Annotated in this window: 52 protein-coding genes and 1 pseudogene; 30 read left to right on the top strand and 23 right to left on the bottom strand. The window is 73.2% G+C overall.

What is annotated here, in order from left to right; translation table 11 throughout:
* The 6 genes from B7P34_RS08815 to B7P34_RS08840 all read right to left on the bottom strand — a co-directional run.
* On the bottom strand, positions 1-979 hold a 979-nt coding region (locus B7P34_RS08815), incomplete at its 3' end, for an SDR family oxidoreductase (RefSeq protein ID WP_106675259.1).
* Between the two features lie 57 nt (positions 980-1,036).
* Positions 1,037-2,158 carry an enolase C-terminal domain-like protein gene (locus B7P34_RS08820; protein WP_106675260.1) on the bottom strand — a complete coding sequence of 374 codons (1,122 nt, stop codon included), beginning with the start codon at positions 2,156-2,158 and terminating at the stop codon, positions 1,037-1,039.
* On the bottom strand, positions 2,155-4,566 hold the full coding sequence (locus tag B7P34_RS08825; protein ID WP_189382598.1) for a GMC family oxidoreductase: 2,412 nt from the start codon (positions 4,564-4,566) through the stop codon (positions 2,155-2,157). Before B7P34_RS08825 ends, B7P34_RS08820 begins: the two co-directional genes overlap by 4 nt.
* A gap of 2 nt (positions 4,567-4,568) precedes the next feature.
* Positions 4,569-5,051, bottom strand: a complete 483-nt coding sequence (locus tag B7P34_RS08830) for a hypothetical protein (protein WP_106675262.1) — start codon at positions 5,049-5,051, stop codon at positions 4,569-4,571.
* A complete protein-coding gene (locus tag B7P34_RS08835; protein WP_106675263.1) occupies positions 5,048-6,868 on the bottom strand; it encodes a thiamine pyrophosphate-requiring protein in 1,821 nt (606 codons plus the stop codon). The genes B7P34_RS08830 and B7P34_RS08835 overlap by 4 nt, the downstream gene beginning before the upstream one ends.
* Positions 6,869-7,003: 135 nt before the next feature.
* Positions 7,004-7,495, bottom strand: coding sequence for a DUF6328 family protein (locus B7P34_RS08840; protein WP_106675264.1), 492 nt, complete (start codon positions 7,493-7,495; stop codon positions 7,004-7,006).
* A gap of 922 nt (positions 7,496-8,417) precedes the next feature.
* Between B7P34_RS08840 and B7P34_RS08845 the strand changes: the two genes are divergently transcribed.
* The 12 genes from B7P34_RS08845 to B7P34_RS08905 all read left to right on the top strand — a co-directional run bounded on the left by B7P34_RS08845 (position 8,418) and on the right by B7P34_RS08905 (position 15,932).
* Positions 8,418-8,660, top strand: coding sequence for a hypothetical protein (locus tag B7P34_RS08845; protein ID WP_106675265.1), 243 nt, complete (start codon positions 8,418-8,420; stop codon positions 8,658-8,660).
* Positions 8,632-9,153: a DUF6879 family protein gene (locus B7P34_RS08850; protein WP_106675266.1), complete on the top strand. Its 522-nt coding sequence runs from the start codon at positions 8,632-8,634 to the stop codon at positions 9,151-9,153. The genes B7P34_RS08845 and B7P34_RS08850 overlap by 29 nt, the downstream gene beginning before the upstream one ends.
* A gap of 16 nt (positions 9,154-9,169) precedes the next feature.
* Positions 9,170-10,018, top strand: a complete 849-nt coding sequence (locus B7P34_RS08855) for a helix-turn-helix domain-containing protein (RefSeq protein ID WP_106675267.1) — start codon at positions 9,170-9,172, stop codon at positions 10,016-10,018.
* A gap of 371 nt (positions 10,019-10,389) precedes the next feature.
* Positions 10,390-10,866, top strand: a complete 477-nt coding sequence (locus B7P34_RS08865) for a glycine-rich domain-containing protein (protein ID WP_106675269.1) — start codon at positions 10,390-10,392, stop codon at positions 10,864-10,866.
* A gap of 77 nt (positions 10,867-10,943) precedes the next feature.
* Complete coding sequence (locus tag B7P34_RS08870) at positions 10,944-11,618, top strand: class I SAM-dependent methyltransferase (protein ID WP_106675270.1); 675 nt, start codon at positions 10,944-10,946, stop codon at positions 11,616-11,618.
* Positions 11,619-11,768: 150 nt separating this feature from the next.
* Positions 11,769-11,945: a hypothetical protein gene (locus tag B7P34_RS37375; protein WP_189382600.1), complete on the top strand. Its 177-nt coding sequence runs from the start codon at positions 11,769-11,771 to the stop codon at positions 11,943-11,945.
* Positions 11,942-12,373: a monovalent cation/H+ antiporter complex subunit F gene (locus tag B7P34_RS08880; RefSeq protein WP_106675272.1), complete on the top strand. Its 432-nt coding sequence runs from the start codon at positions 11,942-11,944 to the stop codon at positions 12,371-12,373. The genes B7P34_RS37375 and B7P34_RS08880 overlap by 4 nt, the downstream gene beginning before the upstream one ends.
* Positions 12,366-12,617 (top strand): Na(+)/H(+) antiporter subunit B, encoded by a 252-nt coding sequence (locus B7P34_RS08885; protein WP_106675273.1) that lies wholly within the window; start codon positions 12,366-12,368, stop codon positions 12,615-12,617. The genes B7P34_RS08880 and B7P34_RS08885 overlap by 8 nt, the downstream gene beginning before the upstream one ends.
* A complete protein-coding gene (locus tag B7P34_RS08890) occupies positions 12,614-13,363 on the top strand; it encodes an MnhB domain-containing protein (protein WP_106675274.1) in 750 nt (249 codons plus the stop codon). The genes B7P34_RS08885 and B7P34_RS08890 overlap by 4 nt, the downstream gene beginning before the upstream one ends.
* On the top strand, positions 13,360-13,704 hold the full coding sequence (locus B7P34_RS08895; RefSeq protein ID WP_106675275.1) for a sodium:proton antiporter: 345 nt from the start codon (positions 13,360-13,362) through the stop codon (positions 13,702-13,704). The genes B7P34_RS08890 and B7P34_RS08895 overlap by 4 nt, the downstream gene beginning before the upstream one ends.
* Positions 13,705-13,710: 6 nt before the next feature.
* Entirely contained in the window at positions 13,711-15,513 is a 1,803-nt protein-coding gene (locus B7P34_RS08900; RefSeq protein WP_106675276.1) for a complex I subunit 5 family protein, read from the top strand.
* A gap of 95 nt (positions 15,514-15,608) precedes the next feature.
* The gene (locus B7P34_RS08905; protein ID WP_106675327.1) at positions 15,609-15,932 is read left to right on the top strand and encodes a plasmid stabilization protein; all 324 of its coding nucleotides are present in this window, start codon (positions 15,609-15,611) and stop codon (positions 15,930-15,932) included.
* Between the two features lie 15 nt (positions 15,933-15,947).
* Here the strand turns inward: B7P34_RS08905 and B7P34_RS08910 are convergent, their stop codons facing one another.
* From B7P34_RS08910 to B7P34_RS08925, 4 genes are all read right to left on the bottom strand, one after another.
* Entirely contained in the window at positions 15,948-17,504 is a 1,557-nt protein-coding gene (locus B7P34_RS08910) for a hypothetical protein (RefSeq protein ID WP_106675277.1), read from the bottom strand.
* A 43-nt stretch (positions 17,505-17,547) separates the two neighbouring features.
* On the bottom strand, positions 17,548-19,542 hold the full coding sequence (locus tag B7P34_RS08915; RefSeq protein WP_223267654.1) for a hypothetical protein: 1,995 nt from the start codon (positions 19,540-19,542) through the stop codon (positions 17,548-17,550).
* Between the two features lie 173 nt (positions 19,543-19,715).
* Complete coding sequence (locus tag B7P34_RS08920; protein ID WP_223267655.1) at positions 19,716-21,158, bottom strand: amino acid permease; 1,443 nt, start codon at positions 21,156-21,158, stop codon at positions 19,716-19,718.
* A 145-nt stretch (positions 21,159-21,303) separates the two neighbouring features.
* Entirely contained in the window at positions 21,304-23,172 is a 1,869-nt protein-coding gene (locus B7P34_RS08925) for a CASTOR/POLLUX-related putative ion channel (protein ID WP_223267656.1), read from the bottom strand.
* Between the two features lie 76 nt (positions 23,173-23,248).
* Here B7P34_RS08925 and B7P34_RS08930 point away from each other — a divergent pair, with 76 nt between their 5' ends.
* Complete coding sequence (locus B7P34_RS08930) at positions 23,249-24,103, top strand: maleylpyruvate isomerase family mycothiol-dependent enzyme (protein ID WP_223267657.1); 855 nt, start codon at positions 23,249-23,251, stop codon at positions 24,101-24,103.
* A gap of 26 nt (positions 24,104-24,129) precedes the next feature.
* On the opposite strand, the gene B7P34_RS08935 is transcribed toward B7P34_RS08930, so the two are convergent.
* Complete coding sequence (locus B7P34_RS08935) at positions 24,130-25,308, bottom strand: nitric oxide synthase oxygenase (protein ID WP_106675280.1); 1,179 nt, start codon at positions 25,306-25,308, stop codon at positions 24,130-24,132.
* 248 nt (positions 25,309-25,556) lie between these two features.
* Here B7P34_RS08935 and B7P34_RS08940 point away from each other — a divergent pair, with 248 nt between their 5' ends.
* Complete coding sequence (locus tag B7P34_RS08940) at positions 25,557-26,093, top strand: hypothetical protein (protein ID WP_106675281.1); 537 nt, start codon at positions 25,557-25,559, stop codon at positions 26,091-26,093.
* 89 nt (positions 26,094-26,182) lie between these two features.
* A complete protein-coding gene (locus B7P34_RS08945) occupies positions 26,183-27,040 on the top strand; it encodes a DUF4097 family beta strand repeat-containing protein (RefSeq protein WP_106675282.1) in 858 nt (285 codons plus the stop codon).
* 36 nt (positions 27,041-27,076) lie between these two features.
* Here the strand turns inward: B7P34_RS08945 and B7P34_RS08950 are convergent, their stop codons facing one another.
* The gene (locus B7P34_RS08950; RefSeq protein ID WP_223267658.1) at positions 27,077-27,481 is read right to left on the bottom strand and encodes a winged helix-turn-helix transcriptional regulator; all 405 of its coding nucleotides are present in this window, start codon (positions 27,479-27,481) and stop codon (positions 27,077-27,079) included.
* A 121-nt stretch (positions 27,482-27,602) separates the two neighbouring features.
* Here B7P34_RS08950 and B7P34_RS08955 point away from each other — a divergent pair, with 121 nt between their 5' ends.
* The gene (locus tag B7P34_RS08955) at positions 27,603-29,180 is read left to right on the top strand and encodes an MFS transporter (RefSeq protein ID WP_223267659.1); all 1,578 of its coding nucleotides are present in this window, start codon (positions 27,603-27,605) and stop codon (positions 29,178-29,180) included.
* A 92-nt stretch (positions 29,181-29,272) separates the two neighbouring features.
* A complete protein-coding gene (locus B7P34_RS08960) occupies positions 29,273-29,965 on the top strand; it encodes a YoaK family protein (RefSeq protein WP_106675284.1) in 693 nt (230 codons plus the stop codon).
* Between the two features lie 109 nt (positions 29,966-30,074).
* Here B7P34_RS08960 and B7P34_RS38375 read toward each other — a convergent pair whose 3' ends face one another.
* Together B7P34_RS38375 and B7P34_RS08970 are read right to left on the bottom strand one after the other, a co-directional pair.
* Positions 30,075-30,479, bottom strand: coding sequence for a hypothetical protein (locus B7P34_RS38375; protein ID WP_223267660.1), 405 nt, complete (start codon positions 30,477-30,479; stop codon positions 30,075-30,077).
* Between the two features lie 67 nt (positions 30,480-30,546).
* Positions 30,547-31,509, bottom strand: a complete 963-nt coding sequence (locus B7P34_RS08970; RefSeq protein ID WP_223267661.1) for a LysR family transcriptional regulator — start codon at positions 31,507-31,509, stop codon at positions 30,547-30,549.
* Positions 31,510-32,066: 557 nt separating this feature from the next.
* Here B7P34_RS08970 and B7P34_RS08975 point away from each other — a divergent pair.
* The 8 genes from B7P34_RS08975 (at position 32,067) to B7P34_RS09010 (ending at position 40,849) form a co-directional block, all read left to right on the top strand.
* Entirely contained in the window at positions 32,067-33,239 is a 1,173-nt protein-coding gene (locus B7P34_RS08975; RefSeq protein ID WP_106675286.1) for a sedoheptulose 7-phosphate cyclase, read from the top strand.
* Positions 33,240-33,291: 52 nt separating this feature from the next.
* Positions 33,292-34,482: a DegT/DnrJ/EryC1/StrS family aminotransferase gene (locus B7P34_RS08980; protein ID WP_106675287.1), complete on the top strand. Its 1,191-nt coding sequence runs from the start codon at positions 33,292-33,294 to the stop codon at positions 34,480-34,482.
* Between the two features lie 46 nt (positions 34,483-34,528).
* Positions 34,529-35,449 (top strand): hypothetical protein, encoded by a 921-nt coding sequence (locus B7P34_RS08985; protein ID WP_106675288.1) that lies wholly within the window; start codon positions 34,529-34,531, stop codon positions 35,447-35,449.
* A gap of 124 nt (positions 35,450-35,573) precedes the next feature.
* A complete protein-coding gene (locus B7P34_RS08990; protein ID WP_106675289.1) occupies positions 35,574-36,794 on the top strand; it encodes an acyltransferase family protein in 1,221 nt (406 codons plus the stop codon).
* A 55-nt stretch (positions 36,795-36,849) separates the two neighbouring features.
* Positions 36,850-37,686: a methyltransferase domain-containing protein gene (locus B7P34_RS08995; protein ID WP_106675290.1), complete on the top strand. Its 837-nt coding sequence runs from the start codon at positions 36,850-36,852 to the stop codon at positions 37,684-37,686.
* Positions 37,687-37,740: 54 nt separating this feature from the next.
* Complete coding sequence (locus B7P34_RS09000; RefSeq protein ID WP_189382602.1) at positions 37,741-38,433, top strand: FadR/GntR family transcriptional regulator; 693 nt, start codon at positions 37,741-37,743, stop codon at positions 38,431-38,433.
* Complete coding sequence (locus tag B7P34_RS09005; RefSeq protein ID WP_223267662.1) at positions 38,430-39,719, top strand: MFS transporter; 1,290 nt, start codon at positions 38,430-38,432, stop codon at positions 39,717-39,719. Before B7P34_RS09000 ends, B7P34_RS09005 begins: the two co-directional genes overlap by 4 nt.
* Positions 39,716-40,849 carry a GDSL-type esterase/lipase family protein gene (locus B7P34_RS09010; RefSeq protein WP_106675292.1) on the top strand — a complete coding sequence of 378 codons (1,134 nt, stop codon included), beginning with the start codon at positions 39,716-39,718 and terminating at the stop codon, positions 40,847-40,849. The genes B7P34_RS09005 and B7P34_RS09010 overlap by 4 nt, the downstream gene beginning before the upstream one ends.
* A 78-nt stretch (positions 40,850-40,927) precedes the next feature.
* Here B7P34_RS09010 and B7P34_RS09015 read toward each other — a convergent pair whose 3' ends face one another.
* From B7P34_RS09015 to B7P34_RS09045, 7 genes are all read right to left on the bottom strand, one after another.
* On the bottom strand, positions 40,928-43,690 hold the full coding sequence (locus tag B7P34_RS09015; RefSeq protein WP_106675293.1) for a discoidin domain-containing protein: 2,763 nt from the start codon (positions 43,688-43,690) through the stop codon (positions 40,928-40,930).
* A gap of 66 nt (positions 43,691-43,756) precedes the next feature.
* Positions 43,757-44,830 (bottom strand): pyridoxal-phosphate dependent enzyme, encoded by a 1,074-nt coding sequence (locus B7P34_RS09020; protein WP_106675294.1) that lies wholly within the window; start codon positions 44,828-44,830, stop codon positions 43,757-43,759.
* Complete coding sequence (locus tag B7P34_RS09025) at positions 44,751-45,794, bottom strand: GHMP family kinase ATP-binding protein (RefSeq protein WP_106675295.1); 1,044 nt, start codon at positions 45,792-45,794, stop codon at positions 44,751-44,753. The genes B7P34_RS09020 and B7P34_RS09025 overlap by 80 nt, the downstream gene beginning before the upstream one ends.
* Positions 45,791-46,633: a Rossmann-like domain-containing protein gene (locus B7P34_RS09030; protein ID WP_106675296.1), complete on the bottom strand. Its 843-nt coding sequence runs from the start codon at positions 46,631-46,633 to the stop codon at positions 45,791-45,793. Before B7P34_RS09030 ends, B7P34_RS09025 begins: the two co-directional genes overlap by 4 nt.
* Positions 46,630-47,433: an ABC transporter ATP-binding protein gene (locus B7P34_RS09035; RefSeq protein ID WP_106675297.1), complete on the bottom strand. Its 804-nt coding sequence runs from the start codon at positions 47,431-47,433 to the stop codon at positions 46,630-46,632. Before B7P34_RS09035 ends, B7P34_RS09030 begins: the two co-directional genes overlap by 4 nt.
* On the bottom strand, positions 47,430-48,581 hold the full coding sequence (locus tag B7P34_RS09040; RefSeq protein ID WP_106675298.1) for a FecCD family ABC transporter permease: 1,152 nt from the start codon (positions 48,579-48,581) through the stop codon (positions 47,430-47,432). Before B7P34_RS09040 ends, B7P34_RS09035 begins: the two co-directional genes overlap by 4 nt.
* The gene (locus B7P34_RS09045; protein WP_106675299.1) at positions 48,571-49,590 is read right to left on the bottom strand and encodes an ABC transporter substrate-binding protein; all 1,020 of its coding nucleotides are present in this window, start codon (positions 49,588-49,590) and stop codon (positions 48,571-48,573) included. The genes B7P34_RS09040 and B7P34_RS09045 overlap by 11 nt, the downstream gene beginning before the upstream one ends.
* A 134-nt stretch (positions 49,591-49,724) precedes the next feature.
* Here B7P34_RS09045 and B7P34_RS09050 point away from each other — a divergent pair, with 134 nt between their 5' ends.
* Positions 49,725-50,996, top strand: coding sequence for an MFS transporter (locus B7P34_RS09050; protein ID WP_106675300.1), 1,272 nt, complete (start codon positions 49,725-49,727; stop codon positions 50,994-50,996).
* Between the two features lie 749 nt (positions 50,997-51,745).
* Here the strand turns inward: B7P34_RS09050 and B7P34_RS37380 are convergent.
* Positions 51,746-52,036, bottom strand: coding sequence for a hypothetical protein (locus B7P34_RS37380; RefSeq protein WP_189382605.1), 291 nt, complete (start codon positions 52,034-52,036; stop codon positions 51,746-51,748).
* Here B7P34_RS37380 and B7P34_RS37385 point away from each other — a divergent pair.
* Positions 52,028-52,390 (top strand): helix-turn-helix domain-containing protein, encoded by a 363-nt coding sequence (locus tag B7P34_RS37385; RefSeq protein ID WP_189382607.1) that lies wholly within the window; start codon positions 52,028-52,030, stop codon positions 52,388-52,390. The two genes, B7P34_RS37380 and B7P34_RS37385, sit on opposite strands and share 9 nt — an antisense overlap.
* A gap of 80 nt (positions 52,391-52,470) precedes the next feature.
* Here B7P34_RS37385 and B7P34_RS09060 read toward each other — a convergent pair.
* Positions 52,471-52,945, bottom strand: a pseudogene (locus B7P34_RS09060) (helix-turn-helix domain-containing protein); the annotation flags it as partial.
* Between the two features lie 50 nt (positions 52,946-52,995).
* Between B7P34_RS09060 and B7P34_RS09065 the strand changes: the two are divergent.
* The 3 genes from B7P34_RS09065 to B7P34_RS09075 all read left to right on the top strand — a co-directional run bounded on the left by B7P34_RS09065 (position 52,996) and on the right by B7P34_RS09075 (position 56,567).
* Positions 52,996-54,543 carry a bifunctional NAD(P)/FAD-dependent oxidoreductase/class I SAM-dependent methyltransferase gene (locus B7P34_RS09065; RefSeq protein ID WP_106675302.1) on the top strand — a complete coding sequence of 516 codons (1,548 nt, stop codon included), beginning with the start codon at positions 52,996-52,998 and terminating at the stop codon, positions 54,541-54,543.
* A 54-nt stretch (positions 54,544-54,597) separates the two neighbouring features.
* Positions 54,598-55,008, top strand: coding sequence for a hypothetical protein (locus B7P34_RS09070; RefSeq protein ID WP_189382609.1), 411 nt, complete (start codon positions 54,598-54,600; stop codon positions 55,006-55,008).
* 278 nt (positions 55,009-55,286) lie between these two features.
* Positions 55,287-56,567, top strand: coding sequence for an aminotransferase class V-fold PLP-dependent enzyme (locus B7P34_RS09075; protein WP_106675303.1), 1,281 nt, complete (start codon positions 55,287-55,289; stop codon positions 56,565-56,567).
* Positions 56,568-56,611: the final 44 nt, after the last annotated feature.

Raw genomic sequence — 56,611 nt, forward strand, 5'->3', positions numbered from 1 at the left:
GGGCCGCCGCGCCCGCGGCGAGCAGGGCGGCGGCCGGGAGCAGCGCGGGGTGCCGGCCGAGGGCCGCCTGCGGGGAGTGCGCGTGGGACCGCTCGTCGAAGGCGCCGTGCGCGCCGAAGTCGCCGCCGCCGGCGTCGTCCACGGGCTGCCACAGGTTGTGCGGCCGGTCCGCGCGGTCCTGCTCGTCGGTCTGCTGGGAGGAGATGCCGGTCCGGGCCAGGTAGCGGTCCAGCAGGGCGGGTGCCGCCTTGTCGGCCAGGATCGTCGCGAGGGTCGAGGCGCCGACGTAGTACTGCTTGCGCCGGGGGTGCCGTGCGGCGTGCACGACGGCACGGGCGGCGACCTCCGGCTGGTAGATCGGCGGGACGGGCTGGGGACGGTTGGGCAGCCTGGAGAGGACCCAGGAGAACTGCGGGGTGTTGACCGCGGGCATCTGCACGACCGTCACGCGGACGCGGCTGTGCCGGGCGAGGAGCTCGGTCCGTACGGCGGAGGTGAAGCCGTTGACGGCGTGCTTGGCGCCGCAGTACGCGGACTGCAGGGGCACGGACCGGTAGCCGAGCGCCGAGCCGACCTGGACGACCGTGCCGGCGTCGCGCGGGAGCATGCGCCGCAGCGCGGCCCGGGTGCCGTGGACGCAGCCGAGGTAGGTGACGGCGGTGACGCGCTCGTACTCCTCGGGCGTGATCCGGGTGAAGGGGGCGAAGACGGAGGTGAAGGCCGCGTTGACCCAGACGTCGATCGGCCCGAACGCCTCCTCCGCCGCGATCGCCGCGGCCTCCACCTGCGCGTGGTCGGCCACGTCGGCGGGCAGCACGAGGGCCTTGCCGCCCAGCCGGGTGACGTCGGCCGCGGCGGCCTCCAGCCCGGCCTCGCCCCGGGCCAGCAGCGCCACGCGGGCGCCCTTGCGGGCGAACAGGCGGGCCGTGGCGCGGCCGATTCCCGCGCTGGCGCCGGTGATGACGACGGTCTGGCTCATGGGGCTCCTTCCTTCGGGCTCCCTGGGGGGCGGTGACCGGTGCGGTCGCCCGCGTGGTCAGCGGACCCGGTACGGCTCGGCCCGGCCGGCGAGCAGCACGAGGCCGTGGCCGGGCACGCCCTCCGCGCCCGGGCGCACGGATCCGCCGCCCGGGTCGAGGGCTCCGGCGAAGAACAGCGACTCGATCCTGGTGTGGTCGTGGAACCACTCCAGGTGGCGCAGGTTGGGGACGGCCGCGGCCGCGTGGGCGTGGACGTGCGGGGCGCAGTGCGCGGAGATCTGGATGCCGGCCGCCTCGGCCAGGGCGGCGGCCCGCAGCCAGACGGTGATGCCCCCGCAGCGGGTGGCGTCGGCCTGGAGGCAGTCGACGGCGCCGGCCTGCAGCATGCGGCCGAAGTAGGAGAGGGCGTAGCCGTACTCGCCGGCGGCGACGTCGGGCAGGACCGTGTCGCGCAGCCGGGCGAGGCCGGTGAGGTCGTCGGAGGAGACGGGTTCCTCGAACCAGACGACGCCGTGGGCGTCGAGGTGCCGGGCCATCCGTGCGGCCTGCTTGCCGGTGTAGCCGCCGTTGGCGTCGACGTAGAGCTCGGTGCGGTCGCCGACGCTGCGGCGGGCGTGGGCGACGCGGTAGCGGTCCCGGTCCTCCGCGGCGCCCCACGACTCCCCGATCTTGATCTTGACGCGGGGGATGCCGAGCTCCTCGGTCCAGTGGCGCAGCTGGCGGTCCTGGCTCGCGTCGTCGTAGGTGGTGAAGCCGCCGCTGCCGTAGACGGGCACGTCCGTGCGGCACGCGCCGAGCAGCCGCACGAGCGGCAGGCCGAGCAGCCGGGCCTTGAGGTCCCACAGGGCGATGTCGACGGCGGAGAGGGCACCGGCGACGAGGCCCGGCCGGCCGGTGTTGCGCACGGCGCGGCTCATCGCCTCGTTGGCCGCCGGCACGTCGAAGGCGCGGCGGCCGGCGACGACGTCCGCGAGCTGACCGGTGATCACGTCGGCGGTGGCCGGGGAGCCGTAGGTCCAGCCGGTCCCGGTGGTGTCGCCGGACTGCACCGAGGCGAGCACCAGGGTCGTGGCGTTCCAGCTCAGGGTGCCGTCCGCCTCGGGCGCGTCGGTGGGGACCGTGTAGACGGCCGCCGTCACGCCGTCGACGACCGGCCCGTCCGGGGCCCGGCCGGTCACCGGGGGGCTCCCGCGGGCGCGCGCAGACCGCTGCGGGCGCCGGCCGCCAGCCGGGCGGCGGCGCGGTCGACGAGCGCCATGATGGTCAGGGCCGGGTTGGCGCTGCCCTGGGTGGGCAGCACGCTGCCGTCGGTGACCAGCAGGTTGGGCACGGCGAAGGTGCGCAGGTCGGCGTCCACGACGCCGCTCCCGGGGCCCGCGGCCATCCGGCAGCCGCCGACGAGGTGCGCGTAGCGGTTGATCGTGATCACCTCGGTGGCGCCGGCCGCGCGCAGGACGTCCTCCATGACGGTCTGCGCGGCGCGGATGAGCATGCGGTCGTTGTCGCACTGGCTGTACGAGAAGTGGGCGACGGGCAGGCCGTAGCGGTCCTTCTCCTGCGACAGGGTGACGCGGTTGTCCGGCAGGGGCAGCAGTTCGCACAGCGCGCCCAGAGTGGCCCAGTGCACGTAGTCGCGCATGTACGTGCGCAGGTCCTCGCCCCAGTGGCCCTGGGCCGCCACGTGCTCGGCCCAGACGACGGGCAGCGGGGAGACCGTCTGCAGGGAGAAGCCGCGCTTGTACGGCTTGGCCGGGTCGGTCTCGTAGAAGTCCTCCGAGGACACTTCCGGGGGCGGCGCCTTGTAGGCCCGGACCTCCTCGGCGAACCGGCCGGAGGTCTGCGGCGCCCCCTGCACCATGACGTACCGTCCGACGAGGTCGAAGTCGTTGCACAGCCCTTCGGGGAAGCGGCGGCACGCGGAGTTCAGCAGGAGCCGGGGCGTCTCGACGGAGTAGCCGGCGACGGCGACCGCCCGGGCGCGCTGGAAGCGCTCCCTGCCCTCGCGCAGGTACCGCACACCGGTGGCCAGGCGGCCCTGCGCGTCGAGCTCGATGCCCGTCACCATGCAGTCGGCGCGGATCTCCGCGCCGTGGGCCAGCGCGTCGGGCACGTGCGTGATGAGGGTGGACGCCTTGGCGTTGACCTTGCAGCCCTGGAGGCAGAAGCCGCGGTAGACGCAGTGCGGGCGGTTGCCGAAGCGGCCGTTGGTGATGGCGACCGGGCCCACGCGCGCCCCGATGCCCAGGGCGGCGGCACCGCGCAGGAACACCTCGCCGTTGCCGCCGACGGGGTGCGGGGCATGCGGATACGGGTGCGGGTCGCCCCAGGGCCAGTACTGCCCGGCCACCGGCAGCTCCTGCTCCAGCCGCTCGTAGGAGGCGCGCAGGTCCGCGTAGCGCAGCGGCCAGTCGGCGCCGACCCCGTCGCCCGAGAGCGTGGCGAAGTCGGAGGGGTGGAAGCGGGGCGCGTAGCCGGCGAAGTGCGTGGTCGAACCGCCCACGCCGCGGCCGGAGTTGTTGGCCCCCAGCGGGACGGGGTCGGTGCCGGAGACGACGCGCGGCTCCGTCCAGTACAGGTGGTGCGAGCCGGCCTCGTCGCTGACCCAGTCGGTGTCCGGGTTCCAGAACGGACCGGCCTCCAGGCAGACCACGGACCAGCCGTGGCGGGCCATGCGCTGGGTGAGGGTGGCGCCGCCGGCTCCGCAGCCGATGACGACGAGGTCCACCTCGTCGTCGTCCTCGTGGCGGCGCATGCCGTCGATGAGGGAGCGGTCGAAACGGCGGTCGTCGCGGGGCAGAAGCCAGGCGGAGGCGTTGCGGTCGCGGATGCGGCCGGTGGGTGCTGTGGTGAGCCGCAGGGTGCCGGCTGCGGCGCGGGCCGCTGCCGCCAGGCCCCGAGGGGGTGCGGCCCGGTGGCCGGCTGTGCCCACCCGTTCCGCCCCGGCGGAACGACTGCCCACAGCCTGCCCGGAATCCGTTACGGGGTCCACCGGGTGCTGGTCCGCGACCTCCCACGGCTCCCGCAGGCCGAGGCCGAGCCGTACGTATCCCCGCGGGTACGCCGGCCCCCCGAAGCCGATCTCGTTCCACGCCCACGGGTGGGAGTAGAAGGCCGTCGCGGTGTACCGCGTCCACAGACCCCACACGTGGCCCGCCGGCATCCCGTGCCAGCGTGCGGAGCCGGTGTCGCGCACGGCCCGGACGAGCGCGGCCTGCCGTTCGCGCGCGAGGCCGCCGAAGGGGGCGCCGTGCAGGGCGCGGGCGTCGTCGTCGAGGCCGGCGAGCGAGCGCCGCCACGCCTCGTCGTCCTCGGGCATGTCGGCGAAGCGCCAGCCGTCGGTCTGCATCTCGGCGAGGCGGGCGTCGACCATCTGCAGGACCGGGACCCGGGGTTCGTCCCACTGCGCGAGCAGGTGGTCGAAGAGCGGGCGGGCCGTGGCCTCCTCGGCGAGGGTGAAGAACCGCAGGCCGGGCTGGACGGCGGTGCGGGAGAGGACGACGCCGGAGGTCGCCGCGTCCCATGTGCCGGCCCGGGCGAGCACGTCGTACCCCGTGAACCGGGGGTTGTGCCGGCCGGGCGTCGTCACCGTCACCGCTCCCGGCGCAGCAGGGCGGCCAGCAGGCCCATGCCGCCGACCATCGTCACCAGGAGCGGCGCGAACAGGGGCGGCCCCAGCTCGATGTTGCAGCGGGCCATCGACCAGCCGCCGGGCTTCTGGGCGATGCCGCGGACGTGCAGGTACGTGCCCTGCAGGCCGTTGGCGGCGATGGCCGCCGAGGCCACCGGCAGGGCGGTCTTGGCCATCCGCTCGCTGGCGAACCCGGCCACGCCCGCCGCCGCGCCGACGGGCCCGAGCAGCACGGGCCACCACATCACGCGGTTGCCGAAGCTCGCGCGGTCGTGCTCCAGGTAGATCTCCGCGGCCGTGACGAGGGAGCCCGCGGCGGTCAGCAGGGACAGCGTGCGCTCGAACCTGCCGTGGCGGACATTGCGCACCATGCGGTCCAGGACGTAGGGCGCCGGTGCCGCCGGCCGGGCGGCCCGTCCCCTGCGTCGCGCGAGGAGGCTCATCCGCCGCCCCCCTCCCCGTGCGCGCGGCGCTTGCGGCCGCCGGGCAGCATGTCCTGGATCTTCGCCTTGAACCCCTGCCGGACGACGGCGGCGCGGTCGCTGTCGCCCTTGAGGACCGCGGCGGCCGCGGCCTCGATCTGGTCGAGGGTCGCGTGCGGCGGGATGGGCGGCACCGCGGGGTCGGTGCGGAAGTCGATGACGAAGGGCCGGTCGGCGGCGAGGGCGCGCTGCCAGGCGGCGACGACGCCGTCCGGCTCCTCCACGCGCACGCCGTCGAGGCCGATGGAGCGGGCGAAGTCGGCGTAGGGCACGTCGGGGATCGCCTGCGAGGGCAGGAACTGCGGGGCGCCCTCCATGGCGCGCATCTCCCACGTGACCTGGTTGAGGTCCTGGTTGTTCAGCACGGCCACCACCAGCCGCGGGTCCTGCCACTCCTTGTGGTACTTGGCGGCGGTGATGAGTTCGGCCATGCCGTTCATCTGCATCGCCCCGTCGCCCACGAGCGCGATCGCCGGCCGGTCGGGGTGGGCGAACTTGGCGCCGATGGCGTACGGCACGCCGGGGCCCATGGTGGCCAGCGTGCCCGACAGCGAGCCGCGCATGGTGCCGCGGATCCGCAGGTGGCGCGCGTACCAGTTGGCGGCCGACCCGGAGTCGGCGGTCAGCATCGCATTGTCGGGCAGCAGCGGGTCCAGGGCGTGGAAGACGTACTCGGGGTTGACGGGGTCGGCGGAGACCGCGGCGCGCCGCTCCATCACCTCCCACCAGCGCGCCGTGTTCTTCTCGATCCCGGCCCGCCAGTCACCGTGCGCCTTGGGCTTCAGCTGCGGCAGCAGCCGCGCGAGGGTCTCCCGCGCGTCGCCCACGAGGTTGATCTCGAAGGGGTAGCGCAGGCCCACCATGAAGGGGTCGATGTCGATCTGCACGGCCCGCGCCTGCCCGAACTCCGGCAGGAACTGGGTGTACGGGAAGCTGGAGCCGACGACGACCAGCGTGTCGCAGTCGCGCATCAGCTCGTACGAAGGCCGGGTGCCCAGCAGGCCGATGGCCCCCGTCACGTACGGCAGGTCGTCGGGCAGCGCGTCCTTGCCCAGCAGCGCCTTGGCCACCCCGGCGCCGAGGACGTCGGCGAGCTGCTCGACCTCGGCGCGCGCCCCGCGGGCGCCCTGCCCCACGAGGACCGCCACCCGCTCGCCCTCGTTGATCAGCTCCGCGGCCCGGGTGATCTCGGTGTCCGCGGGCACGGGCGCGTAGGGTGCCACGCCCAGGCTGGAGGGGACCATCTTGAACGCGTGCTGCGGGGGCGCGTAGTCGAGTTCCTGCACGTCGGCGGGGATGATCAGCGCGGTGACGGTGCGGCGCGTGTACGCGGTGCGCATGGCCCGGTCGAGGACGTTCGGCAGCTGCTCGGGGACAGTCACCATCTCGCAGAAGTCGGAGGCGACATCCTTGAACAGGCTCAGCAGGTCCACCTCCTGCTGGTAGGAGCCGCCCATCGCACTGCGGTTGGTCTGCCCGACGATCGCCACGACCGGCACGTGGTCGAGCTTGGCGTCGTAGAGGCCGTTGAGCAGGTGGATCGCGCCCGGCCCGGACGTCGCCGCGCACACGCCCACCTTGCCGGAGAACTTCGCGTAGCCCACGGCCTCGAACGCGGACATCTCCTCGTGCCGCGACTGGATGAACCGCGGATCGTCGTCCGCCCGGCCCCACGCGGCCAGCAGGCCGTTGATGCCGTCACCCGCGTAGGCGAACACCCGGTCGACGCCCCACTCGCGCAGGCGTTCCAGGAGGTGGTCGGACACCTTCGTCGACATGGAGCTCTCCCTCTCCCGGGGGCGTTGCGGCCGGTTCGCGGCGGGCTGCGCGCTCCCCGCCTCAGTGGTACGGGTGACCGGTCCCGGGCGGGAGAAACACGGGGCGCGCCGAATCCCTCGTGCGGATGTGCGGGGTCAGTCCTTCGGCCGGTACCGGCGCAGCGCCCAGCCGGGCAGCCCGAACCAGCACAGCACGAGCCACGCCACGATGCCCGCCACCAGCCAGGGAACGGCCGGGCTGTGCAGCGCGACGCGCAGGATCAGCAGCAGCGCCGAGGTGACGGTGCACAGCAGCAGGACGACCCCGGCCAGCGTCAGCCGGGCCGCCCAGGCGACCGTCTGCGGCTTGATGCGCCGCCCGCTGACGATCCGGTGGAAGGAGACCGGGCCGATCAGGGCGCCGGTGGTGGCCGCGCCCAGCATCACGGTCACCACGTAGATGGTGCGGTCGGTGCCGTCCAGCGTGGCGAAGCGGGGCGTGAAGGCCACGGTCAGCAGGAAGCCGAAGAGGATCTGCACACCCGTCTGGGTGACGCGCACCTCCTGCAGGAGCTCGCCCCAGCGCCGGTCCGCCCGCTCCTCGGGCGTCTCGTGACGGCCACCGCCCTGCGCTCCGCTCGCCGCCATGCCGGTCCTCCGCATCGACTCCTGCCCGGGGTACCCCTGCTCGGAGCGGACATGCAACGCTGCGCGGAATCCGCGCGGTGCGGATCGGGGCGGAGGGGTCGCGCCCTGGGGAGTTGTGACGCTGAGGTCAGCTCAGTGCCCTTGCCGGCAGTGGGCGTGGGGGTGCCTCCCGGTAGCGGCTTTTCGTTGCACGCCCGCCGTCCTCCCTGGAACTCTGGGGGCCGGGCCGCTCACTGTGGCCCGTTGCTCGTACCGGAGGCGGGGTACTACTTGACGTTTCCGGCGTCCCGTTGGAGCCCGGCATGAATCCCTTCGGGCACGTCGTCTTCGTCGATTTTGCAAGCGCTGCGCGTCTGGGGCTTCTGCTTCTTCGGCTGTTCTAGGGCGGCCGTGCGCTCGGGGGACTCGGCGTCTTGTGAGGCGGCCAGGTCGGACCTGTCCCACTGCTCACTTCGGCCGCGCTCATCGACTCCGAGGTCTTCACGCGGACTGACCTTGTCGGCCTGCTTCTTCCTGGTCGTGACGTGGCTCCTGTCTGTCGGCTCCGGCTCCCGCGCGCGGAGGCGGTGCTAGCGCGCCGGGTGCGCTTGGCACACACTGCCCATGCTCCTGGCGGGCCATGTCGGCAGCCTGCCTGTGCGGGCTGTGTGGGTGACGGCATCCTGGTGTCCTGTCCTGAGCGCAACGCTTCGTGATCGCCCTTGGTAACGTTCAGTGACAAGCGAGGGGCGCCTAATCGCTGTTTCGGCGTCGTCAGCGCTCAGGTGCCCAGCCGCCGCTCGGCCCCCTCGTCTGCCCGCCGTGGCAGGTGCGGGGGCCTTTGGCGTTTCAACGTCCCTAGGCCACCGCCCTCTTGACGCGGGATGCGCCGACGACGAGCCTCGTAGACGTCCGTAGAACCGGCAGACCGACGGAGGCTGTCATGGCGCTACTGTTCATCGCGAAGGACCCGAACACCAACGGGACTCAGTGCCCCACAGCCTGGGTCGACGATGAGGCACAGGAGATCGTCGTCCAGGGCTGGAAGGCAGGGGATGCGCTGCTGACCCAGTGCCTGGAGTCGGGCTCCATTCCGGACAGTGAAGCGGTGGTGAGGCTGCCCATCCGCATGGTGCCCGCCATCAGGGAGGCTTGTGATGTCGCAGACCGACTTGGCGTTCGCTGATCTACTGGCGAAGACCCGGCACTCGGCTGTCCATCTTGAGATGCGCGATTCGTACGGCATCGGCGAAGAGGCCGCAGAATTTGAAGCGTGGCGTTCAGGATGGCGACCGTCTCCGGATCCCGAGGCATGGTGGAACGAGTTTCACACCATGGTGCGCGAGGCCGTCGAACGCGGAGTCGTCTTCCGTCGCGCCCGGATCGTCTCGGAGCCGGTGAGCGACTACATCAAGTACGAGCACGGCTGCACGTACCAGAACATTGCGGCGGGGGAGGTGGTCCGTTGGCTTCCCCGCCGGAAGGCGTCGGACCTCACCCTGCCCGGCAATGACTTCTGGCTGTTCGACGGCGAAATCATCATGTGGAACCACTTCACTGGAGATGGCGGCTCGGCCGGGCCTGAGCTGGACGAGCGGCCTGCCGTGGCGAAGCTGTGCGCCACGGCGTTCGACTCGGTGTGGGACCGGGCAACACCCCACGAGGATTACCGGGTCTGAGTGGCACAGCTAGATCATGCCTACACCCCCATCAAGCAGCGTCGCGGCGGCGCGGAAGGCTGTCGGTGACCGCCTCCGGGAGATCCGGCGCGACGCCGGCCTGACGGCCAAGGAGGTGGCCCAGCGGGCCGGTTGGTACCCCTCCAAAGCCTCGCGCCTGGAAAACGCCGTCACGCCGCCGTCCGACGCCGACATACGTGCATGGTGCGCCGCATGCGGCGTCGATGACGCAGCCGCTGACCTGATCGCCGCCTCCCGCTCCGCTGACAACATGTACGTGGAGTGGAGGCGGGTTCAGCGCACTGGCCTGCGCAGGCTCCAAGAGTCCTACGTGCCGCTTTTTGAGCGTACGCGGGTCTTCCGCGTCTACTGCTCCAACGTCGTGCCTGGCGTTCTTCAAACTCACGCCTATGCCACAGCCTTGCTGAGCGCGATCACCGATTTTCACGGCACGCCCAACGATGTGGCCGAGGCCGTGGAAGCACGGCTGACTCGGTCGCACGTTGTTCGCGAGGGTGACCACCGTTTCGCGCTACTGATGGAGGAGTCGGTCCTGCGGCATCGCGTGGGCGACGCCGAGACAATGGCGGGCCAGCTTGGATACCTGCTGTCCGTGATGGCGTATCCGTCCGTCTCCCTCGGGGTGATTCCATTCTCCGCCTCTCGTCGTATGTGGATGATCGAGACATTCAGCGTCTATGACGAGAAAATAGCGCAAGTCGAATTGCTCACGGCGCAGGTGAACGTGACAGCGCCGTCCGAGGTGGGGCAGTACCTCAAGGCGTTCGGAGAGATGGCGGAGCTGGCGGTGTACGGCGCCAAGGCCCGTGCGCTCATCACCGCTGCCGTTGGCGCGCTCGGGTAACTCGCGTGGAACTTCATAGAACTTCGTTGGGCCCGGACAGTCCGACTTCCTAGCGTGTCCGCATGGCAGGCAGCAGAGAGCCGACGTCGGACAAAGCCCCGCTGATGACTTTGCGGGTCAGCCGCGACAGCGGAGGGACGCACGAGCCGACGCGGGCGGTACGGACGGGCGACCCCGTGGTCATCCTGGAGAACCCGGTGCGCTACCCGCCGTGCGAGTGCCCCCGCTGTGCGCCCGAGCGCCAGGCGTCGCGGTCGGTATCGGCCCGCTGCCTGCCTAGCCGCCCGCTCCGGTCGGCGTCCTCAGCCATTCCCAGGTCGGTGACCGGAGCGGGCTCACGTCCGAGCACCACCCTTCCGAGGAGGTAAGACGTGACCATCGTTGAGGAACGGCCCGCGATCGACGCGGGAACCCTGGTCAGCGCGGAGCTGCGGGAGACCATCGCCGCCGACGTGCGAGCCAAGTACGACCACATCCCGGAGGACCTGGCGTACCGGGGCGTGGGCCAGATGCTGGCGTTCGTGGCAGCCAGCGCGACCAGTGAGAAGCCGCTGAGCCCGTCCCCGCTGGTGGACGACTTCTGGCACGCGTTCGTCCTGCGGACCAAGGCGTACGCCGACTTCTGCCAGGAGACCTTCGGGAAGTTCGTCCACCACCAGCCCGGGTTCCTGGATCGTGAGGAGCACGGCGGAGGTAAGGGCCTTCGGGCCCGGACCGTGGACGCCATCCAGGCGGCAGGGTACGCCGTCGATCTGGAGTTCTGGCCGGAGCTTGACATCGCTGACTGCTCGCAGTGTCACGCCAACTGCCACAACAGCCCGAAGCACGCCACCGCCCTGACCGGTTGAGCACAGCACACACCCGTTGGCCAGCCGTACTGTCCGGTGCGGCTGGCCGTCCCTTCTGAGCACATGAGGAGAAGCGCGTGACCGACACCATCGCGTGGGACACCTACGCACGCAGGAAGCCCGGCGGCCGGCGGGAGAAGAATGCCAAGGGGGAGACCACCTGGTTCAACTGGACCCAGTACCCCGACCACGGGCCCGGTGCCGAAGTCCTGGGTGCGGCCGAGAAGGCGTCGGTCCTGGAGCTGGGATGCGGCACGGGCGGTAATCTCGCCCACCTCGCCACCCTCGGGCACCGCGCCGTCGGCGTTGACATCTCACCTGTCCAGCTCGACGCCGCCCGCGAACGCTGGGGGGACCTGCCGGGCCTGGAGCTGCACCAGCGGGGCGCGCTCGACTTCACGAGCGAGACCGCCGAACGCTTCGACGCCGTGTACTCCGTCTTCGGAGCCATTTGGTTCACCGACCCGGACCAGATGCTCCCCGCCATTCGCCAGGTGCTCAGGCCCGGCGGCGTGCTGGCCTTCTCCCAGCGCCCTGCGGTCGAAGGGTGCTATGGCTGTCAGGCGTCCTACATCAACCAGGCCGACGACCCCAACCCGCTCGTCGTCAGACGCTGGGACTACACCCCCGACATGTGGACCGACCGACTGAAGCAGCACGGATTCCGCTACGCCCTGGCGAACGAGGTCACCCCGCCCGACGGCTGGAAGACCGGCACGCTCCTCGTTCGGGCCCTGGCGCCCGGCGCCTGAGTCGCTTCGCATCTTCGCAGGTCGCAATATATTCAAAAATCAGGGGTACACGCCCCGCGACACGCGCCCGGCCGGTCCGCCGGATCGGCGGGCCCGCAGGCCGATACTGGGGCATTCCCGCGAGCGGCGGAGGCGGCGGAGGTGGAGCGGATGGCGCGCGGCATCGTCGGGGCCGTGGCGGAGGTCCTCGCGTGGTGGGCCGGGCTCACCGCGGTGTGGGCCGTGCTCATCAGCCGGGCCGACACACTGGAGCTCGCCGTCGGGGCGGGCGCCGCCCTGCTCGCGGCGTGGGCGGCCCGCGGTGCCCGCCGGGCCGCGGCCCGGTGAACTGGTGGCTCGCCGCCGCCTGCGCGCTCGTCGCCGGCGGTCTGGGGCCCTGCCTGTGGGGTGCGGCGCGCGGCACGGCCGGGCGGCGCGTCGTCGCCCAGAACATGGCGACGCTCCTGCTGTGCCTGGTCTTCCTCCTGCTGGCCCAGGGCTACGGGCGCCCGTCCTACGTGGACCTCGCCCTGGTCGTGGCCGTGCTGGGGCCCGCCGGCACCCTGGTCTTCACCCGGCTCCTGGGCGACGAGATGGAGGCGCGGCCGCCCGGGGCGCGCCTGCTGACGCCCGCCGTGCTGGTCGGCGCGCCCGCGACCGTCGTGCCGATGTGCGTCGCCACCGGCCCCGGCCGTGCGTCGGTCAAACTGGTCTTCACCGGCGTGCTCCTGATCGCCGGAGGCGCCGTCACCTCGCGGGCGGTGCGCCGTGGATGACGCGGTCGTCGTCGCCGCCCTGGTGCTCGTGGCGGCCGCGGCCACGGCGGCCGTGCTGCAGCGCGACCCGGCCCGGCAGGCGATCGTGCTCTCGCTGCTCGGCCTGTCGCTCGCCGCGCTCTTCACCGTCCTGCAGGCGCCGGACGTGGGCCTCGCGCAGCTCGCCGTGGGCTCGGCCGTGACCCCGCTGATGATCCTGCTGACGGTCCGCAAGGTGCGGCAGCGCAAGGGGCGTCCGAAGTGACGCGCCGCGCACGGCTGTGGGTGCTGGCCGCCGGGCTGCTGGCCGTGGCCGCGCTGTACGCGGCCGCCTGCACGCAGCTGCCCGGCTTCGGCGGCTCCTGGCACCCCTACGGGGACCGGGCGGTGCGCGCCGCGCTGCAGCAGCGGACCGCGAACGCCGTCTCGTCCGTCAACTTCGACCTGCGCGGCTTCGACACCCTCGGCGAGGAGTCCGTCCTGTTCGCCAGCGTCCTGGGCACCGTCGTGCTGCTGCGGCGGACCCGCGACGAGAAGCGCGTGCCGCCGGAGCCGGTCCGCGTGCCGGCACCGCTGCGCCGCTACGGCCGCCTGATGCTGCCGGTCACCCTGCTCATCGGCCTCTACGTGATCGCGCACGGCCAGCTCAGCCCGGGCGGCGGCTTCCAGGGCGGTGTGGTCGCCGCCACCTCCCTGCACCTGCTGTACATCGCCGTCGACTACCCGGCCCTGGAGCGCTTCCGGCCGCTCGGGCTGTACGAGCTGGCCGACGGCGCCGGCGAGGCGGCCTACGTGCTGCTCGGCGCGGCGGGGCTGATCGCCGGCTCGGCCTACCTGGCCAACGTCCTTCCGCCGGGCACGTTCAACACCCTCTCCTCGGGCGGTACGGTGCCGCTGCTGAACGCCGCCGTCGGGATCGAGGTCACCTCGGCCGTCGTCGTGCTGCTGGCGCACTTCCTCGCCCAGGCCCTGGAGATCGAGGGCGAGCGGGAGGAGGGCCGCAGCACGTGAGCCTCCTGCCCTACCTGATCGCCGGGTGGATCTTCCTCGCCGGCATCCACGGCATGGCCACCAGCCGCAACCTGATCCACGCCGTCGGGTGCCTGGCCGTCACCCAGTCCTCCACGTACGTGCTCCTGCTGTCCGTCGGCTACCGGAAGGGCGCCACCGCCCCCGTCTTCGCCGACGCGCCGACGAGCGCGACCGTCGTCGACCCGGTCGTCCAGGCGCTCGCCCTCACCGACGTGGTCGTGGGCGCGACCGTCACCGCCCTGCTGCTCGCCCTCGTCGTCCAGACCGCCAAGCGGCACGGCACCGTCGACCCGGACGAGCTGTCCGGGCTGAAGGGCTGAGCCGCGATGGGCCGGCTGCTCCCGCTGATCGTCGTGGTGCCGCTGCTGGGCGCGGCCCTGCTGGTGGCGGGCGGGCGCCACGTGCCGCGCCCGGTGGCGGAAGCCGTCGCGGGGCTGGCCGCCGCGGCCTCCGCCGGGCTCGCCGCCGTCGCCCTCACCCGCCCGCCCGCGGTCTCCTGGCTCGGCGCCTGGGGGCCGCGGGACGGCCACAGCGTCGGGATCGTGCTGGTCGGCGACCGGATCGGGCTGGGCCTCGCCGCGCTCACCTCGCTGCTCGTCGTCGCCGTCCTCGCCTACTCCTGGCACTACTTCGACGAGCCGCCGCACGGCCACGGCGGCGCCTTCCCCGCCCTGGTCCTGCTCTTCCAGGCGGGCATGTGCGGCTTCGCGCTGACCGGGGACCTCTTCGACGCGTTCGTGTTCTTCGAGCTCATGGGCGTCGTCGGCTACGCCCTGACCGGCTACCGCGTCGAGGAGGCCCGCCCCGTGCAGGGCGCGCTGGTCTTCGGCTTCGTCAACTCCCTCGGCGGCTACGCCGGCCTGCTCGGCATCGGCCTGCTGTACGCCCGCACCGGCGAGCTCGGCATGGCGCAGGCGGGCCGGGAACTGGACGCGGCGGCAGGTCCGGCCGGGCGCGGCGGGGACGCCCTGGTCGTCGCCGCGTTCGTACTGATCCTGACCGCGCTGCTGGTCAAGGCCGCGGCCGTGCCCTTCCACTTCTGGCTGCCCGACGCGCACGCGGTGGCGCCGACGCCGGTGTGCATGCTGCTGTCCGGCGTGATGGTGGAGATGGGCGGCTACGGCGCCGCGCGCGTCTGCACGACGGTCTTCGCCGGGCCGGGCGGCGTCCCGGCCGCCGGCGCCCGGCGCACGCTCCTGGTGCTGGGGGTGGCGAGCGCGCTCGCGGGTGCGCTGATGTGCTGGCAGCAGCGGCACGTCAAACGGCTGCTGGCCTTCTCCACGGTGGCGCACACCGGCCTGTTCCTCACCGGGATCGCCCTCCTGACGCCGCACGGCATCGCCGGCACGGCGCTGTACGTGCTCGGGCACGCCGGGGCGAAGGCCGCCCTCTTCGCCTGCACCGGCATCCTCCTGGACCGGCACGGCAGCGTCGACGAGGCCGAGCTGCACGGCAGGGGCCGCGACACCCCGGGCACGGGCCTGCTCTTCGCCGCCGGCGGGCTGGCGCTCGCCGGGCTGCCGCCGTTCGGCACGGCGCTGGGCAAGGCGCTCGTGGAGGAGCAGTCCCCCTGGCTGCCGGCCCTGTTCGTGCTCGTCTCGGCGGTGACGGGCGGAGCGGCGCTGCGGGTCGCCGCGCGTGTCTTCCTGGGCGCCGGGCAGGCGGGACGGGACAAAGAGGAGGGGGCCGCGGGGCCGGAGACCGCGGGCGGGGAGGAGGAGCCCGAGACCGGCCGCCGCGTCCGCCGCCCGCCCGTCCCCATGGTGACGGTGGCGGCGCTGCTGCTGGCCGGGGCGCTGGCCGTGGGCACGGTGCCCGGGCTCACCGCCGCGGTCACCGCCGCCGCGGAGTCCTTCACCGACCACGGCGGCTACGCGGCGGCGGTCCTCGACGGCCGCCCCGCCGCGCACCCGGCAGGGGCGTACGACTGGTGGACGTGGACCGGTGCCGGTCTCGGCCTGCTGTCGGCCGCGCTCGCCGTCGCGCTCGCCGCCCTGTCCGTGGGCCGCACGTCGCGGGCCGTGCCCGGGAGCGCGCCGCTGCGCCGGCTGCACTCCGGGCACGTCGGCGACTACGTGGCCTGGGCGGTGGCCGGCATCGGACTGGTCTCGCTGCTGGCCCTCTGGTGAACGGCGCCCGGCCCCGCCCCCGCCCCGAACGGTTGCGGGGCCCCGGCACGGCAGGCAGGGTGAAAGCGCAAGCAATCACTACAAGGGTGGACATCATGCCTCGAGGTTCCAGTCCCAAGCGTGAGCGGCAGTACGAGCACATCAAGGAGAGCGCCGAAGACCGCGGCGAGAGCACCAAGCGCGCGAAGGAGATCGCCGCACGCACCGTCAACAAGGAGCGCGCCCGGGCCGGGGAGTCGAAGACGGCGAGCAAGTCCTCGACCCAGGACATGTCCTCCTCCCGGCGCGGCGGTCAGCGCTCCCACAGCGGCTCCGAGGGCCCGACCTACGACCAGCTGTACGCCGAGGCCCAGCGCCGCAACCTCCACGGCCGGTCGCACATGAACAAGGCCGAGCTCAAGCGGAAGCTCGGGCACTGAGAGCACCGGGCCGCGCTACTGCGTCTTGTACAGCGGCCCGGGATCCGCGGCGCCGCCCGGCGCCTGGATGATCGGCACCGGCTTGTTGTGCGGCCAGCCGCCGGAGGCGTCGTCGAAGCTGAGGTCCCCGCTGGCGGCGGGGACCACGGCGGCGTCGTGGAGGTTGGTCAGCTGATTGAAGACGTCCTGCACGCCCGGCGTCTCCCGGCCCGTCTGCCCCGTGACCATGCGCAGCGCCCACACGGCGGTCAGCACGGAGTCGTGGTGCATGACGGCGTAGCCGTCGGAGAGCTCCTTGTCGGGGAACTTGAGGTCGCGGAAACCCTGCAGGAAGGGCTTGAAGCCGCTCGGCGCCCCGTTACCCCTGATCCATTGCCCGGTGTCGGTCGCCGACGCCTCCAGGATGGTGATCCTGCTGTCCTTGAGCAGCCCCATCACGTCGTTGGCCTGCTGCACGGCGCCCTGCGAGCCCACGACGATCGTGATGGGCTTGTCGTGCCCGCACTGGCTGCGCGAGGACAGCGACCGCACGAGGTCGGCGAGGTCACGGCCGCGGCCCGCCCAGAAGACGAGCTCCGACTTGGTCAGGCAGATGTTGTTGAAGGCGTTGAAGAACAGGCTGGGCATGCCCTCGGTGCGGGGGCCGGTGGTGCCCACGAAGGAGACGCGGCGCTTGTCGATGTAGTCGGCGAAGACCTCGTCGTAGGCCTGGCGCATGGTCCGGACGAAGTTGTCGTCCCGGCTGTCGAAGACGAGGTAGCCGCGGCGCTGTTCGGCGGGCAGCCGGTCCAGCCGCTTGCGCAGCGCCTTGGCGTAGTCGGTGTTGGACGGCGAGACCTTGAACAAACGCTCGGAGCCTACGTTGGTGGCGGTGAGGACGGCGCCTATCGCCGGGATCTTGTGCTTGGCGAGCTCGTCGGCGGCGCGCTGCGTCTCCGGCACGCTGACGCCCATGCCGGCGACGGCGACGAGCGGGTGCTCGCCGCCGGTCATGCCGGACAGCCGCTCGACGACCGGCCGCCAGTGGGTCTGGTTCCTGCCCTCGCTGGCGAGGACCAGCTGGATCTGGGGCGTCCGCCCGTGGATGCCGATGGCGTTCACGGCGGAGAGCCCGGGGCAGGCGTTGGCGCGGCACTGCGCGGTGTACGCGCCTTCGAGGCTGCTCCTGATCTCCTCGATGGGCAGCACGCTGCTGTCGCTCGCGGTCATCGGGGTGAGCAGGGCGACCTTGACGTAGGGGACGGGGGTGCGGCCGGCGGCGGGCTTCTCCCACTGGTCGCGCACCCGCCGGTTCTCCGCGGCGATCTTCTCGGTGACGTCGTTCAGCCGGGGGTCGAAGGCGTACGCGGTCTCGTTCATGACGCCGATGCACTCGCGGTCGTCTCCCGCGCCGGCCAGGACGAGGCCCGGGACGTCCTCGGCGCAGCGGTCCTCGCCGTCGCCGTCCCCGCCCAGCAGCCAGAAGCCGCCTCCGGCGAGGAGGGCCAGGACGAGGACGAGGGCGGCGATCCCCCGCAGCCCCTTCCACCAGGGCGGCACGGGATCGAGCGGGCTGGGACGGTTCAGGGGCATGGGCGGGCTCCTTGCCGGACGGCGGTCGCGCGCTGCGGCGCGGTCAGACGTACTTCGCGGCCTCGTGCCTGAGCCCCACCCTGCGGGGGTCGGAGTGCATGGCCAGGCTCTGAAACATCGAGCTGATCGTGTCGTTGAGTTCGGGCCGGGCGGCGGGCATCCGGTTGCGCGGGTCGCCCGCCAGCCACAGGGCGGTCACCAGCATGGTGAGGGCCCGGCGGTCGGGTGCGGCGAAGGAGGCGGGGGCCAGCTCCTCCGCGAGCCGGTCCACGCGCAGGGTGGGCGTCTGCCCCGGCAGGACCGGGGTGCGCACGGGCGCGGCCGTGACGGCGTAGAGCTCGTACAGCCAGGCGTCGGTGCCGGGCAGGCCCGTCAGGCTGCGGGCGAGGTGGGCGACGACGTCGTCGAGCCGGCCGCGGGCGAGCGCGTGGTAGAGCACGTCGAGGGGGTGGCCGTGGCGCGCGTGCCAGTCCTGCAGCAGCTCGTGGACCTCGTCCCAGCGGGAGCCGCTGCGGGCCAGCTCCTGCAGGAGCATCAGGCGCAGCCACGGGTGCAGGACGGGGTGCGCGGACAGCGGGCGCGGATGGGCGTCCTGCAGATATCCGGAGCCGCGGCCGCCGCGCGCGCCGGCGTCCTGGGGGTCGGGGGCGGTCAGCCAGAGCCGGTTGCCGGTCTCGCGGGCCAGGCTGTTGCGGGTGCGCAGGGAGAAGGCGTCCAGCAGGTCGGTGTCGCAGGCCGTGTCGAACTCGCGGGCGGCGGAGCACTCGACGAGGGCGGTGCGCTGCTCCTCGGTCAGGCCTTCGAGGAGGTCGTGCAGGACGGCCCGGCCGAGCGGGCCGGGCTCGGGCGCGCCTTCCTCCCCGGCGGGGGGCGCGGGCCGGGCGAGGATGCCGCGCAGCAGCTCCTCGGCGTCTCCCCGGCCGGGGATGTGCGCCGCCGCCTCCAGGAGCCGGTGGGCGCTCCAGGCGTGCCCGTGCGTGAGCCGGTGCACCAGCGGGGGCGCCTCGGGCAGGCGGTCGGCGAGGCCGGCGCCGAGCTGGGAGACCTCGCCCGCCGTCAGGTCGCGCAACTGGACGCAGTACCACCGCCAGGAGGAGTCGGGCGGCGGGTCGGGCACGGACTGTTCCCAGTCGGCGTACGAGGCCTGCTCGGGCGTGCGGATCCACACTCCGGCCGGTCCGGGGGCGAAGGGCCCGGGGACCTTGCCGGCGTCGGAGGCGGTGGCGACGGCGAGCAGCGGGTCGGGGACGCCGCTCGCCTCGCGCAGCTGCACGAGCAGGTCCAGGAAGGCGCGGCCGCCCGGGGCGTCGATGTTGTCGAGGAGGACCACGCAGTTGCGGTCGCGGCGGCGGCGCGCGAACTCCCCGCGCAGGTCGGCGAGGAAGGCCTCGCACAGCCTCCGGTCGACGGCGGCCCGGTCGGCGTCGGTGCCGCTCTTGCTGAGCTGGTTGAGGGCGACGAGCTCGTGCAGCGGCGTGTGCGGGCCGGCGTACCAGGAGAAGCCGGTGCGCCGGGCGATGCCGAGCGGCATCCGGGGCGGGCGGCGGATCAGCCCGGCCAGCAGGCCGATGCCGGGGATCTGCAGGAGGTTGAGGTCCTGCAGGAGGCCCGCGACCTCGGCGGCCCGGTCGGCGGCGACGGTGTGCTCGTGGGCGTCGTAGAGGGCGCGGCGCAGCTGCTGGCCGGCCCGGCGGGAGTCGTGGGCGTCGAGCGAGAGGCCGGGGTCGACGACGAGCAGGCCGAGGGTGAGGCGCGGGAAGAGCAGGGCGGGCTGGCGGGCGAAGCGGTGGGAGAGCCCGTAGGCGAGGCGGCCCGCGACCTCGTGCGGGCGGCGCGGCCCCGCGGACGCGAAGTCGTACAGGGCGTGGGGGCGGTGCGAGCCGAGGAAGCCGAGCCATTCGAGCGCCGTGGTGCGCCCGCTGCCGCGGGTCCCGACGAGGACCACCACCGGCAGCCCGCGCCCGCCCGCCGCCGCGCGCCCGTCCTGCACCTGTGTGCGGCATTCCTGGAACAGCGCCTCGATGCCCTCGGTCCCCAAGGGCCGTCTCACAGGCTCCGGCACGTCACTCAGCCCCCCTCGGGCCGGCGCGTGTCACGGCCGACCAGTCAGAAAATGCTGCCACGCGGGCGCCGTTCGCGGGAGCCGTTCGGCGGCAACTGACAGGCGGGCATGCGGAAACGGCGCCCCCGGGGAGGGGGCGCCGGCCGGGGTCAGCCGCGGGTGGCGCTCGTCGCGGGGTCGTCCGCGGGGGCGGCGGCCAGGGGCGTACGGGCCGCGCGCCGGCGCGCGAGGGGATAGCCGGCGCCGAGCAGGGCGAACCAGACGGCGACCACGTAGAGGGCCACGCGGGTCTCGGACTCCCAGCCGATCAGCACGGTCACGAAGGCGAAGGCCGCGAGCGCGAGCCAGTTCGTGTACGGGGCTCCCGGCATCCGGTACGTGGACTTCCGCGCCAGGCCCGCGGCCACCGCCCGGCGGTACTTCAGGTGCGTCACGAGGATGATGCTCCACACCGTGATCGCGCCGCCGGTGGAGACCGCCGTGATGTAGGCGAACGCGTGCTCCGGGTCGATGGCATTGATCAGCACGCCGAGCGCCATGACCAGCGCCGAGACGACGACGGCCGTGGCGGGCACGCCCCGCTTGCTGAGCCTGCCGAGCGCCTCCGGCCCGTGGCCGTTCAGGCCGGCGGTGCGCAGCATGCGTGCCGTGGCGTACAGGCCGCCGGCGTTGCACGAGGACAGCGCCGAGGTGAGCACGACGAAGTTGACGATGCCGGCCGCGGCGGGGATGCCGATCCTGGTGAAGGCGGCGACGAACGGGCTCGTGCCGGGGTGGAACTCCTGCCAGCTGACGACGGACAGGATGACGAAGAGGGCGCCGAGGTAGAACAGGCCGAAGCGCAGCGGCAGGCTGTTGATGGCCCGCGGGATGTTCTTCTCCGGGTCCTTGGTCTCGCCCGCGGTGACGCCGACGAGCTCGACGCCGAGGTAGGCGAAGAGCACGATCTGCAGGGTCATCAGGGAGTTCCACACGCCGTGCGGGGCGACGCCGCCGTCGGCCCAGAGGTGGCTGACGGACGCGGTGTCGCCGGCGTCCCCGAAGCCGATGATGAGGACGCCCAGGCCGATGAGGATCATGCCGACGATGGCCGTGACCTTGATGATCGCGAACCAGAACTCCAGCTCGCCGAAGATCTTCACCGAGATGAGGTTGGCGCAGGCGAGCACCACGAGGGAGATCAGTGCGGTCTTCCACTGGTCGAAGCCGGGGTACCAGTAGTTGACGTACTGTCCGGCGGCGGTGATCTCGGCCATGCCGGTGGTCACCCACATGATCCAGTACGTCCAGGCGGTGGCGTATCCCCAGAACGGGCCGAGGAACCGGTGGGCGTAGTCGGCGAAGCTCCCCGAGACGGGGTGGTGGGTGAGCAGCTCGCCCAGGGCCCGCATGACGAGGAAGAGCACGGCGCCGGCGGCGGCGTACCAGATGATGAGGCTGGGGCCGGCCTGGGATATGGCGGTGCCGGCGCCGAGGAAGAGGCCGGTGCCGATGGTGCCGCCGATGGCGATCATCTGCATCTGCCGGGAGCCCAGGCTCCGTTTGTACCCCTCGGTGCCGGTGCCCGGGTCCCCCGTGGTTGGCGAGCTCACTGTTGTCGGGTCCTCTCTCTTGCCGTTCCTGTGGTGTCAGTACAAGATCCCTCAGGAGAGCGCCCGTGGCCAGAAGATTGCCGTCACCAGCAGGCGCGTGTCCCCGCCCCGGCTCCCCGCCCGGCACCGCCCCGCTCCTCGCCCGTCACTGCTCGGCGAGCACGACCACGTGGTCCCCTTCGCCGAGGGCGAGGGCCGCGCCCCTGGGCGGGTTGAGGAAGACGCCGTAGAACGGCGGCTTGTCGCTGAGCGCGCCGAGCCGGTAGCCGATGGCGGTCTCGCCGCACTGCCGGGCCGCCTCGATGACGGTCGCGAAGTTGGCCCGCGCGCCCGGCCGCAGGTAGCGGGCGGCGGGCTTGAGGTAGATCTCGGAGCCGGCGGGGTCGAAGAGGTCGGACAGCACGTCGTACAGGTCCGGGTTCTCGGCGAGCTGGGTGAGCAGCAGGCAGACGAGCTTGGTGCTGACGATGAAGTCGTCGGCCTTGGTGACCTGGGCGATCTCGCGGTTGCAGTCGTCGTTCATCTCCGTGACGATCGAGTACGGGTCGCCGAGCCGGACTTCGATGTCGCGCAGGTGGAGCAGGGTGACCAGGGTGCGGTCGTCGGCGAGGTCGGGCGGCACGGTCTCGTCCGAGAGGACGACGATGTGCTGGTAGCCGCCCAGGCCGAGGGACTCCAGCGAGCGCCGGCTGGTGGGGGTGCAGGGCCGGTGGCCCACGGTGAGGCTCACCCGGGGAACGGCCAGCGCGTCCGCCGGCCGCCGGGGGGAGGCGATGTCGATGACGGAGCCGGGGCGGACGAGCTGGTCCAGCAGGGTGACGATCTTCGGCCCGCGGGAGTTCCAGCCGATGAGCAGCGTCCGGTCCGGGACGGGCGGCGGCCCGGGCCGGCAGGCGATGGCCGTGCGCACGACGGGGACCGTGGCCTCGGCGAGGCGGATGAGCAGGTCGTCCTCGGCGACGACGACCATGCTGTCCCCGCCCCGGATCAGCGTGTCCATCGGAGGGTTGACAAGCACGCTGCCGTCGGTCCGGCGCATGCCGATGGGGACGCCGAGCTCGTACCAGTGCAGGGCCTCGCCGTACGTCATGCCGGTCAGGGAGGGCTCGGGCCGCAGGTAGATCTCGTTGCCGACGAAGCTGAGGAGCTCGTCGCAGACCGCCGAGAGGCCGGTCTGCCGGTGCGACTGGGCGACGAGCCGTACGGCGAAGTCCTCGGCGTCGATGACCAGGCCGGTCTCCCCGGCGGCGAGGCGGGCCACCGAGAGGTTGCCGGAGTCCTGCACGGCCGCGACGACGTGGGGACGGCGGCGGCCGGACCAGGTCCGGTTGTTGAGCAGCAGCAGCGTCTTGATGACGCCGGTGTCGCCGTCGTCCCCGCCCGGCGGCAGCACCATGACCGCCCGGGCGGTGTCCGGGCTCACGAGTTCGAGGTCCGCCCGCTTGAGGGGGTTGCCGGACCGGCAGATGACGTGCGTGCGGCCCGTGTCGGGGACCCGTAAGCGGATCTGGTCCTCCATCTCCACCTTGTCGCGGTCGGCGAGGACCACGACGCATGAGCGGCGCTCGCTCTGGTTGGCCTCCACCAGCTCGGCGACCACCGTGAAGACCTGCTCGGACCAGCCCAGCAGGATCGTGTGCCCGTGCTCGACGAGGCGCGAGCGGCCCTTGCGGAGCTGCTGGAGCCGGTTGTCCAGGCCGGTGGTGAGGACGCCGATGAGCGCGCTGACGATGAAGATGCCGCCGATCGTCGCCGTCAGCATCAGCCCCAGGAAGACCGGGCCGCCGGTGTCGCCGCCCATGGTGCCCGGGTCGAGGGTGCGCAGCATGCTCATCCAGGCGACGCCCGGCCAGCCGCCGTTGGCCTCGGTCTCCTCGTCGGTGCTCAGCACCACCAGGACGGTGATGGAGGTGATCAGCAGGAGGGAGGCGAGGGCGAGCCAGCCGATGAGGGCGGGCGTCCCGCGGTCCATGGTGGCGTCGAACCAGTACCGCAGCCGTTGCCTCAGCGTCACGCGCACGCTTCCCGCTCCCCCCTGTGCCTGCTCGGATCATTCCAGGCGGGGCCGCCTCCGGTGGCAGAATGAGCGGGTGGACCGCCTTTCCCCCTTCCACCGCGGACTCTCCCGTTTCCACGCCGAAGCACGGGCGTTCGAGGCCGTGGCCCGCCGGGTGGCCCGGGCCGGTGCGGCGCCGCCGGTCCCCTCCTGCCCCGGCTGGTCGGTGTCCGATCTGGTCGTGCACCTGGGCAGCGTGCACCGGGGCGTCGCCCACATCATCGAGCGCCGGCTCACCGGCCCGCCGGACCCCTCGGCGGACCCGTCCTTCGCCGGTCTCCCCGCGGACACCGGTGACTGGCCGCGGCCGGAGTCGGCGCCCAACCTCGGCCCGCTGCCGGAGAGTCTGGCCGACTGGTTCGCGGAGGGGGCGTCCGCGCTGGAGGCGCTGTTCCGCAGCCGCGGCCCGGACGAGCCCGCGTGGACGTGGTCGCGCGAGCAGACCACCGGGTTCTGGCTGCGGGTGCAGGCCATCGAGGCGGCCGTGCACCGCTGGGACGCGGAGAACGCCCTCGGCGCGCCCCGCCCGGTCGGCGCCGGACTCGCGGCGGACGCCGTGAGCCACTCGTTCGAGGTGATGGCCCCGTGGAGCCGCGCCCGCAGCGGGGCCCCGCCCGGGACGGGCGAACGGTACCGCTTCCGGCGGACCGACATCGCCGACGGCACCGGCGACGGCGGTGACGGCGACGGCGACGGCGTGTGGACGGTGTGCGTGGACGGGGACGCCGTCCGGCTCGTACGGGACGACGACCCGTGCGACGCGGAAGTCTCCGGCACGGCCTCGGAGCTGATGCTGTTCCTCTGGGGCAGGCTCCCCGCGGACCGGCTCACGGTGACCGGCGACCGGGAGGCCCTGGACCGCTACGCCGTGCTGGTCCCGCCGGTCTGAGAGGTCAGTGAGGGGTGTCGGGGCCGTCACCCGCCTGTGCGCGACGCCCACCGGGCGGGCCCCACGCCCCCGTACGGCGGCCCGCCGGGCCGGTGTTCCTCCTCCGCCACGCCCTGGGCGCGCAGGCGGGCGCCGTCGTCCAGATGGAAGTCCGGGCGGGGCCGGTGTTCGTCGTAGTAGCGGTGGTAGACGGGGGTGAGGCCGCCGGACATGGGCGGGACGATCCACGACCAGTCGGCGGGGCAGGCCCGGCCCGCCGTCTCCTCCCTGTCCACGTGGCGCAGGAAGCGCGCCGACTCGGTGTGATGGTCGGCGATGGTGACGCCGGCGGCGTCGAAGGAGTGCAGGACCGCGCGGTTGACCTCGACGAGGGCCTGGTCGCGCCACAGGGTGCGCGCGCTGGAGGTGTCGAGGCCGAGCCTGCGGCCGACCTCCGGCAGGACGTCGTAGCGATCGGAGTCGCAGAGGTTGCGGACGCCTATCTCCGTGCCCATGTACCAGCCGTTGAACGGGGCCGCGGAGTACGAGATGCCGCCGATGCGCAGCCGCATGTGGGAGATGGCGGGGACGGCGTGCCAGCGCAGGCCGAGGTCCGCGAACCAGGGCAGCGCGGGGTGGCTCAGCGGCACTTCGAGGACGTCCTCCGGCGGGACGCCGAACCACTGCAGGCCGTGCTCCCGGGTCTGGACGATCAGGGGCAGGACGTCGAACCGGCCGCCCGCGCCCTCCCAGCCCAGCTTGCTCGCGAGCTGCGTCAGGCCGAAGCCTCTCGGGTCGCCGGTGCAGCCCCCTTCGCAGCGCAAGTAGCCGGCGTAGCGGATGAGCTGCTCGTTCCAGATGAGGACGGGCGGGCCCTCGGCGTCGTCCTGGGGGAAGACGGTGACCACGGGCCTGAGGCGGCCGCCGTTGGTGGCGGCGCGTAAGTGGGCGAAGCACTCGGCGGCGACGTCCGCGGGGGCGGTCACGTGTCTGCGGTCGCGCACGCGCAGGCTCTGCCAGTACAGCCGGCCGATGCAGCGCGCGGAGTTGCGCCAGGCGACCTTGGCGCCGAAGGCGAGTTCCTCGGGGGTGTGGCGGTAGCTGCCGGTCTCCGCTATCTCCCGGCGTATCGCGGCCAGCCGTGCGCGGAGGGCGTCGTCGCCCGCCCCGGACTCGCCGGCGAACTGCCGTACGAACCGCTCCGCTTCCCCCTGATCGGTCGTCATCAGCCCCCACCTTGCGCCGGCCGTCACCGCCCCGCGCGGGGCGGCCGGAATGACTCGGAAGACCTTCGGACTGCGCGCCGGGACATCGTATGCGGCGGCACAGCGGCGGCCAAGGAGTCCGGCGATACGGCTGACGGGGTCTTGCGGGTGTGGTCCGCGGCGGGCCGCGCGGGCCCCGGTAGCGCCCGGCAGGCCGGGCGCGGCCCGGAGATTTGCTCGTGGCGCCACGGCGCTGCAAGGATGGCGCCATGGAACTGATGCGGTATGTCGACAACCTGCGACAGGAGCTCCTCGTCGCGGCCGAGGCGGGTGACGCGGAAGCGCGCGAGCTCGCCGAGCGGCTCGTCACACCGCTCTCCTCCGCCGTCCGGCTCGTCCTGCTCGACGCCCTGTCGGCCGCCGCGGACGAGATCACCCGCGAGCTGGCGCCGGGCTCGGTGGAGGTGCGCCTGCGGGGGCTCGACCCCAGCTTCGTCGTCACTCCTCCCCCCGCCGAGCACGGCCCCGGCGACACCGGGGACGACTTCGCGCCCGCCGCCGTGCCGCCGCTGCCCGCCGCGCCCCTGCCGCCGGCCGGCGCGGAGGACGGCGCCACGTCGCGCATCAACTTCCGGCCCCCCGAGCACCTGAAGACGCGGATCGAGGAGGCCGCGGGCCGGGAGGGGCTGTCGGTCAACGCCTGGCTGGTCCGCTCGGTCTCCGCCATGCTCGACGACGACCGCGCCCGCCGCCCCGAACGGCGCGCCCCGCGCGGCGGCCAGCACTACACCGGCTGGGTCGTCTGACCGCCCCCGGCGCCGGCCGCCCGGCGCCGCGGCAGCACCACGCATCCGGTCGGCGAGCACGGCCGGCCGGTTCACCTGGAGGGGCAGCCATGCCTGTTTTCGAGACGTCCTACGAGACGCCCCAGCCGATCTCCGTCTCCGTCGACCTGGCGATCGGCGACGTCCGCCTCGACGCCGGCGACCGCACCGACACGGCCGTCGAGGTGCGCCCGAGCGACCCGCGGAGCGAGGCGGACGCCAAGGCCGCCGAGGACACCCGGGTCGAGTTCGCCGGGGGCCGGCTGCTCGTCAAGGGCCCCACGTCGCGCCTCTTCGGCAGGTCCGGGTCCGTCGACGTGACCGTCGGCCTGCCCGCGGGCTCGGACGCCGAGGGCACCGGGCAGCTGGCGGCCTTCCACTGCCGCGGCCGGCTGGGCGAGTGCCGCATCAAGACGTCGGCGGGCGACATCCAGCTGGAGCGGACCGGTCGCGCCACCCTCACCACCTCTCTGGGCGACATCACGGCGGACCGGGTGGACGGCCCGGCCGCCATCACGACCGGATCCGGCGCCGTACGGGTCGGCGCCCTGACCGGCTCGGCCGTGATCAAGAACGCCAACGGCGAGACCCGGATCGGCGAGGCCGCCGGCGAACTGCGGGTCCGCTCGGCCAACGGCACCGTCACCGTCGGCAAGGCCCACGCCGCGCTGGAGGCCAAGACGACCTCGGGCGACATCCGCATCGGCGAGGTCGTCCGCGGCGAGACCGTCCTCGGCACGTCGAGCGGCCGCATCGAGATCGGCATCGCCGAGGGCACGGCGGCGCGCCTCGACGTCCGGACCAAGGCCGGCAACGTCCTCAACTCCCTGACGGCGTCCGACGGCCCGGGCGCCGCCGCCGAGACGGCCGAGGTCTACGCCATCACCTCGGCCGGCGACATCACGATCCGGCGCGCCGGCGCCGTCTGAGACGGGCCCGCGCTCCCGCCGCACGCCCGGGGCACCTCAGGGAGCCCCGGCCGCGCCGGCGGGCCTCTTCTCCCCCGGGCCTTCCTCCGCCCCTCCCGCCCCCGCCCGGTATGTGTCCCGGTACCAGCGGCCCCACGTGTCGAGCTGGTCCGCGATGGCGTCGAGGCTCCGGCCGGCCTCGGTGAGGGCGTACTCGACGCGCGGCGGCACCTCGCGGTAGACGGTGCGGGTGAGGAGCCCGTCCGCTTCCATCTCGCGGAGTTGGCGCGTGAGCATCCGCTGGGTGATGCGCGGGAGGGCGCGCTGCAGTTCGCTGAACCGCCGGGTGCCGCCCAGCAGTTGTTTGAGGATGGCGAGTTTCCAGCGGCCGCCGAGGACTTCCATGGCGGTCTCGATCGCGCAGTAATCCGGTGTCCGGGTCTGCTCCCTGCTGTCCCGCACGGAGTTCACCCCCCAAGGTCGGTGTCCGGAGCCGGTGTCCGGAGTCGGTATACAGAGTGGTACTACGGCACTTTCCTGACCGTACTTGTCCGTGCCGTCGGTAGCCACCCATAGTGCAGGCATGCCTGCTGGGATGTCCGCTGAGATGCCGAAGTGCGAGACGCCGGTCCGCGCAACACCCGCCTCGGAGAAGCCGCCTGCCGCGCGGGGAAACCGCTGGGCGGTCCTGGCGGTGCTGTGCACCAGCCTGCTGCTGTGCGGCATCGACCTGACCGTGCTGCACGTCGCGGTGCCGAGCATGAGCAGGGAACTGCACCCGGGCGGCACGCAGTTGCTGTGGATCGTCGACGTCTACTCCCTGACCCTGGCTTCCCTGCTGGTCACGTGCGGCACGCTGGGCGACCGCATCGGCCGCAAGCGGATGGTGCTCGCCGGGTTCGCGGTGTTCGGGCTGGCGTCGGCGGCCGCCGCGTTCTCCGCGTCGGCCGGGCAGTTGATCGCCGCCCGGGCCGCCCTCGGCGCCGGCGCGGCCATGATCATGGCGTCCACCGTGGCCGTGATCCGGGTCGTGTTCACCGACGACCGGGAGCGGAGCGTCGCCATCGGCGTCTGGACCGCCGCGCACAGCGTCGGCGCGACGGTCGGGCCGCTGCTGGGCGGCCTGGTGACGGAGCGCTGGGGCTGGGGTGCCGTCTTCCTCGTCAACGTGCCGGTCGTGGTCGTGATGCTGGCCGTCGGGGCCCGGGTGATCCCCGAGTCGAGGAATCCCGTGCCGCGCCGCTGGGACCTGCCCGGCGTCGCGCTGTCCGTCGCCGGCCTCGGCGGAGTCGTCTACGCGCTCAAGCGGGCGGGCGAGCATCTGACCGCGGACCTGCCGGTGGTCGCCGCCGGGCTCGGCGGGGCGCTCCTCCTCGCCGTGTTCGTCCGGCGGCAGCGGCGGCTCGCCGAACCCCTGCTGGACGTCTCGCTGTTCGCCGACCGCCGGTTCTCGACGGCCACGGTGTGCGTGATCAGCTGCTTCGGGAGCTACGTCGCCCTGCTGTTCTTCCTCACGCAGTGGCTGCAGCAGTCCGGCGGCCTCTCCCCGCTGCGGGCGGGGCTCGCGCTGATGCCGCTGGCCGCGGCCAACGCCGCCGGGGCGGCGACCGCGCCGTGGCTGTCGGCCCGGTGGGGCGGGCGGTGGTCCCTGACGGGGGCGCTCGCCGCCTTCGCGGTGGCGCTGGCCGTCCTGGCCGTGGCCGGGGACACGGGGGTGTACGGCTCGCTGGCGGGACCGATGCTGGTGGCCGGGTACGGGGCGGGCGTGGTCATGACCCTGGGCGCCGACTCCCTCATGGCCGCGGCCCGCCCGGAGCGCTCCGGCGAGGCGGCCGCGATCCAGGAGACGTCCTTCGAACTCGGCGCGGGCCTGGGGGTGGCCGTGCTGGGGACGGTGCTCGCGGCGGTCTACCGCGAATCCCTGCCCGCGTTCCCCGGCCTCTCCCCCGCGCGCCGCGCCGCCGTGGAGCAGTCGTTCAGCGGGGCCGCGGAGGTGAGTGACGGGCTCGGCGGGTCCGCGGCCCGCACGGTGCTGGGCGCCGCCCGGCGGGCCTACGACCAGGGCTTCACCGCGGTCGCCGCGGTCGCCGCCGCAGGTCTCGCGCTCACCGCCGTCCTGGCGGCGGCGGCCCTGCGCCCGCGCCGCGACGGCGCCGGTTAGTCCACCGCGTCGCCGCCGGCGCGTACGCTCCGGTGATGGCGCCGCGAAAGGTGAACGGCGCCGGGGCGGCTCGCGGCCGTTGAGGAGACCGGATGCGACAGGTTCTGGAACGCGCCGCCGGCCGGCTCTTCCCGGACGGCACCAACGAGCACGGCGCCCTGCCGGCCGTGCTCGTCGTGCTCACGCTGGCCACGGGCATCGTGGACGCGGTCAGCTTCCTCGGCCTGGACCACGTCTTCGTGGCCAACATGACCGGCAACGTCGTCTTCCTGGGTTTCGCCCTGGCGGGCGACGGCGACCTGTCTGTCCGGGCGTCCCTGCTCGCCCTCGGCACCTTCGCGGCCGGGGCCTGGACGGCCGGCCGGATCGGCCGGCGCGTGCCGCAGCGGGAGCGGCTGTTCGCCGCCGTCACGGCCGTCCACGCGGGGCTCGTCGCGGCAGCCCTGGCAGTCGCCCTGACGGCCGGGCACCGGACGGCCGCGGCGCAGACGGCCCTCATCGCCCTGCTCGGCTGCGGGATGGGCCTGCAGAACGCCGCCGTCCGCGCGCTCGCCGTCCCGGACCTCACGACCACCGTGCTGACGCGCACCCTGACCGGCCTCGCCGCCGACGCCCCCGGGCCGGCGACCGTACGGCGCCTGGCCTCCCTGACGGCGATGTTCACCGGGGCGCTGTGCGGGGGCACGCTCTTCCTGCGGGAGGGTGCGGCACCGGCGCTGGCACCGGCGCTCGCGCTGGTCCTGCTCGCGGCCGGCGCGGTGCCCGTACGGGCCGGGGGGCGGTGACAGCGCGGTCCCGCCTGGCTGCGGGCACGAACGCGCCCCGCCCCACGAGCGGGGAGCGGGGCGTGCCCAGACGTGCGCAGGGAGCAGCGGATGCCCCGCTGCTGACGCATCACCAGGTGTCGATGCCCATGGTCTTCGCCGCGCTGTGGATCGCGTTGTAGTGAGCGATCGACATGTCCGACTTCTTGTCCTTGGGCGGCAGCTTCTTGTCGGTCTGCCGGAACTCGTCGCGGGCGGCGGCCAGCAGGCTGGTGCCGTAGCTGACCGGCACGTCGGTCTTCCCGTGGACGGGGTGGGACTTGGCGGCCGTCTGGCTGCCCGCCTTGGCCAAGGTGCTGCGGGCCTGGTTGTAGTCGGCCGCCTTGATCGTCTTCGGGTTCGGCACCACCGCGTGCGCGCCGGCCACCGGGCGCGGGTCGTCGGTGACGACGGCGGCGGAGGCGGGGATGACGGCGGTGGCAACGGCTCCGAGCACCGTAGCGGCGACGAGCCCGGTCCGGACGATGAGCTTCACGTTGATACCTCTTCTGCTCGAATCAAGCACTCCAGTTCGATACGACGAGGAGCCTGCCCGGCGGGGATCAGGCGGTAAACGAGTGTTTTGCGCCGGAGATGAGGTGTTTTGCGCCGAGGGCGCGATCCCGGTGCGGCGGAACTCCCGGCTCGGCGGGCCCTCCGGACCGGCGGAACTCCCGCCCGGCCGCGGCCGCGAGCCGCTCGGCCAGCGGGTGCGCACCCCGTAAGGGCAGCGCGAGGGACACCTGGACCGGCGGGGCCTTCCGCAGCGGCACGTACACCACCGACGGGTGGCTGGTGCGCCGGGCGGCCGGCTCCGGCACGGTGCCGATGCCCTGGTCCGCGGCGACGGCCTCCAGCCACTCGTCGTAATTGCCGCAGACGGCACCCACCGCGGGACGGCGGTCGGGCGGCCAGAGGTCCGGGGCGGTCGTGCCGCTCACCGTGTTGCGGACCAGCGGCCAGTCCGCGAGCTCCGCCCAGTCCAGGTGGTCGCGCCGGGCCAGCGGCGAGGTGCGCGCGACGGCCGCCACCCGGGGCTCCTGCCACAGCGGGAGCGCCGTGACGGGCCGGTCGCGGGGGACGCGGCGCAGCAGGGCGGCGTGCGTGCGCCCGTCGTCCAGGCCGGCCGTGGCCGTGTCGTCGCGCACGAACTCGAAGTCGACCCCGGCCTCCCTGGCGAACCGCGCGACGAACCGGGAGAACTGCTCGGGCAGCAGCCAGCAGAAGCCGATCCGCAGGACCGAGGACGAGTGCAGCCGACTGATCGCCCGGTCCAGGTGGGCGTAGGCCTCCGTCAGGTCCGCGTGGAACGCCCTGCCCTCGGGGGTGAGGCTGAGGTGGCGCGTGGAGCGGTCCAGGAGGCGGGCGTTGAGCGCGCTCTCCAAGCGCTGGACGGCGCGGGAGACGGTGGGCTGGGTCACGTGGAGCCGCCGGGCCGCGCCGGTGAAGCTGCCCGTCTCGACGACCGCTATGAAACACCGGAATTGGGACAGGTCGACGTCCGTGTTCCCGACGGATGGACGCACGTGCTCACGCAACATCAAAGCCCCCTTACACGCCCCCGGATGAACGCGCATCCACGGGGACGGAACACAAAGGGGAGCCCGCGTGACGACGCCGGGATAAACCGGTCGCTCATCCGGTTCCCGCACTGAAGAGCCATGCGGCGCCCACGTGCTCCATTGCACGCCTGCCGCTCCCCCGTTCTTCGGTCAGTACGCACAGGAAACCTAGCATCCGGGACAAGACGCGAACATTGGTTGATCACGCAACCACCCCGCTCCACAAACATCACACCCCGTCAAACTTTCGCAAAGGGTGCAGCGAAAGCAGTAGCGTTCGCCCTGCTCAGCGCCATCAGCTGGCCATGGACGGCGGCACTCGCCCACACTGCGGACACTTTCATACGCGTGCTGAATAAATGATGCGCGTACGTAATCCTGCTTGGCGATGAAGCCCGCCTGGGGTTCGATACATGCTCGGCGCAAGGACATTCCCGGCCGATGGGAATCGGTTTCCGGAAGTTCGCGTCACGCGCTGATCGCCCTGTTCCCCTTGTGCATTCACCCGGGAGGGAAGACCCATGTCTCCTGCCACCCAGAACACTCTGGACATCGAAGCCGAGCTGCAGGTGAAATATCACGTCGCCATCACCCGGGACGTGTTTTCCCCGGACAATCCGCTGCTGCTCGAAACCGTCGACCGCAGCGACCCCGCCGCGAAGCAGCTCGTGATACTCGACGCGGCGCTGTCCACGGTCCTCCGCGAGCGCGTGGAGGCGTACTTCGCCGCCCACGACGTGACCGCCGAGGTGATCGAGGTCGACTCCGGCGAGATCAACAAGAACCTCGACACCTGCCTCTCCATCGTCGACGCGCTGGAGCGGTCCGGCGCGCGCCGGCAGAGCAACCCGCCCATCGCGATCGGCGGGAACGTCCTGATCGACGTCGCGGGCTTCTCCGCCAGCATCTACCGCCGGGGCATCCCCTGGGTGCGGGTGCCCACCACCCTCCTGGGCATGATCGACGGCAGCGTCTCCGCCAAGACGGCCGTGAACCACCAGGGCAACCGCAACCGGCTGGGCACCTTCCACCCCGCGATGCGGACCGTCGTCGACACGGGTCTGCTGGCCTCGCTGCCCCGCCGGCACCTCGTCAACGGGTGCGGCGAGATCCTCAAGATGGCCATGATCAAGGACAGCCGGCTGTTCTCCCTGCTGGAGGAGCACGGTCCCGAACTGGTCGCCTCGCACTTCCGCACGGAGCCCGCGGAGGAGGTCGTCACCCGCGCCATCGACGGCATGCAGTCCGAACTGCGCCAGAACCTCTGGGAGAAGGACCTGCGCCGCATCGTCGACTACGGCCACACCTTCAGCCCGCCGATCGAGATGGCCGTCGTCCCCGAGCTGCTGCACGGCGAGGCGGTGGCGATCGACTGCCTGTTCACCGCGGTGCTCTCGTACGTCCGGGGCCGGCTCAGCGGGACCGACGTCCGGCGCGTGGCCCGCACCATGCACCGCGTCGGGCTCCCCCTCGACCACCCGCTGTTCTACGACATCGGCATGCTGGAGCGCGCGATGGAGGAGGCCCGCCTGCACCGCGACGGCAGCCTCAACCTGCCCGTCGTCCAGGAGATCGGCTCCTGCACCTTCACCCAGGAAGTGACCCGGGAGGAGCTGCACCAGGTCACCGCGCTGCTCAAGGAGCTGGCGCAGTCCGCCGGCGAGGACCTGCCCGCCCCCGCCCCGCAGCGCTGAGCACCAAGCCCTCAGGACCACGCCCCCACCGCACCACACCAGGAGGAGACCCGTGCCGGGTCCAGGATTTGAATTCCTCGGCGACGAGGAGCGACGCAACGTCGAGCAGGTGCTCGCGAACTGGAGCCTCACCCGCTACCTGTTCGACGACCCCGAGGAGCACTCCTTCGTCCGGAGGCTGGAGCGCGACGTGGAGGCCCTCTTCCGCAGCGGCCCCGCGATCGCCGTCAACAGCGGCACCTCGGCCCTCGCCACGGCCCTCGCGGGCCTGGGCATCGGCCCCGGCGACGAGGTCATCGTCCCCGGCTACACCTACGTCGCCTCCATCGGCTCGATCGGCCACTTCGGCGCGACGCCGGTCCTCGCGGAGGTCGACGAGACCCTGACCCTCGACCCCGAGGACGTCGAGCGCCGGATCACGCCCCGGACGCGCGCCGTCATGGCCGTGCACATGCTGGGCGCGCCGTGCGACCTGGAACGGCTGCGGGAGGTCACCGACCGCCACGGCATCCTGCTGATCGAGGACGCCGCGCAGGCCTGCGGCGGCAGCTACCGCGGCGCGCGGCTGGGGACGGTCGGCGACGCCGGCGCGTACTCCTTCAACCCCTTCAAGGTCATCACCTGCGGCGAGGGCGGCATGGCCCTCTTCCGCGACCGCACGGCCTACGCCCGCGGCTTCGCCTACCAGGACCAGGGCTGGCCTCCCCTGCGCGACAACAACGGGGTGGGCACGGGCGAGGCGACGTTCGGCCTGAACCTGCGCATGCCCGAGCTCAGCGCGGCCGTGGCCTGCGCCCAGCTGCAGCGGGTCGACGCCGTGCTCGCCGGGACCCGCCGCGTCCGGGACCGCCTCGCCGGGCTCATCGAGCCGCACGAGGGCATGCGGCAGCGCCCCCTCAACGACGCCGACGGCGACTGCGCCAGCGTCGTCGTCCACACCTTCGACAGCGCGGACCGGGCCCGCGAGGTGGCGGAGAAGCTGTCCACCAAGCCGCTCGTCGACTCGGGCCGCCACTACTACGGCAACATGCCCCAGCTGAAGGGGAACGCGTCGATCCGCTACCAGCGGGGGGACCTGCCCCGCACCGACGATCTGCTGTCCCGCTCCGTCGCCGTCTCCGTCGGCGTCTCGGACGCGCACCTCGGCTCCGGGTTCGGCGTCGGCGTGCACAGCACCGAGGAGGACGTGGCCCGCGCAGCCGAGGCGTTCAACTCCGCCGTCCGGTCCGCGGTGACCGCGTGACCGCCCCCACCCCCTTCCCTTCACGCCCCAAGGATCGGAGCATCCGGTGAAGAACACCCTGGACGGTTTCTCGATGGCGGTGCCGGACGTGGACGCCGCGGCGGACCTGTTCCGGACCGTCTTCGGCGCGGAGTCGCTGTCCGCGGACGGCTCGGACACGCTCGTGGACGACCACGGCGCGCCCGCCCGCAGCGTCCTGCTGCAGCTCGACCCGCGGACGCGGCTGCGCCTGCTCGCGTACGAGGCGACCGCCGGGGCGCCGTTCGACGCCTCGGTCGTGGACATCGGCACCGCGCACTTCTGCTTCCGCACCGGGGACATCGAGCGGGCGGCGGAATTCCTCGCGCAGTGCCCCGGGATCAGGATCCTCGGCGAGGTCATGGAGATCCCCGAGGGGGCGCTGCGCCACCACAAGTGGGTCTACTTCCGCTTCCCCTGGGGCGCGTACGGCGAGCTCCAGGAGTGGCCGGAGACCCCCTCGGCGGAGGCCGCGGAGCTCTTCCACGGCCAGGTGCCGGTGACGGCGTCCCCGGTTCCCACTCTGATGGGGATCGACCACGTCGGCTACAGCGTCCGGGACCTCGACGCCGCGGTCGCCCTGCTGACGGACTGCCTCGGCGGCCGACGGGTCCTCGGGTCGGTCATCAGCACCGGCAAGGAGCTGATGGATCGCCAGTTCGAGACGCCCGTCCCGGCCCTGTCGAAGATGGCCATGGTGCGCATCGGCGAGCACACCAACATCGAGCTGTTCGAGCACGTGGTGGACGAGGTCCGGCGCACGGGCGACCGGCTCGCCGTCGGGGCGTCCCGCATGGTCTTCCGCTCGGACGACCCGGCCGGATCGGGCGCCGGGCTGTCGCGCCGCTTCGGCTTCTCCGAGGCCGGGGCCGCGACCGGGTCCGCGGCCGGCGGGACCGGAGTCCTGCTCACCGCCGGCTCGGGCCTGGACGTCGAGTTCACGGCCTGACGGTGCGGGTGCCGCGCGCCCGGGACGGCCGGGCGCGCGGCACCGCTCGTACCTGACCGCGCCCGTACCTGACCGCGCCGCACCGCGCGCGCACGACCAGAAGCAAGAAATCCATGGGGGAAACATGAGGAATGAACGGGCACTCGCCGATTCGCGGCTCCCGTCCCTGACCGGCCTGAGGTTCGTGGCGGCCCTGCTGGTCTTCTTCTTCCACCTGAGCGTGGAGAAGCTGTACGACGACGGCACCAACCCGGTGCTGTCGAAGGTCTTCAATCCGGCCGGCGGCGTCGGCGTCTCGTTCTTCTTCGTCCTGAGCGGGTTCGTCCTCGCCTGGTCGGCGAAGCCGGGCCGGTCGGCGGGTGAGTTCCTGCGCCGCCGCCTCGCGAAGATCTACCCGAACCACCTCCTGCTCTGGATGCTGACCCTGCCGCTCCTGCTGCTGTTCGGGGAGCAGGTCGCCGCGGGGTCCGCCACGGCGAACCTCGCCCTCGTGCAGACGTGGATCCCGCGGCTGGACTTCTTCTTCAGCGTGAACCGGCCGAGCTGGTCACTGTGCTGCGAGCTGTTCTTCTACCTCATGTTCCCGCTGCTGGCGCGCTTCGTCGGACGCTTCGGCCGGCCCGGCACCTGGGCGGTCGCCGCCGCGGCCGTCGCGGGCGTCCTGCTGCTGCCCGTGGTCGCCGGCCTCCTGCACGGCGGGCCCGGCATGCCGCTCGACGTGTCGCACCCCGAGGCGGACAGCGGCGTGTCCGTGCGCCAGTACTGGCTGGTCTACGCGTTCCCGGTGTCGCGCTGCCTGGAGTTCCTCCTGGGCATCGCGGTGGCGAAGCTGGTCAAGGACGGCGCGTGGCCCCGGGTTCCGGTGGCCGTGGCCACGGGCCTGCTGGCGATCGGCTACGCCGCCGCCGTCGTGGCCCCCGTGCTCTACGGTCTCGCCGCCCTCACCGTGATCCCCCTGACGCTGTTCATCCCCGCCGTCGCGATGGCCGACCTGGAGGGCCGCGGCTCCCTGCTGCGCAGCCGGTCCATGGTGTGGCTGGGCGAGGTGTCCTTCGCCTTCTACCTCGTGCACCAGACCGTCCTGAGGATCGGTCACGACCTGCTCGGCCACGACACGTCCTGGAACGCCTGGACGGCGTCCGCGCTCGCCGCCGCCTTCGCCGCGGTCACCCTCCTGATCGCCTGGGCGGTCTACCGGTGGTGGGAGATGCCCGCCATGCGCCTGCTGACGGCGCCGCGTTCCGGCGGGAAGAGCATTCCCGTCGCGTCCGGCGGCCCGCGCGTGCGGCCCGGTCCGGAGCTCTCCCGGCCGCGCCCCGCCGAGCTGGCCGCCGACAAGGACTGAAGCAAGCCGCACGCCCCGCCCGCACCCGCCCGGCACCACCGTAAGGAACTTCGCCATGCTGACCATGGATCGCGCCACCGAGCCCGGACCCGCCGCCCCCGCCGAGGAGCAAGCCCGCCCCGCCGGCTGCCTGCAGTCCTACCAGTCCGCGCTGGAGCAGGTGGGCATCGGCTCCGGGTGGAGCGTGCTCGACGCCGGCTGCGGCAGCGGCGACTTCCTGCCGTGGCTCGCCGAACTGGTCGGCCCCGGTGGGCGCGTGTCGGCGGTCGACCGGCTGGAGCGGAACACGGCGGCCGCGGCGGAGCGCATGCGCCAGTACGCTCCCGGGCGGCCCGTGGACGTGCGCCGTGCGAGCGTGCTCGACCTGCCCCACGCCGACGGCTCGTTCGACGCCGTGTGGTGCGCCGACGTCCTCCAGCACCTGGACGACGGCACGCTCGGCCGGGCCCTGCGGGAGCTGCGCAGGGTCGTGCGGCCGGGCGGGCTGGTGGCCGTGCAGGTGCCGGACGTCACGGCGGTCGCGGTACGGCCGGGCGATCCGTTCCTGTTCACGGACTTCTTCCGCGCGGCGGCCCCGTCGTGCCCGTACGCCCGGCAGCTGCTGCGCGGCCGCGAACTCCACCGCTGGCTCCGCGAGTCGGGCCTCGCATCGGTGCGCCAGCACACGACGGTGATCGAGCACCTCGCCCCGCTGGACCCGGGCACCCTGCGGTTCTGGACCCGCACCGGCGCCCTCATCGCCCGGCAGGCGCGGAGCCTGGGCGGCGGCTGGGAGCACCGGTGGGCGCCGTTCGCCGACGCCGGCGCGGAGGACCACCCGCTCCGCTCCCGGCACGGCTACGTCAGCGAGGGCACCACGGTCGCCGTCGGCACGGTCCCGGCCGAGCAATAGGTTAGGCTACCCTTATCAAGGGATGATGATATGTTCTATCGGGAGGTGGGCGGAGTGCGCGCTGTACCGCGTTCGGCACTGATCGAAGGCACCATCGAGCGGCTGAAGACGCAGATCGTCAGCGGCAGGTGGCCGATGGGGAGCAAGATCCCCGTCGAGGACGAGCTCGTGGCCGAGCTGGAGGTCAGCCGCAGCACGCTGCGCCAGGCGGTCCAGGCCCTGGTCCACGTGGGCCTGCTGGAGACCGCGCAGGGCCGGGGCACGTTCGTGCGCGGCACCCACGAGGTCGACGCCGTCCTGACCCGCTATCTGGCCGACGCCGAGCTCCGCTACGTCCTGGAGACCCGCCGCGGCCTGGAGGTGGAGGCGGCGGGCCTCGCCGCCGAGCGCCGCAGCCGGGCCGGCCTGGACCGCCTCGCGGCCGTGTACGAGCGGCAGACCGCCGCCCACCGGGACGGCAGGGCGGGCGAGTTCAACCGCGCGGCGGTGGAGTTCCACACGGCCGTCGTCGAGGCCGCGGGCAATCCCGTGCTGACCCGGCTCTACAGCAGCATGCTCGGCTCCGTCCGGGACTCGGTCCGGGTGGGCGGCGTGCGCCGCCCCGAGGAGCACTACGGGGACCCCGGCCACGCCCGCATCCTGGAGGCGATCGACGGCGGCGACCCGCAGGCCGCGCGGGACGCGGCGGCCGAGCACGTGTCCGCCTTCCTGATCGCGCTCGCGCCGGCCGGCAAGGACGCGCCGTGACGGCCCGGGGCGGCGCGCCCTCCCCCGGCGGCGAGCAGGAGCCGCTGTTCACCCGCACCGCCGTGGTGGCGTCCTGCCTGGGCATGGTGATCATCGGCGCGCTGATCGCCCTGTACGGACCGGTGGTCCCCGCCCTGCGCGACAAGTTCTCCTTATCGGAGCCGACGGCCGGGCTGGCCCTGGCCGCCCAGTCGCTCGGCGCAGTGGTGGGCGTCCTCGGCTTCCACTCCGTCCACCGCCGGATCGGCAACCGCGCGCTGCTGATCTCCTCGTACCTGACGATGCTGGCGGGCACCGTCACCTTCGGCCTCTCCGGGACGTGGTCCCTGATGCTGGGGGCGGCCGTCGTCATGGGACTCGGCCTCGGCGGCGTCGACTTCGCCATCAGCCGGCTGTTCCTCATCGGGCTCGGCGCCCGCGGCCCGGCCCTGCTGAACGTGGCCCACGGCTGCTTCGGCCTCGGCACCGTCCTGGCGCCGGCCGTCATCGCCGTCACCGGCCCCGAGCGCTACGGCGCCACGTTCATCACGATCGGCCTCCTGACCCTGATCCCCCTGGCGTGCGTCCGCGGGGTGCGGGCCCGCCCGACGCCCGCCGAACTCGCCGAGGCCGCGCCGGCACCGGCCCACCGCTCCGGCGGACGCGGCCTGGCCGTCGTGCTCGCCGGATTCGTGGCCGTCTACATGCTGCACTTCGCGGTGCAGAGCGGCATCGGCAACTGGGAGCCCACCCACCTGCACGCGCTCGGTCGGAGCATGACGGGCGCGACCGTCGCCACCTCGGCGTACTGGCTGGCCATGACCGTGGGCCGCTTCCTGGTCGCCCCGCTGGCCCGCCGCTGGTCCCCCGCCGCGATCGTCACCGGCGCCTGCGCCCTGATGACCCTCAGCGTCCTGCTGGTGCCGGTGCCCGGCCTCGCCCCCTGGGCGTACGCGGCCGCCGGCCTGTGCATCGGCCCCATCTTCCCCAACGGCCTGAACTGGCTGAACCGTTCCGCGCCCGCCTCGGGCAACGCCATGGCCTACGTCATCGCCGCGGCCATGCTCGGCTCCGTCGCCTTCCCGCCCGCGCTCGGCGCGGTCATCGAGGAGTACGACGTCGGCGCCCTGCCCCTCACGCTGGCCGTCCTGTGCCTGGCCACGCTGGCCATCAGCGCGGCCCTCGCGCGACGGCTGCGCGGCGGCCGGCCGGGGACGGTCGCGGCGCGGGCCGGGGTCCCCCGGGAGCAGGCGCTCACCACAACGACCGTACGAACGACAAGCACCCGAGAGAAAGGCGCGTCATGACCCAGCAGTGGGTGGCGGGGTTCCGCAGCGCGGTGATCAGCCCGTACGAGACGATCCGGCTCACCGAGCCCCGCGGCTTCAGCGACCAGACGGTCCGTCAGGTCCTGCACATGGCCGGCGGCGGCGAGCAGCTCCGCGTGCGGCTCTCCAACCGCTACGGCCGTTCCCCGCTGACCGTCGCCGACGCCCGGGTGGCCGAGCGCAAGACCGCCGGCGAGATCGTCGCCGAGACCGACACCGGGGTGCGCTTCGGCGGCCTCGCGCAGGTGACAGTCCCGGCGGGCGGCGAGGTGGTCAGCGACCCGGTCGGCCTGCCCGTCCGGGCGGGCGCCGACCTCGTCCTCAGCCTCCACCTGCCGGCGGAGACCGGCCCGGCCACCTTCTCGCACATGCCCGGCGAGACGTCCTACGTCGCCGCCGGGAACCGGACCGCAGCGGCGAGCCTCCCCGGGGCTGAGGAGGTCCCCTGCCGGTTCTACGTCACCGGGATCGACGTGCTCGCCGAGGAGGGCACGGCGGTCGCCGTCGCCTTCGGTGACTCCTGGTTCGAGGGCGTCGGCACCACGCCCGGCACCAACCGGCGCTCCGTCGACGCGCTCAACCGGCGGCTGGAGCGCGGCTGGACCGTCAACCAGGGCATCGCCGGGAACCGGCTGCTGACCGACGAGATCGGCGAGCACGCCCTGGCCCGCTTCGAGCAGGACGTGCTGTCCGTGCCCGGCGCCGCCCACGTCCTGGTGAACTTCGGCATCAACGACCTGGGCCTGCCGGGGATGGTGGGGCTGCCCCCCGCCACGGCGGGCGAGCTGATCGCCGGGTTCGCCGAGCTGGCCCGCCGGGCGCACGAGGCCGGGCTGACGATCCACGCGGCGACCGTCGGCCCGTTCGCCGGAGCCGTCTACCCGGGCCACAACACCCCCGAGGGCCTCGCCGCCCGGCGCGAGGTGAACGAGTGGATCCGCACCGGCGGCGCCTTCGACTCGGTCTTCGACGTCGCCCGCGCCGTGGAGGACCCCGAGCGGCCGGACCACATCCGCCCGGAGTTCGACAGCGGCGACGGCATGCACCTCAACGACGCCGGAGCCGAGGCCATGGCCGCCGCGGTCGACCTTCGCGCGCTCGCCTTCTGACGCCACCGGCGTCTCCACGACGACCCCGCACGGCGCACTTCACGTGCACCCCCGGCCGTGCGGGGTCCTTCCCGTCCGCTACGAGACCGTCACTTCGGCGATGCCCGTGCGGGACCCCGCGGCCCCGGCGCCGTACACCACCACCCGCACGTACCGCGCGGCCTGCGGCGCACTGCCGCCGCCGGCCTCGACGTCGCGCCAGTGCCGCCCGTCGGCGGACAGCTGGACGGCGTACGAGGACGGGGCCGGGCCGCTCCAGGCCGGCGCGACCTTGCTGACGCGCACGGACCTGCCGAGGTCGGTGGTAAGGGTGCCGTCCGCCCCGTCCGGGACCCATGCCGTGGCCGTGTTGCCGTCAACGGCGGCTCCCGCATACATGCCGGGCTCCTCCGAGGACGCCGTGGCGGCGGTGCAGCGGGCCTTGTCGTCCGTGGGCGCGAGGTCGGGGCGGCGGGTGTCGAGGAGGACCGGGGCCCTCTTGGTGACCACCTTCGCGCCCTGCGGCGTGTCGAGGGTCATCGGCGCGCCGTCGGTGAGCCGCACGGTGGTCTGCTTGTCGCCGAGCTCGACGTCGTAGGTGCGGCCCTGCCAGCGCAGCCCGCGCAGGGTGACGCCGCGGCCGAGCTGCGGGGGCAGCATCGGGTCGAGGTGCAGCCGGTCCTCGCGCATCCGCATGCCGGTCAGGCCGTTGGTGAAGATCTGCAGGAAGCCGCCCTTGCCGGTGAGGAAGTCGTGCGCGGGCGAGCCGGCCAGCGGGTCCTCGGCGCCCGCCTTCGCGCCGCGGGCCTCCGAGAACTGGGCGAAGGGCCCGCGGACGAACGGCCGGATGGCGCGCTGCAGATAGGTGTACGTGGAGCAGCCCGGCTCGCCGATCGCTGCGGAGGCGATGGCGTGCACCGAGTCCGTCATGGCCGGGCCGTCGGGGTCGGTCCGCTGCGCGTAGTAGTCGAGGGTGCTCGCGGCCGCGCCCTCGGGCATCGGCCACTCCAGCGGGTACATCAGCAGCACCGTGTCCGCCTGCTTGATCTTGCTGCCGCGGTAGCCGTCGTACTGCTCGAAGACCTTGCGCTGCGCGTCGTAGGGGATGCGGATCCGGTCGGCGATCGACGTCCACTCGCCCGGCGCGCGCTCGCCGAGCAGTTGTGCGGCGCGGGTGGCGTGGCGCAGGGCGGTGGCGGCGCCCGCGTTGGTGAAGACCGCGTCGTCGACGCCGTTGCTGTACTCGTCGGGGCCGGCGGTGTCCTTGATGGAGTAGCTGCCGTCCGTGTCGGGGCTGACCCTGCCGGCCCAGAACTCGGCGATGCCCTTCATGACCGGCCAGCCGCGCTCGCGCAGCCACGCGGTGTCGCCGGTGGCGAGGTAGTACTGCCAGACGGCCAGGGAGATGTCCGACTGGAGGTGGATCTGGGTGCGGCAGTGGGGCGGGTCGACGCTGTGGCACTCCTGGGCCAGGTCGCCCTTGCTGCCGCTGTTCCAGGGGTAGAACAGCCCCTGGTAGCCGAGCTTGCGGGCGTTCTCGCGGGCGCCCGGGAGGGTGCGGTACCGGTACTCGACGACGCTCCTGGCGAGTGCGGGGTCGGTGGCCAGCAGGGCCGGGTACATCCAGGTCTCGGCGTCCCAGAACACCAGTCCCGCGTAGTTGTCGCTGGTCAGCCCGGCCGGGGCGATGCTGTCGGAGGCGTCCTTGCGGCTGCTGGAGAGCAGCCCGTAGCGCGCGGAGCGCACCCAGGCCTGCAGGTCGCGCTGCCCGGGCACCTCGATGTCGGCGCGCCACAGGCGGGCCCAGGCGGCGGTGTGGGCGCGCAGCAGGCCGTCCCAGCCGCGGCGGGCGGCGCGCTGTGACGCGGCGGTGGCGTCCTGGCGGGGCGCGTGCGAGGTCAGCGCGGTGTCGACGCCGACGTACTTGGTGAGTTCGTAGGCGTGGCCGTTGCGGACGGGGAAGGCGAGGGACTGCCGCGCAGTCAGGTCCTTCGCGGCGCCGGCGGCGCGGGCCCTGTCCGTGCGCACGCCGTTCCCGGCGCGCAGGGTGGAGGCGACGGCGCCGTCGGTGTCCGTGCCGTCGGTGCGGAAGGCCACGTCCATGGTCCGCCCGTCGCGGCCGGGCCCCTCGGTCCGGTCTCCCCCGCCGGTCTGCTGCATGCGCCGGGCGCCGTGTCCGTCGATCTCGTCGGTGACGGTGGCCTCGCCGCTCCAGCGCGGCGTCATGCGCAGCCGGACGGCGCCCACGTGCGGGTCGTTGCGGTCGGCGAGCACCTCGTAGACCAGGTCGGTCTTCCTGCCGTCGGCGGCGGTCCAGGTGAGGGAGGTGCGGACGATGCCGCAGTGCAGGAAGAGGGTCTGGCGGTAGCCGGAGACCCGGCCCGGTTCCGTCGAAGAGTTGAAGGTGTCGCCGTGGGAGCCGCCGGTGCCGAGGGTGAGCCCGGTCCAGGTGGGCAGCGCCGCGACGGCCTGCCGGTCGCCGGCGGTCTGCCGGTTGTGGGCGTAGAGCCCGGAGACGAACGAGCCGTCGTAGCTGGGGGTGAAGAGCGGCCAGCCGGTCTTGGTGTCGCTGCCGGTGTAGCCGGTGCCGTTGGGCGGGACGCGCTGTCCCAGGTAGCCGTTGCCCACGTAGGCGTGATGGGTGTCGGCGGCGTCGATGCTGGTGGAGTCGAGCGACCAGCCGTCACCCGTCCGGCAGCCGGCGGACGGGGGGACGGCGGCGGGGGAACGGTCGGCGGTAGTGGGGGGTGGTGCGGACGCCGCGGCCGCGGGCGCCACCGGGGCGACGAGCGCTCCGGCGAGCAGCAGCGCGGTCAGGCGGGCGGGACGCGGGCGCGGGCGCGCTCGGTGGGAGTACGTCATTGTTCTCCGTCGTTCTCGTATCTCCTGCGAGAGTCCCGCGACCATAAAGTTGCTGAACGGACAACGTCAATGGTTGACGTTATTCATATAACTTGTGAACGCGCCCTGGGTGAGAGCGGATACGGCCGCGGCCCGGGCTGCCGCCGGGGCGCGGTTCCAGCGCATCCGGGACCACGGCAGGGCCAGTTGGCTCTGGTCGGTCACCTCCCGGGGGGCGAGGTCCGCGATCGGCGCGGCCTCGCGGTGCCGGGCGTAGACGGTGTCGACGTAGCGGTGGCCGGTGTCGGCGGCGACGAAGAGGACCGTCCGTTCGGGGGCGCGCTCGCGTTCGTGGCGGGCGGCGAGGTAGCCGGCGCCGGCCGACAGGCCCGCGAAGACCGCGTGCCGGCCCAGCAGGTCGACGCTGCCGGCCAGCGCCGCGTCGAAGGAGATCCAGTGCAGTGTGTCGTACAGCTCGTGGGAGACGTTCCCGAAGGGGATGGAGCTGCCGATCCCGGCGATGATGATCTCGGGGTCGGAGACGTGCTCCGCCCCGAACGTGATGCTGCCGTACGGCTGGACGCCGACGAGTTCGACGTCCCCCGGGCCGCCGGGCGCCGCGCGGAGGTAGCGGGCGAGGGCGCCGGTGGAGGCGCCCGACCCGACCCCGCCGACCACGGTGAGGCCTTCCGTGCCGGTCGCCTCGCGGATGCGGTCGGCGACCGCGCGGTAGCCGAGGTAGTGGATGTCGTCGTGGTACTGCCGCATCCAGTGGTACTCGGGGTGCGCGGCGAGGATCTCGTGGATCCGCTCCACCCGCCGCTTCTGGTCCAGCTTGAGGTCGCTGCACGGTTCCATCTGCTCCAGCGTGGCCCCGAGCACGGCGAGTTGGGTGCGCAGGGCGTGGTCGACCGTCGTCGAGCCGACGATGTGGCAGCGCATGCCGTGCCGGTGGCAGGCCAGGGCGAGCGCGTACGCGTAGATGCCGCTGGAGCTGTCGAGCAGCGTGTCCCCGCGCCGTACGGCTCCGGTGTCGAGCAGGTGGCGGACCGCGGCGAGCGCGGAGACCACCTTCATCGTCTCAAAGCGCAGGCAGACGAGCCGGTCGTCGAGGCGTACCAGGTCCGGCCTGCCGATCGACTCCGCGATGTGCTGGTCCATCCGGGATCTCCTTGGTGGTGGTGAAGGTCGTGAAGGTCCGGGTGGCGGGGATGCCGTGGGCGTCCAGCGCGCGCAGGCAGCTGCGGACGCGGTGCCGCAGGCCAGGGACGGCCGGGTCGAACAGCACGCCCGCCACGGCGCCGCTGTGCGCGATCTGGACGCCCGCGGCCCCGACCCGGCGGGCGATGGAGTCCAGTGCGCCGAACTCCGGGTGGCCGAGCACCTCCTGGCCCCGCCGGGCGCTGGCGGTGGCGACGCGGCCGAGGAGCTGCGCGTCGCCGCCGGCCACCGCCCTGCGCAGCCGCGTGCGCAGCCGCTCCCAGGCCCGTACGTCGCTGTCGGTGGGCTCGTGCGCGGGCAGGGACAGGGTGTCCACGGGCGCGCCGCCGCCGAGCGCGCAGCCCACGACGACCAGCGGCGGCAGGGCCGGGCCGAGGATCTCCAGGACGCGGCCCTCCCGCTGGGCGAACAGCACCGGCCGGCCGTCCAGCATCAGCGGGTCGCAGGCCAGTTCGGCGCGCACGGCCAGCCGGGCGACGGCGGCGGGGGCCGGCCGCAGCCGGTACGAGTCCGCGACCGCGCGCACGGCGGCGATCACGTCGCTGGTGGAGCTGCCCATGCCCAGGCCCACCGGGATGTCGCAGATGATCCGCAACTCGCCGCCGCAGGGCGGCTGCCCGGTCCGCTCCGCGCACTCGGCGACCGCGAGGGCCGCGGCCCGGGCGGCCTTCGTACGGTCGGCGGGGACGACGGTGAGCGCCTCGGGCGCCGTGCCGGGCCGGCGGACGAACTCGGCGCGGCTGCCGGGCCCCGCCATCGGCAGGGTGACCAGGCCCGCGCACCGGCGCCCCTCGTCGTCGAGGAAGACGCCCTGGAGCAGCTCGCCGTGGTGGCAGGGCGCGTGCCCGGTGCCGGTGGGGAGGACACCGGCACCGGGTGCGGCCGTGCGGGCGGCGGGGGTCATGCGCCGCCCGCCGTCCGGTAGCGGTACAGCGCCGTCTCCTCGGCGCTGAACTGGGAGAAGGGGAACGGTTCCGCGGACAGGGCGGTCACGCCCGAGCCGAGGAAGGCGCGGGCGACGGCGCTGCCGGTCTGCGCGTAGACGACCAACGGGACGCCGCGGGATCGGCAGCGCTCCAGGACGGTGTCGAACGAGCCGTTGCTCAGGGTCATTCCGGTGGCGACCACGGCGTCGGCGCGGTCGAGCACGTCGTGCATGTCGTCGGTGACCGGGTCGCCCCACTGGGTGGCCCTGAGGTTGAAGTCGCAGGGCAGGGGTTCGCCGCCGCGCTCGCGTATCGCCGCGACCAGCGGGTTGACGACGCCGATGAGGCCGACCTTCGCGCCCTCCTCGATGTCCAGCAGGCCGGCGACGGCCGCGTCGCGGGCCCGCGCGCGGACCTCCGGTGTGCCGGCCGGCAACGTGACGGCCTCGGCGTCGCCCGCCTCGGCGGCCGCGCGGTGCGGGCGCGTCTCGGAGAGGTAGGCGTCGAGGGCGGCGATCCGCAGCGGGCGCGGGGCCTCGCGCAGCAGGGCGTCGAGCGGGGTGCCGGAGGAGTCGCGGCAGACCGACGGGCCGAGCTCGCCGGCCTCGAAGGCGCAGCCGCCGAAGGAGCCGCCCAGGCGGACCAGGACGTACTGGTTGAGATAGGTGGTGTCGCCGCCGGCGAGGCGGGTGCCGTGGTGGACCCAGAACACGCTGGTGGCGACGAGTCCGGAGGGGAGCGGGCCGTGCTCGCCCGCGAGGACGGCCTCGACGAGCGCGTCGACGGACGGGGCGGGGGCGGAGGGTGTACGGGTCATGGGGTTATGGGTTCCTCTTCGGAGGGAGTGGTGGAGCGTCGGGGTCCGCGGTACGTGACCACGGGATGCCCCAGGGCGTCGGTGGTGAGTTCGGCGTCCACTTCGAAGACCTCGGCGAGCCGCTCGGCCGTCAGGACGGCGGCGGGGGTTCCGGAGGCGACCAGGCGGCCGTGGTGCAGGAGCAGCAGCCGGTCGCAGAACCGGGCGGCGAGCGACAGGTCGTGCAGGGCGACCAGGACGGTCTGACCGGTGCCGGTCAGCAGCTCCATGAGTTCCAGCTGGTGTCTGACGTCCAGGTGGTTGGTGGGTTCGTCGAGCAGGAGGGCGTACGGCTGCTGGGCCAGCGCGCGGGCGATGTGGGCGCGCTGCCGCTCGCCGCCCGACAGCGCCCTCCAGGAGCGGCCGGCGAGCGCGGTGAGACTCACGCGTTCCAGCGCGGCGGCGACCACCGCCCGGTCGGTGGTGTCCGGCCCGCGCCGGCGGTCGCGGAAGGGGGTGCGTCCCAGGCCCACGACGTCGGCGACCCTCAGGTCGCTGTCCGCGCCCGGGTCCTGGGCGGCGAAGGCGACGCGGCGGGCGATCCGGCGCGCGCTCCAGCCCCGTACGGGCTCGCCGTCGTAGCGGACCGCGCCCGTGTCGGGGGCCCGCAGGCCGGCCAGGCAGCGCAGGAGCGAGGACTTGCCCGAGCCGTTGGGGCCGAGCAGCCCGACCGTCTCGCCGGGGGCGATGTCGGCGCTGACGCCGCGGACGACCGGCGTGCCCGCCGCCGACCAGCTCAGTTCTTCGGCGGTGATCCTCACAGTTCGCCTCTCTTGCACAGGACGAGGAGGAAGAGCGGCACGCCGAGCAGTGCGGTGATCACGCCCACGGGAACCTCGCGGGGCGCGAAGGCGATCCGCGCCAGCGCGTCCGTCCAGACCAGGAACACCGCGCCCGCGAGGGCCGCGTACGGCAGCAGCACGCGGTGCAGCGGCCCGACGAGGAACCGCACCCCGTGGGGGACGATCAGCCCGACGAAGCCGATGGCGCCGACCGTGGCCACCGCCACGGCCGTCAGCGCGGCCGTGACCACGAGCAGCAGCATCCGCGTGCGCCGCACGCCGATCCCGAGGGAGGCGGCGGTGTCGGTGCCGAACGCGAGCCCGTCGAGGGCGTTCGAGCACAGCCATGCGGCCACCAGCCCCAGCGGGGTGACGATCGCGCAGACCGCGACGGTGTCCCAGCGGGCCGGTGCCATCGAGCCCAGCAGCCAGTGGGTGACGGCCCGGGTGGTGTCCGCGTCCGCCGCTGCCATCAGGACGAGGGAGGTGAGCGCGGTGAAGAGCTGGCCGACGACCACGCCGGTGAGGACGATGCGGTCCGAGTCCAGGCCGGTGCGGCGCAGGAGCAGGAGGAACAGCCCGAAGGAGAGCAGCGCGCCGGCGAGCGCGCCGCCGGTGACCCCGAGCGCACCCGCCCCCACGCCGAGGACGACCACGGTGACGGCTCCCGCCGACGCGCCCGAGGAGACGCCGAGCAGGTAGGGGTCGGCGAGCGCGTTGCGGGTGACCGCCTGCAGCACCGTGCCGCACACGGCGAGCGAGGCGCCGACGAGGGCGGCCATGAGCACGCGCGGCAGCCGCAGGTCCCAGACCAAGGAGTCCGTCAGCGGGGGCAACGGCTCCACGTCCAGGCCGAGATGGGTGCCGAGGACGCGGGCGAGGCCGCCCCAGCCCGAGCCGGAGGTGCCGGTGCGCACGGCCGCCGCGACGGAGCCCGCCAGGGCGAGGGCGGCGAGGAGGAGGCGCAGCGCCCGGAACACCGGTGCCGGCGGCGGGGGCCCGCCGGTGGCGGGGCTCTCCGTCACCATCCGCCCGCGGGCCGCCGGAAGCAGGAGGTCCGTCGGCGGGGGGTGCTCAGCCGGCAGGAGATCCGCCCGCCTCCCGCGCGTGAGCGGCTCAGCGGGCATGTCCGAGGTCCTTCATCCCCGCGGCCAGCATCCCCAGGGCGTGCACCGAGCGCACGGACGGGTCCAGCTCGATGCCCGGCACCTCAAGGATCTTGTTGTCCCGGACCGCGGCCAGCTTGGACATCACGGGGTGCCCGGTCATGGCGGCGCGCTTCTCGGAGGCGCTGTCGCCCGGCCGCCCGCGCTCGGCCAGGTCGCCGATGACGATGAAGTCCGGGTTGCGTTTCGCGACCTCCTCCCAGGAGACCTCCGGCCAGTCCTCGTTCACGTCGTCGAAGGCGTTCTTCGCGCCGATGATCCGGCTCATCTCGCTGGGCATTCCGGTCCGGCCCGCCACGTACGGCATGCCGTTGAAGACGGAGTAGAGGTAGACGACGGTCGGCTGCTCCTCGCCCCGGGGAACCTTGGCGGCCGTCTTCCGCGCCTCGGCGACCGCGGCGCGCTGGGCGGCGGCGAGCCTGCCCGCCCGCTCCTGGACCCCGAAGACCTCGCCCAGGTTCTCGTAGTCGGAGAAGAGCAGTTCGAAGGGGGTTTTGCCGGCCGGGTTCCGCCGCGGGCAGCTCACGGCGCTGACGAACGTGGGGACCTTGAGGGCGGCCAGCTCCTCACGGGTGCCGGCGCGGTCCTTCGTGAAGAGGTCGGCGGAGCCCGCGACGACGAAGTCGGGGCCGGCGGCGCGCAGCTGCTCGCCGGTGGCGATCTTGGGGGCGATGACCGGGACCCCCGCGTACGCGGCCTCGTACTGCGCGGGGATCTTCGTCTTGAGGTTGGCCGTGCCCGCCATCCGGTCCTGGAGGCCGAGTTCGAGCAGGGTCTCGGTGGAGGTCTGGTCCAGGGCGACGGTCCGCTTCGGAGGCCCGGCGAAGGACAGCGGGCGGCCGCAGCTGGTGACGGAGGCCGCCGTGGCGGACTCGGCGTCAGCCCTGGAGCCGTCGCGTGCCGCCGTGGAGCAGCCCGCGGTAGCGAGAGTGAGGGCCACGGCGATGCCGAGGCGGGCGGGGTGGCGCATGGGGTCTCCAGTCCGGGAGGGGGTGCCGCGTTCGAAGAGTACTGTAATGGTATTCATTTTCATTAAGCGAACCCGGGTGCGATCCGGCCCGCCGATCCGCACCCCCGGCCCCCACCCCGAGGAGCAACCACACCGTGCCGACCACACCCACGCCGACCCGGGCCAAGTCCGCCGCCCCTCCCCCGCGTTCGGTCCTCCGGGACCCCGCGTTCCTGCGCCTGTGGGCGGGCACCACCGCCTCCGGCCTCGCGACCTGGGCCCTGCCCTTCGTCCTCGGGCTCGCCGTGCTGCACCGCGAACTCGGCGCCGCCGGACTCGGCCTGGTCCTCGCCGCACGCACCGCCGGCTTCCTCGCCGCCGTCGCCGTCGGCGGCGTCCTGGCCGACCAGCACTCCCGCCGCGCCGTCGTCCTCTGGTCAGCCCTCGCGGCGGCGGTCGCCGCGCCCCTCCTCGCCGCCGGCCTCGGCCGCTCGCTCGTGCTGATGACGGCCGCCGCCGCCCTCGCGGGCGCCGGACAGGGCGCCTGCCGCCCCGCGTTCCAGGCGCTCACCGCCGAGACCGTCGACCCCGGACGCCGTCAGCAGGCCAACGCCGCCATGACCATCGCCGTACGGAGCTCCACGCTCACCGGCCCCGCCCTGACCGCACTGCTCACGGCCTTCCTCGGCGTCCGGACGCTGCTGCTCGGCATCGGGCTCCTCTGGCTCGTCGCCGCGCTCGTCCCGGCCAGGGGCACCGCCCCGGCGGAACCGGCCGCCGGGCCTGCCGGATCCACCGCGCGCGCCGGCTTCCGCACCGAATTCCTCGAAGGCGTACGGGAAGCGCGCCGCCACCCCTGGTTCCTCGCCGGACTCGCCGCCCTCGCCGCCGTCATAGCCCTCGGCTACTCCACCACCAGCGTCGCGCTGCCCCTGATCAGCCGGGACCGCTACGGCACCGGGTGGGTGCTGGCCGCGGCCATGACCGCGTACACCGTGGGCGCGCTCCTCGGGGCCGTCGCCATCGCCCGCCTGCGGCCGCGCTCCCAGGGCCGGGCCGCGTTCGCCGGGCTGGCCGCGTACGGCGTCGCGCCGCTGAGCCTGATGCTGCCCGTGCACCCGGTCGTGGTCGTCGCCGCGTACGCCGTCGCCGGGATCGGGATCGAGCTGTTCAACGTGCCCTGGTTCACGGCCACCCAGCGCGAGGTCGCCCCGGAGAAGCTGGCCCGCGTCTCCTCGCTGGACTTCCTGGTGTCCTACGGCCTGGCGCCCGTCGGCCTGGCCCTGATCGCCCCGGCCATCGGACGCTTCGGGGTCACCCCCGTCCTCGCCGTCTGCACCGCGGCCTGTTTCCTCGTGCCGGCCGCGGCAGCACTGGTGCCCACCGCCCGCCACTTCAGCCGCACGGCCCCGGCGGCGAGGGACTGACGCGGGGAGACTGAACGGCACGTTCATTTCGCCACCGGCCGCTCGCCGAGCACGAAAGGGACTTGTGGGAGCGCTGGGAGCACCCCCGAACATCACGGGTAGTGGAATACTCCATACCACTTCGCGCGGCCCGAATATACCGGGAGACTGGCCGGAATTCAGTGGTGACAGAGCGTCAGGAGAGTTGATACTCGGTTAGTGAAAACCCGGACCACTTCGGCCACGGTCAAGAGTTGTGACGTTCACTCCGGGAAGGCGCATGACGACACGCGACAACGAGGGCCGCACCTTACGGCGTGACGGAACCGGTAGCAGGAAACGTCACAGACGAATGCGAGCCGGCGCAGGTCCGGGCATCGGCGGACCCGGCATTCATGGTGTGCACGGCCCCACCACCCCGTTGCGCCCGAAGTCCTCCCCGCACGTTCTCCTGGGAGCGGCTCAGCAGGGGTGAGAGCCTGCGTTGAGGGCAGGGACGCGCGAAGTGCCTGGTGAGGAAAGAGCAGCGACGGTTCGGCCGTTCCCCCGGTCCGCGGGTTCCGGAGCATCGGCGAGAGCCGGGGCCGGCTGACCGCCGGGCCCGGCTTTCTTCCCTCCGGACGGGAACCGTCGCGCAGGCATCGCCGGACGGCCGACGCCCGGCGGCGGAATCCCGGCGGTTCCTCCGCGCCCCTTCACGGCTTCGGCGTTCGGACAGTGGATGACGGAATTCAGGAGGGGGAAAGGGAATGGATGTCGCTGTTCTCGAATCACTGGAGGTCCTTCGCCGCGGACTGGAAACCATGCTGCGACGGATCGACCGGATCGGCGTTCTCGAATGCCATCGCACCATGGAAGAACTGCTCATCGCGCTCAGGGCGCGCGGCGGCGAACGGAACGCCGACGTCATCATCGTCAGCTGTTGCACTCTCGGTGATGCCGCCGACTACGTCCGGATCACATTCCCCGCGAGCCGCGTGCTCATATTGGTCACCAAAGCCGACCCTGATCACCTCGCCATGGCGGCGAGAACGCAGGCCGATGGCTACCTCATGGTGCACGACGTCACGGAGGCTACGCTGGACAGCACGCTGCAGGCCCTGATGTGCGGGAGCGTCCCCATGGCCCTGCCCGTCGCGAGCTACCTCCGCGAGCGTGCCCGGTCGGGCGGCCCGGCGCCGTCGCCGCACCAGCCGTACTTCAGCCCCCGCGAGCGCGACGTCATCTCCCTGCTCCTGGAAGGGCTGAGCAACCGGCAGATCGCCGACAAGGTGGGGATCTCCCTGCACAGCGCCAAGCGGCACGTCTCGTCCGTGCTCAGCAAGGTGAACTCACCGAGCCGCACCCACTTCGTCGCCCGGATGCTCGCGACGGACGGGCACCAGGCCGGAGGAGGTGAGAGGAGCACCGGCTGACGCCGGGAACCGCGGCGCCGCCGGCACCACGGCCGGGCCGCTAGCGCAGCGCCGAGTGGGTGCGGAGGCGGGCGCGTTCGCACCAGGTCCTGATCGCCGAGGAGCAGCCGGAGCCGGCCGCCCAGCACGTACATCCACTCGTAGCCCTCGTGGGATTTTTGCTCGGAGGTGCGGCGCCGCGCCGGGATGACCACCTTATGCGCCTGCAGGCCGCCGGTCCGGCGGGTCAGCGGGTCAGCGGGTCAGCGGGTCAGCGGGTCAGCGGGTCAGCGGAATGAACGTCATGCCCTTGTGCTGCACCGGGCGCAGGTGGATGCGCGGGTCGCCGGTCGGCGGCGCGCCGACGAGTTCGTCGATCTGCACGCCGTACGCCTGGGCGAGCCGCAGCAGGAGTTCGAGCGTGGGGCGGCGGCGGTGACCGGCCTCCAACCGCGACAGCGTGGACACCGAGATGCCCGTCCCGGCCGCCACCTCGACGAGGGTCGTCCCGCGTTGCTTGCGGATCGCGCGTAACCGGGGACCGCCCCGGGCCGGCATCTCGTCTATGTTTGCCATTCCGGCAACATTAATTTACGACCCTTCCGCCGTGAACCGATGCTGGCGCCATGACGCAGAAATTCGATGTCGCGGTGCTCGGCGGTGGTGCCGCCGGGCTGAGCGGCGCACTGACACTGGGCAGGGCCCGCCGTTCGGTGGCCGTGGTCGACGCCGGATCGCCACGCAACGCACCCTCGGCCGCCGTGCACGGATTCCTGTCCCGCGACGGGATCAGTCCGCGCGAACTCGCCCGGATCGGGCGTGCGGAGGTCGAGCGCTACGGCGGGCTCGTACTGAAGGCGACGGCCGTCGAGGCGCGTCGTGACGACAACGTGTTCACGGTGGTCCTGGATGACGGCCGGTCCGTCACCGCGCGGCGGTTGCTGGTGACCACCGGCCTCGCCGACGAGCTGCCCGGCATCCCCGGGGTGGCGGAGCGCTGGGGCCGCGACGTGGTGCACTGCCCGCACTGCCACGGATGGGAGTTGCGTGACCAGCCCGTCGGCGTGATCGCCACGCACCCGCAGTGGGCCGTGCGCCAGGCGCTGATGTTCCGCCAGCTGGCCTCGGAGGTCACCTTCTTCCAGCACACCGCCCCGGCCCTGACCGAGCAACAGGTGGCCCAGTTGGCCGCCTGGGGCATCGGCGTGGTCGACGGGACCGTGGACTCGCTGGACGTGACCGGTGACCGGATCACCGGTGTGCGGCTGGCCGACGGGACGGTCGCGGCCTGTTCCGTGGTGGTCGTCGCGCCGCGGCTGGCGGCCAACTCCGGGGTGCTCACGGGCCTCGGCATCGAGCCTGTCCCGAACCCTATGGGCATCGGCGAGGCGATCGCGGCCGACCCGACGGGGCTGACGGAGGTGCCCGGGGTGTGGGTCGCCGGCAACGTCACCGACCTCGGCGCGCAGGTGATGGCCTCGGCCGCCGGCGGGGCGGCCGCGGCCACCGCGATCAACGCCGACCTCGTGGCCGAGGACACCCGGCTCATCGACCGCCTGATGTCGGGCGACTACTGGGAGGAGCAGTACGGGTCGGGGAAACGGGTCTGGAGCGGAAAACCCAATCCGCAGGTGGTCGTCACCGCGGCCGGCCTCCCGCCCGGCACGGCGCTGGACGTCGGCAGCGGCGAGGGCGCGGACTCCATCTGGCTCGCCTCGCGCGGATGGAAGGTGACCGCGGTCGACATGGCACAGGCCGGCCTGGACCGGGCCGCCCAAAGCGCCGCCGAAGTCGGCGTGGACGTCACGTGGCAGCAGGCCGACATCACGGAGTGGGACCCCGCCCCGGCGCAGTACGACCTGGTGTCGGTGCAGTTCCTGCAGCTGCCCCGGCCCGCGCGTGACGCCCTGTACCGCCGGCTGGCCGAGGCCGTCCGCCCGGGCGGGACGCTCCTCATCGTCGGTCACCACCCGGCCGACCTGGAGGTGAAGACGCTGCACCGGCCGCGCCTGCGTCACCTGATGTTCACGGCCGAAGAGGTCGCCACCGCGCTGGATCCGTCGGCGTGGGACATCACCACCACGGCCCAGGAGCGCCCGGGCACCGACTCCGACGGGCATCAGATCACGCTCACTGACGCGGTGCTGCGCGCGGTGCGGCGCGAGGCCGGCTGACCGCGCCATGACGACGACCACGAAACCCTCAGCAGAGATCGGGAGGAGTGCATCATGGCCGGCAGAGGGACGGCGGAGCGGACCGACACGCTCGTGATCGGAGGCGGTCAGGCATGGCCGGCCACCAGCTACTGGCTGACCAAGGCCGGAGTGGACCACCTCGTCGTGGTCCGGCGGGACCGGATCGGCGGGAGCCGGCACGACCGGTGGGACGAGTTCTGCCCGGTCCTGCCGAACTTCACGTTCCTGCTGCCGGGGATGCCGTACGACGGCGACGACCCGGACGGCTTCATGCCCCGCGACGACGTGGTGAAGCACCTGTCCCGGTACGCGTCCATCACCGACCCCGCGATCCGGCTCGGCACCGAGGTGACCCGGCCGGCCGCCACGGACCACGGCCTCGTGGCGCACACCGGCGACACGGACACGTCGCCGGCACGGCTCGCTCGCGAACGCCGACCGTGACAGCGGTGTGACCCACTGTCCCGCCGGACCGTGCCGGCCATCGCGCCCGGCCCCGGCGCGGCTCTGAGCGTCCTCCTCACGATGCCCCTTCGAAACGCGGCCCCTCCCGTACCCCCGTCCGCACCTTCGCGCGGTACATCGTCCGCACGCTCGAGGCTTGCCCGTACCGGCACGGCCTCGCGACGGTGCTACCGCGACCACCGGAACGGAAGTCCGCGAGAACAACGCCGACTCCGCAGACGTTCGTGCCGTCTCCTCCCTCCCAGAGAGGTGCACTGATGACAGCTCAGCGAACTCCCTCCTCCGGGCTCGCACGCGACGTACGGGCCGACTTCCCGATCCTCGCGACGAAGCTCGACGGCAAGCCGCCCGTGTACCTGGACAACGCCGCGACGACGCAGATCCCGCGCCAGGTGCTGGACGCCGTCCACGACTACTACAGCAACGACAACAGCAACGTCGGACGCGGCGTGCACACGCTCGGCATGCGGGCGACGGATCGCTTCATGCGGTCACGCGAGCGCGTCCGTGCTTTCCTGAACGCCGCCGAGGCGAGTGAGATCGTGTTCACCAAGAGCGCGACCGAATCGGTGAACCTGGTGGCGCAGGGCTTCGGCACCCACGCCGTGGCGGCCGGAGACGAAGTCCTGATCAGCGGGCTCGAACACCACTCCAACCTGCTCCCGTGGCGGCAGCTCTGCCTGCGGACCGGGGCCGTCTTGCAGGTCGCGGACGTCGACGAGTACGGCGAGCCGTCACTGGATGCCTTCCGCGCCAAGATCACCGAGAGGACGCGGCTGATCGCGGTGGCCCACGTTTCCAACGTCCAGGGCACCGTGAACCCCGTGCGCGAGATCGCCGCGGAGGCACACAGCCACGGCATCTTCGTGGTCGTGGACGGCGCCCAGGCCGTCGCGCACCGGAGCGTGGACGTACGGGACCTCGACGCCGACTTCTACTGCTTCTCGGCGCACAAGATGTACGGTCCGCACGGCACCGGAGTGCTGTACGGCAAGGCCGAACACTTCGAGCGGATGGAACCGCTGCTCCTCGGCGGCGGCATGACGCCGATCGCCACGTACGCGGACGGCCCCGTCGGTGCGCGCCCGCCCCTGCTGTTCGAGGCGGGCTCGCCCAACATCGCCGGCATGGTGGGCACCGCGGCGGCGATGGACTACCTCGACGGCCTCGGCCGGGACGCGGTCGGCGGGCACGACGCGGCGCTGGCGGCGCGCGCGGCCGAGGGGTTGCGCGCCCTGGACGGCGTCACCGTGTACGGCGCCCAGGCGCCGCTGGGCGGCATCGTCTCCTTCAACGTGGACGGCGTGCATCCGCATGACGTCGGCAGCCATCTGAACACCTTCGGCATCGCCACCCGCACCGGCGTGCACTGCGCGGTCCCCTTCCTCGACAGCCTCGGCATCGTCGGATCCGTCCGCGCGTCGTTCGGCGTGTACAACACGATGGAGGAGGCCGAGTTGCTCATCGACTCGGTGACGACGGCGGAGAAGGGGTTCTGGTCGATGAACCACCCCGACGAGAGGTTCCTGAAGGGCTGAGGAACCGGTCTGAGGAACCGGCCCGCTGAAGCGATCCGCGCGTG

The sequence above is a fragment of the Streptosporangium nondiastaticum genome (genome assembly GCF_003011965.1).
GTDB lineage: Bacteria > Actinomycetota > Actinomycetes > Streptomycetales > Streptomycetaceae > Streptomyces > Streptomyces nondiastaticus.

What these genes read in the sequence shown, in the direction of transcription:
- B7P34_RS08830 (WP_106675262.1), bottom strand. Translation starts at nt 5,051, where the DNA reads ATGAGCCTCCTCGCGCGACGCAGGGGACGGGCCGCCCGGCCGGCGGCA.
- B7P34_RS08835 (WP_106675263.1), bottom strand. Translation starts at nt 6,868, where the DNA reads ATGTCGACGAAGGTGTCCGACCACCTCCTGGAACGCCTGCGCGAGTGG.
- B7P34_RS08840 (WP_106675264.1), bottom strand. Translation starts at nt 7,495, where the DNA reads ATGGCGGCGAGCGGAGCGCAGGGCGGTGGCCGTCACGAGACGCCCGAG.
- B7P34_RS08845 (WP_106675265.1), top strand. Translation starts at nt 8,418, where the DNA reads ATGGCGCTACTGTTCATCGCGAAGGACCCGAACACCAACGGGACTCAG.
- B7P34_RS08850 (WP_106675266.1), top strand. Translation starts at nt 8,632, where the DNA reads ATGTCGCAGACCGACTTGGCGTTCGCTGATCTACTGGCGAAGACCCGG.
- B7P34_RS08855 (WP_106675267.1), top strand. Translation starts at nt 9,170, where the DNA reads ATGCCTACACCCCCATCAAGCAGCGTCGCGGCGGCGCGGAAGGCTGTC.
- B7P34_RS37375 (WP_189382600.1), top strand. Translation starts at nt 11,769, where the DNA reads ATGGCGCGCGGCATCGTCGGGGCCGTGGCGGAGGTCCTCGCGTGGTGG.
- B7P34_RS08900 (WP_106675276.1), top strand. Translation starts at nt 13,711, where the DNA reads ATGGGCCGGCTGCTCCCGCTGATCGTCGTGGTGCCGCTGCTGGGCGCG.
- B7P34_RS08905 (WP_106675327.1), top strand. Translation starts at nt 15,609, where the DNA reads ATGCCTCGAGGTTCCAGTCCCAAGCGTGAGCGGCAGTACGAGCACATC.
- B7P34_RS08910 (WP_106675277.1), bottom strand. Translation starts at nt 17,504, where the DNA reads ATGCCCCTGAACCGTCCCAGCCCGCTCGATCCCGTGCCGCCCTGGTGG.
- B7P34_RS08935 (WP_106675280.1), bottom strand. Translation starts at nt 25,308, where the DNA reads ATGACGACCGATCAGGGGGAAGCGGAGCGGTTCGTACGGCAGTTCGCC.
- B7P34_RS08940 (WP_106675281.1), top strand. Translation starts at nt 25,557, where the DNA reads ATGGAACTGATGCGGTATGTCGACAACCTGCGACAGGAGCTCCTCGTC.
- B7P34_RS08945 (WP_106675282.1), top strand. Translation starts at nt 26,183, where the DNA reads ATGCCTGTTTTCGAGACGTCCTACGAGACGCCCCAGCCGATCTCCGTC.
- B7P34_RS08955 (WP_223267659.1), top strand. Translation starts at nt 27,603, where the DNA reads ATGCCTGCTGGGATGTCCGCTGAGATGCCGAAGTGCGAGACGCCGGTC.
- B7P34_RS08960 (WP_106675284.1), top strand. Translation starts at nt 29,273, where the DNA reads ATGCGACAGGTTCTGGAACGCGCCGCCGGCCGGCTCTTCCCGGACGGC.
- B7P34_RS08975 (WP_106675286.1), top strand. Translation starts at nt 32,067, where the DNA reads ATGTCTCCTGCCACCCAGAACACTCTGGACATCGAAGCCGAGCTGCAG.
- B7P34_RS08990 (WP_106675289.1), top strand. Translation starts at nt 35,574, where the DNA reads ATGAGGAATGAACGGGCACTCGCCGATTCGCGGCTCCCGTCCCTGACC.
- B7P34_RS08995 (WP_106675290.1), top strand. Translation starts at nt 36,850, where the DNA reads ATGCTGACCATGGATCGCGCCACCGAGCCCGGACCCGCCGCCCCCGCC.
- B7P34_RS09010 (WP_106675292.1), top strand. Translation starts at nt 39,716, where the DNA reads ATGACCCAGCAGTGGGTGGCGGGGTTCCGCAGCGCGGTGATCAGCCCG.
- B7P34_RS09015 (WP_106675293.1), bottom strand. Translation starts at nt 43,690, where the DNA reads ATGACGTACTCCCACCGAGCGCGCCCGCGCCCGCGTCCCGCCCGCCTG.
- B7P34_RS09020 (WP_106675294.1), bottom strand. Translation starts at nt 44,830, where the DNA reads ATGGACCAGCACATCGCGGAGTCGATCGGCAGGCCGGACCTGGTACGC.
- B7P34_RS09025 (WP_106675295.1), bottom strand. Translation starts at nt 45,794, where the DNA reads ATGACCCCCGCCGCCCGCACGGCCGCACCCGGTGCCGGTGTCCTCCCC.
- B7P34_RS09030 (WP_106675296.1), bottom strand. Translation starts at nt 46,633, where the DNA reads ATGACCCGTACACCCTCCGCCCCCGCCCCGTCCGTCGACGCGCTCGTC.
- B7P34_RS09040 (WP_106675298.1), bottom strand. Translation starts at nt 48,581, where the DNA reads ATGCCCGCTGAGCCGCTCACGCGCGGGAGGCGGGCGGATCTCCTGCCG.
- B7P34_RS09045 (WP_106675299.1), bottom strand. Translation starts at nt 49,590, where the DNA reads ATGCGCCACCCCGCCCGCCTCGGCATCGCCGTGGCCCTCACTCTCGCT.
- B7P34_RS37385 (WP_189382607.1), top strand. Translation starts at nt 52,028, where the DNA reads ATGGTGCACGACGTCACGGAGGCTACGCTGGACAGCACGCTGCAGGCC.
- B7P34_RS09065 (WP_106675302.1), top strand. Translation starts at nt 52,996, where the DNA reads ATGACGCAGAAATTCGATGTCGCGGTGCTCGGCGGTGGTGCCGCCGGG.
- B7P34_RS09070 (WP_189382609.1), top strand. Translation starts at nt 54,598, where the DNA reads ATGGCCGGCAGAGGGACGGCGGAGCGGACCGACACGCTCGTGATCGGA.
- B7P34_RS09075 (WP_106675303.1), top strand. Translation starts at nt 55,287, where the DNA reads ATGACAGCTCAGCGAACTCCCTCCTCCGGGCTCGCACGCGACGTACGG.